Annotated in this window: 47 protein-coding genes, 2 tRNA genes and 3 rRNA genes (2 of these 52 running past the window's edge); 23 read left to right on the forward strand and 29 right to left on the reverse strand. The window is 67.9% G+C overall.

Annotation, left to right across the window (positions count from 1 at the left end):
- From ACYQZ5_RS13420 to ACYQZ5_RS13430, 3 genes are all read right to left on the reverse strand, one after another.
- Nucleotides 1-671: the start of a hypothetical protein gene (locus tag ACYQZ5_RS13420; RefSeq protein WP_379818333.1), read on the reverse strand. It extends 1306 nt beyond the left edge of the window; the window shows 671 of its 1977 coding nt (coding positions 1-671); it begins with the start codon at nt 669-671; the stop codon falls past the left edge of the window.
- A 75-nt stretch (nt 672-746) separates the two neighbouring features.
- Nucleotides 747-1577 (reverse strand): deoxyribonuclease IV, encoded by an 831-nt coding sequence (locus ACYQZ5_RS13425; protein ID WP_379732339.1) that lies wholly within the window; start codon nt 1575-1577, stop codon nt 747-749.
- Between the two features lie 75 nt (nt 1578-1652).
- Complete coding sequence (locus ACYQZ5_RS13430; protein WP_459846483.1) at nt 1653-2471, reverse strand: lipoate--protein ligase family protein; 819 nt, start codon at nt 2469-2471, stop codon at nt 1653-1655.
- A gap of 429 nt (nt 2472-2900) precedes the next feature.
- Here ACYQZ5_RS13430 and ACYQZ5_RS13435 point away from each other — a divergent pair, with 429 nt between their 5' ends.
- The 6 genes from ACYQZ5_RS13435 (at nt 2901) to ACYQZ5_RS13460 (ending at nt 8504) form a co-directional block, all read left to right on the forward strand.
- Entirely contained in the window at nt 2901-3812 is a 912-nt protein-coding gene (locus ACYQZ5_RS13435; RefSeq protein WP_379731200.1) for a serine/threonine-protein kinase RIO2, read from the forward strand.
- A 45-nt stretch (nt 3813-3857) separates the two neighbouring features.
- Nucleotides 3858-4466: an SIMPL domain-containing protein gene (locus ACYQZ5_RS13440; RefSeq protein WP_379818396.1), complete on the forward strand. Its 609-nt coding sequence runs from the start codon at nt 3858-3860 to the stop codon at nt 4464-4466.
- 59 nt (nt 4467-4525) lie between these two features.
- A complete protein-coding gene (locus ACYQZ5_RS13445; RefSeq protein ID WP_379731198.1) occupies nt 4526-5194 on the forward strand; it encodes an MBL fold metallo-hydrolase in 669 nt (222 codons plus the stop codon).
- 51 nt (nt 5195-5245) lie between these two features.
- A complete protein-coding gene (gene ligA, locus ACYQZ5_RS13450; protein ID WP_379731197.1) occupies nt 5246-7411 on the forward strand; it encodes an NAD-dependent DNA ligase LigA in 2166 nt (721 codons plus the stop codon).
- 62 nt (nt 7412-7473) lie between these two features.
- A complete protein-coding gene (locus tag ACYQZ5_RS13455) occupies nt 7474-8058 on the forward strand; it encodes a 2Fe-2S iron-sulfur cluster-binding protein (RefSeq protein ID WP_379731196.1) in 585 nt (194 codons plus the stop codon).
- A gap of 86 nt (nt 8059-8144) precedes the next feature.
- Nucleotides 8145-8504 (forward strand): CHY zinc finger protein, encoded by a 360-nt coding sequence (locus ACYQZ5_RS13460; protein ID WP_379731195.1) that lies wholly within the window; start codon nt 8145-8147, stop codon nt 8502-8504.
- A 12-nt stretch (nt 8505-8516) separates the two neighbouring features.
- Here the strand turns inward: ACYQZ5_RS13460 and ACYQZ5_RS13465 are convergent, their stop codons facing one another.
- A complete protein-coding gene (locus tag ACYQZ5_RS13465) occupies nt 8517-9020 on the reverse strand; it encodes a hypothetical protein (protein WP_379731194.1) in 504 nt (167 codons plus the stop codon).
- A gap of 114 nt (nt 9021-9134) precedes the next feature.
- Here ACYQZ5_RS13465 and ACYQZ5_RS13470 point away from each other — a divergent pair, with 114 nt between their 5' ends.
- Both ACYQZ5_RS13470 and ACYQZ5_RS13475 read left to right on the forward strand, forming a co-directional pair.
- Nucleotides 9135-9584 carry a universal stress protein gene (locus tag ACYQZ5_RS13470; protein ID WP_379731193.1) on the forward strand — a complete coding sequence of 150 codons (450 nt, stop codon included), beginning with the start codon at nt 9135-9137 and terminating at the stop codon, nt 9582-9584.
- Nucleotides 9585-9586: 2 nt separating this feature from the next.
- A complete protein-coding gene (locus ACYQZ5_RS13475) occupies nt 9587-10057 on the forward strand; it encodes a nucleotidyltransferase domain-containing protein (protein WP_379731192.1) in 471 nt (156 codons plus the stop codon).
- Between the two features lie 132 nt (nt 10058-10189).
- Here the strand turns inward: ACYQZ5_RS13475 and ACYQZ5_RS13480 are convergent.
- The 6 genes from ACYQZ5_RS13480 to ACYQZ5_RS13505 form a co-directional block, all read right to left on the reverse strand.
- Nucleotides 10190-10265: transfer RNA gene (locus ACYQZ5_RS13480), tRNA-Cys, on the reverse strand.
- Nucleotides 10266-10396: 131 nt separating this feature from the next.
- A 5S ribosomal RNA gene (gene rrf, locus ACYQZ5_RS13485) occupies nt 10397-10518 on the reverse strand.
- Between the two features lie 124 nt (nt 10519-10642).
- Nucleotides 10643-13554, reverse strand: a 23S ribosomal RNA gene (locus ACYQZ5_RS13490).
- Between the two features lie 214 nt (nt 13555-13768).
- Nucleotides 13769-13840 (reverse strand) — tRNA-Ala (locus ACYQZ5_RS13495).
- A gap of 90 nt (nt 13841-13930) precedes the next feature.
- Nucleotides 13931-15402: ribosomal RNA gene (locus ACYQZ5_RS13500) — 16S ribosomal RNA — on the reverse strand.
- The 16S, 23S and 5S rRNA genes sit together here with 2 tRNA genes alongside, the layout of an rRNA operon.
- Nucleotides 15403-15979: 577 nt before the next feature.
- The gene (locus tag ACYQZ5_RS13505; protein ID WP_379732320.1) at nt 15980-16285 is read right to left on the reverse strand and encodes a non-histone chromosomal MC1 family protein; all 306 of its coding nucleotides are present in this window, start codon (nt 16283-16285) and stop codon (nt 15980-15982) included.
- 212 nt (nt 16286-16497) lie between these two features.
- Here ACYQZ5_RS13505 and ACYQZ5_RS13510 point away from each other — a divergent pair, with 212 nt between their 5' ends.
- Nucleotides 16498-16695: a SymE family type I addiction module toxin gene (locus tag ACYQZ5_RS13510; RefSeq protein ID WP_053946810.1), complete on the forward strand. Its 198-nt coding sequence runs from the start codon at nt 16498-16500 to the stop codon at nt 16693-16695.
- 7 nt (nt 16696-16702) lie between these two features.
- Entirely contained in the window at nt 16703-17758 is a 1056-nt protein-coding gene (locus tag ACYQZ5_RS13515; protein WP_379817826.1) for a quinone-dependent dihydroorotate dehydrogenase, read from the forward strand.
- A 16-nt stretch (nt 17759-17774) separates the two neighbouring features.
- Here the strand turns inward: ACYQZ5_RS13515 and ACYQZ5_RS13520 are convergent, their stop codons facing one another.
- The 6 genes from ACYQZ5_RS13520 to ACYQZ5_RS13545 form a co-directional block, all read right to left on the reverse strand.
- Nucleotides 17775-20408: a valine--tRNA ligase gene (locus ACYQZ5_RS13520; RefSeq protein WP_379730763.1), complete on the reverse strand. Its 2634-nt coding sequence runs from the start codon at nt 20406-20408 to the stop codon at nt 17775-17777.
- Between the two features lie 81 nt (nt 20409-20489).
- Nucleotides 20490-22304, reverse strand: coding sequence for a phenylalanine--tRNA ligase subunit beta (gene pheT / locus ACYQZ5_RS13525; protein ID WP_379730764.1), 1815 nt, complete (start codon nt 22302-22304; stop codon nt 20490-20492).
- The gene (pheS, locus tag ACYQZ5_RS13530; protein ID WP_379730765.1) at nt 22304-23809 is read right to left on the reverse strand and encodes a phenylalanine--tRNA ligase subunit alpha; all 1506 of its coding nucleotides are present in this window, start codon (nt 23807-23809) and stop codon (nt 22304-22306) included. Before pheS ends, pheT begins: the two co-directional genes overlap by 1 nt.
- Nucleotides 23810-24549: 740 nt before the next feature.
- Complete coding sequence (locus ACYQZ5_RS13535) at nt 24550-26151, reverse strand: tryptophan--tRNA ligase (RefSeq protein WP_379730766.1); 1602 nt, start codon at nt 26149-26151, stop codon at nt 24550-24552.
- Nucleotides 26152-26170: 19 nt separating this feature from the next.
- Entirely contained in the window at nt 26171-27205 is a 1035-nt protein-coding gene (gene endA, locus ACYQZ5_RS13540; RefSeq protein ID WP_379730767.1) for a tRNA-intron lyase, read from the reverse strand.
- A 48-nt stretch (nt 27206-27253) separates the two neighbouring features.
- The gene (locus ACYQZ5_RS13545; RefSeq protein ID WP_379730768.1) at nt 27254-28042 is read right to left on the reverse strand and encodes an Sjogren's syndrome/scleroderma autoantigen 1 family protein; all 789 of its coding nucleotides are present in this window, start codon (nt 28040-28042) and stop codon (nt 27254-27256) included.
- Nucleotides 28043-28102: 60 nt separating this feature from the next.
- On the opposite strand from ACYQZ5_RS13545, the gene ACYQZ5_RS13550 reads away from it, so the two are divergent.
- Nucleotides 28103-28753 (forward strand): HAD family hydrolase, encoded by a 651-nt coding sequence (locus ACYQZ5_RS13550; protein ID WP_379730769.1) that lies wholly within the window; start codon nt 28103-28105, stop codon nt 28751-28753.
- A gap of 76 nt (nt 28754-28829) precedes the next feature.
- Here ACYQZ5_RS13550 and ACYQZ5_RS13555 read toward each other — a convergent pair whose 3' ends face one another.
- Together ACYQZ5_RS13555 and msrA are read right to left on the reverse strand one after the other, a co-directional pair.
- The gene (locus ACYQZ5_RS13555; protein ID WP_379817834.1) at nt 28830-29015 is read right to left on the reverse strand and encodes a hypothetical protein; all 186 of its coding nucleotides are present in this window, start codon (nt 29013-29015) and stop codon (nt 28830-28832) included.
- Nucleotides 29016-29151: 136 nt separating this feature from the next.
- Nucleotides 29152-29694: a peptide-methionine (S)-S-oxide reductase MsrA gene (gene msrA, locus ACYQZ5_RS13560; protein ID WP_379730770.1), complete on the reverse strand. Its 543-nt coding sequence runs from the start codon at nt 29692-29694 to the stop codon at nt 29152-29154.
- Between the two features lie 115 nt (nt 29695-29809).
- Between msrA and ACYQZ5_RS13565 the strand changes: the two genes are divergently transcribed.
- A complete protein-coding gene (locus tag ACYQZ5_RS13565) occupies nt 29810-30061 on the forward strand; it encodes a DUF8006 family protein (RefSeq protein ID WP_379730771.1) in 252 nt (83 codons plus the stop codon).
- Between the two features lie 45 nt (nt 30062-30106).
- A complete protein-coding gene (locus ACYQZ5_RS13570; RefSeq protein WP_459846498.1) occupies nt 30107-30982 on the forward strand; it encodes a homoserine kinase in 876 nt (291 codons plus the stop codon).
- Nucleotides 30983-31021: 39 nt separating this feature from the next.
- Here ACYQZ5_RS13570 and pyrF read toward each other — a convergent pair whose 3' ends face one another.
- Both pyrF and ACYQZ5_RS13580 read right to left on the reverse strand, forming a co-directional pair.
- The gene (pyrF, locus tag ACYQZ5_RS13575) at nt 31022-31882 is read right to left on the reverse strand and encodes an orotidine-5'-phosphate decarboxylase (RefSeq protein ID WP_379817838.1); all 861 of its coding nucleotides are present in this window, start codon (nt 31880-31882) and stop codon (nt 31022-31024) included.
- Between the two features lie 43 nt (nt 31883-31925).
- A complete protein-coding gene (locus ACYQZ5_RS13580) occupies nt 31926-32267 on the reverse strand; it encodes a hypothetical protein (protein WP_379732882.1) in 342 nt (113 codons plus the stop codon).
- 74 nt (nt 32268-32341) lie between these two features.
- Between ACYQZ5_RS13580 and ACYQZ5_RS13585 the strand changes: the two genes are divergently transcribed.
- Nucleotides 32342-33358, forward strand: coding sequence for a lysylphosphatidylglycerol synthase transmembrane domain-containing protein (locus ACYQZ5_RS13585; protein ID WP_379817842.1), 1017 nt, complete (start codon nt 32342-32344; stop codon nt 33356-33358).
- 5 nt (nt 33359-33363) lie between these two features.
- On the opposite strand, the gene ACYQZ5_RS13590 is transcribed toward ACYQZ5_RS13585, so the two are convergent.
- A complete protein-coding gene (locus tag ACYQZ5_RS13590) occupies nt 33364-34908 on the reverse strand; it encodes an amidohydrolase (protein WP_379732636.1) in 1545 nt (514 codons plus the stop codon).
- A gap of 135 nt (nt 34909-35043) precedes the next feature.
- On the opposite strand from ACYQZ5_RS13590, the gene hmgA reads away from it, so the two are divergent.
- A complete protein-coding gene (hmgA, locus tag ACYQZ5_RS13595) occupies nt 35044-36276 on the forward strand; it encodes a hydroxymethylglutaryl-CoA reductase (NADPH) (protein ID WP_459846502.1) in 1233 nt (410 codons plus the stop codon).
- Nucleotides 36277-36493: 217 nt separating this feature from the next.
- On the opposite strand, the gene ACYQZ5_RS13600 is transcribed toward hmgA, so the two are convergent.
- Nucleotides 36494-37009, reverse strand: a complete 516-nt coding sequence (locus tag ACYQZ5_RS13600) for a DUF5817 domain-containing protein (RefSeq protein ID WP_379732590.1) — start codon at nt 37007-37009, stop codon at nt 36494-36496.
- A gap of 96 nt (nt 37010-37105) precedes the next feature.
- Here ACYQZ5_RS13600 and ACYQZ5_RS13605 point away from each other — a divergent pair, with 96 nt between their 5' ends.
- Together ACYQZ5_RS13605 and ACYQZ5_RS13610 are read left to right on the forward strand one after the other, a co-directional pair.
- The gene (locus ACYQZ5_RS13605; RefSeq protein WP_379732589.1) at nt 37106-37939 is read left to right on the forward strand and encodes an NAD-dependent epimerase/dehydratase family protein; all 834 of its coding nucleotides are present in this window, start codon (nt 37106-37108) and stop codon (nt 37937-37939) included.
- A 467-nt stretch (nt 37940-38406) separates the two neighbouring features.
- A complete protein-coding gene (locus ACYQZ5_RS13610) occupies nt 38407-38748 on the forward strand; it encodes a cupin domain-containing protein (protein ID WP_379732422.1) in 342 nt (113 codons plus the stop codon).
- A 116-nt stretch (nt 38749-38864) separates the two neighbouring features.
- Here ACYQZ5_RS13610 and icd read toward each other — a convergent pair whose 3' ends face one another.
- A complete protein-coding gene (gene icd / locus ACYQZ5_RS13615) occupies nt 38865-40136 on the reverse strand; it encodes an NADP-dependent isocitrate dehydrogenase (RefSeq protein ID WP_379732421.1) in 1272 nt (423 codons plus the stop codon).
- 107 nt (nt 40137-40243) lie between these two features.
- Between icd and ACYQZ5_RS13620 the strand changes: the two genes are divergently transcribed.
- The 3 genes from ACYQZ5_RS13620 to map all read left to right on the forward strand — a co-directional run bounded on the left by ACYQZ5_RS13620 (nt 40244) and on the right by map (nt 43026).
- The gene (locus ACYQZ5_RS13620) at nt 40244-41128 is read left to right on the forward strand and encodes a HEAT repeat domain-containing protein (protein ID WP_459846505.1); all 885 of its coding nucleotides are present in this window, start codon (nt 40244-40246) and stop codon (nt 41126-41128) included.
- Between the two features lie 75 nt (nt 41129-41203).
- On the forward strand, nt 41204-42052 hold the full coding sequence (locus tag ACYQZ5_RS13625; RefSeq protein WP_379817849.1) for an isoaspartyl peptidase/L-asparaginase: 849 nt from the start codon (nt 41204-41206) through the stop codon (nt 42050-42052).
- Between the two features lie 68 nt (nt 42053-42120).
- Nucleotides 42121-43026 (forward strand): type II methionyl aminopeptidase, encoded by a 906-nt coding sequence (gene map / locus ACYQZ5_RS13630; protein ID WP_379731921.1) that lies wholly within the window; start codon nt 42121-42123, stop codon nt 43024-43026.
- A 119-nt stretch (nt 43027-43145) separates the two neighbouring features.
- On the opposite strand, the gene ACYQZ5_RS13635 is transcribed toward map, so the two are convergent.
- From ACYQZ5_RS13635 to ACYQZ5_RS13655, 5 genes are all read right to left on the reverse strand, one after another.
- Nucleotides 43146-43346, reverse strand: coding sequence for a DUF7835 family putative zinc beta-ribbon protein (locus ACYQZ5_RS13635; protein WP_379731920.1), 201 nt, complete (start codon nt 43344-43346; stop codon nt 43146-43148).
- A gap of 192 nt (nt 43347-43538) precedes the next feature.
- Nucleotides 43539-45728, reverse strand: coding sequence for an ATP-dependent DNA helicase (locus tag ACYQZ5_RS13640; RefSeq protein WP_459846509.1), 2190 nt, complete (start codon nt 45726-45728; stop codon nt 43539-43541).
- Between the two features lie 279 nt (nt 45729-46007).
- A complete protein-coding gene (locus ACYQZ5_RS13645; RefSeq protein WP_379817854.1) occupies nt 46008-46622 on the reverse strand; it encodes a dolichol kinase in 615 nt (204 codons plus the stop codon).
- On the reverse strand, nt 46619-48418 hold the full coding sequence (gene glyS / locus ACYQZ5_RS13650; RefSeq protein ID WP_379731240.1) for a glycine--tRNA ligase: 1800 nt from the start codon (nt 48416-48418) through the stop codon (nt 46619-46621). Before glyS ends, ACYQZ5_RS13645 begins: the two co-directional genes overlap by 4 nt.
- Nucleotides 48418-49275, reverse strand: a complete 858-nt coding sequence (locus ACYQZ5_RS13655; protein WP_379731239.1) for a CBS domain-containing protein — start codon at nt 49273-49275, stop codon at nt 48418-48420. Before ACYQZ5_RS13655 ends, glyS begins: the two co-directional genes overlap by 1 nt.
- 246 nt (nt 49276-49521) lie before the next feature.
- Between ACYQZ5_RS13655 and ACYQZ5_RS13660 the strand changes: the two genes are divergently transcribed.
- From ACYQZ5_RS13660 to ACYQZ5_RS13670, 3 genes are all read left to right on the forward strand, one after another.
- Nucleotides 49522-49665 carry a DUF7556 family protein gene (locus ACYQZ5_RS13660; RefSeq protein ID WP_202594626.1) on the forward strand — a complete coding sequence of 48 codons (144 nt, stop codon included), beginning with the start codon at nt 49522-49524 and terminating at the stop codon, nt 49663-49665.
- Between the two features lie 185 nt (nt 49666-49850).
- Entirely contained in the window at nt 49851-50270 is a 420-nt protein-coding gene (locus ACYQZ5_RS13665) for a PPC domain-containing DNA-binding protein (protein ID WP_379731238.1), read from the forward strand.
- 25 nt (nt 50271-50295) lie between these two features.
- Nucleotides 50296-53931 (forward strand): DNA polymerase II large subunit, encoded by a 3636-nt coding sequence (locus ACYQZ5_RS13670; protein ID WP_379731237.1) that lies wholly within the window; start codon nt 50296-50298, stop codon nt 53929-53931.
- Between the two features lie 717 nt (nt 53932-54648).
- On the opposite strand, the gene ACYQZ5_RS13675 is transcribed toward ACYQZ5_RS13670, so the two are convergent.
- Nucleotides 54649-56095: the 3' portion of a sulfatase gene (locus ACYQZ5_RS13675; RefSeq protein WP_379731235.1), read on the reverse strand. The gene runs 113 nt beyond the window's last position; 1447 of the gene's 1560 nt are visible here — the last part of the coding sequence; its start codon lies beyond the right edge, outside the window; it ends in the stop codon at nt 54649-54651.

The following is a 56095-nucleotide window of genomic DNA, read 5'->3' on the forward strand; positions in this document are numbered from 1 at the left end:
GCGAGCGGCGTCACCCGGAGCACGTCGGCCGTGTCCCGGGGGACTGCGACGGTCACCTCAGTGTCGGGGCGGGAGAGGCCGTCGGGGACGTGGAGCTCGTCGCCGCGTTCGATCTCCGGAGGGTGGCCCCGGAGCGTCGGCCACGAACGCTCGGCCGACCACTCCTTGATCGCGGAGCCGAGGTACGACGCCGCCGTCATCAGGTCCTCGGGGTCGTCGGTCACCGATATCGTCGCGATCGGCGTCTCGTGGTGTGAGCGGGCGCCGACGACGATCTGGGACTGCTCGTCGACGGTCACCAGCAGCGACTCGGGGTTCTGCCCGTCCCCGACCAGCCGGCCGGTGATCTCGCCGTCGACGTACACGAGCAGTTTGAGCGCGGCGTCGATGTCGACGTACGCCTCGCCGAGGATCGTGAACTCGCCGTCGTCGACCGCCCCGTAGTGTTCGCCGTCGGGGCGGCGGATCTGAGCGGAGGCTCCGCCGTGGAGTTCGATCGACGAGGTCCGCAGGCTCACCGCGTCGTCGACCGGCACGTCGAACCACGCCCCCGTGGCGGGCGTCGGGGACGCGTCACGGTCGACGGTGATCCGTATCTCGCCGCCGCCCGCCTCGTCGCGGACCGTCAGTTCACCGTCGGAGAACGAGAACGATACGGGTGACTCCGTCATCGCCGCCTCCGATACATGGATGGAGGGAGTCGGTTGACACGTATATGTGTTACTAGGAGAGTGAAAGCGCGAAAACTACTCCCGCAGCTCGCGGACGTGCTCGACGTTCCACGCGAAGCTCCGGCCGTCCTCGGTCGGGGTCTCCAGCACGAACGGCTGGTCGCGCCACTCGGGGTGGTTGATTATCCGGCGCATGCCGTCGTCGCCGATGTGGCCGTCGCCGATGTGGGCGTGCTCGTCCTTGTTGGTCCCGCACTCGTGTTTGGAGTCGTTGAGGTGGATGTAGTGGAGATACTCCGTCCCCACCACGTCGTCGAACTCCGCGACCGTCTCGTCGACGGCCTCGGGCGTCGAGAGGTCGTAGCCCGCCGCGAACATGTGGGCGGTGTCGAGACAGACGCCGATCTCCTCGTCGGTCCGGTCGATCACTTTCGCGAGGTGCTCGAACTCCCCGCCGAGCTTGGTGCCGCTGCCCGCGTCGCTCTCGACGAGCACTGTCACGCCGTCGGGTACATCGAGGCTATCGATCACGTTCGCGGCGTTCTCGATGCCGCCCTCGACGCCGGCACCGGTGTGGGCGCCGAGGTGGACGTTCACGTACTCGATGCCGAGGCGATCGGCGGCGTCGACCTCCTGCTGCATCGAGTCGCGGCTCTTCTCCCGGAGGTCCTCCTTCGGCGTACAGAGGTTCACGAGGTAGGAGGAGTGGATCACCCACGGGCCGGCGAGCTCCTCTTCGGTCTCCTCGCGGAACCGTTCGGCCTCCTCGTCCTCGATGGTGCCGTGGTCCCAGACCTGCGGCGAGTGGGTGAACACCTGCCCGCAGTTGCCGCCGATCTCGACCTGTCGCTCGACCGCGTTGTCGACGCCCCCGGCGATGGAGACGTGTGCGCCGATCTTGAGCATGGTTCGACTGCGCGAGCGACTACCAAAAGCGGTTCGAAGCCGGGGGAGAGACCGACAGCCGCAGGTGTGGTCCCGCTACCGCTCGGCGTCGCGCTCGCGGATCCACGCGTCGTGCTCGTACTTCTCGGCCGCGATCTCCCGGCCGCGGGCCAGCTCCGCGTCGGTCCAACTCCCCTCCTCGGCGTCGGCCCACTCCTGCAGTGCGGTCTCGAAGGCGTCGACGGCCTCGGCGCGGCTCACGTCGACGATATCGGTGATCCCGGCCACGCGCTCGGAGAACTCCTCGGGAGTCACGCCCGGATCAGCGAAGACTGCGAGGTGGGCCTCGGGCCGGGCGTCGTAGGTGATCGAGCCGTGCTGGATCACGGCGTCCTTCCGGCGGTACTGGGCGTTCCCCGCCAGCTTCCGGCCGGCGCCGCCGTCGCTCACCACGTCGTGGGCGGGGTGGAGGCCGCGGAGGTAGCACGCCGGCTGGTAGATCGGCGGCCGCTCCTCGTCGACGAAGTCGGCGTCGACGCCCAGCCGCGCGAAGGCGTCGAGGATCGGCGGGCAGAGCTCGTGGTAGCTCTCGATCAGCTCGCCCGGGAGCTCGTCGGCGGGCGCGGCGATGGAGTAGGCGATGTCGCCCTCGTTGTCGTGGTAGATGCCCCCGCCGCCCGTCTGCCGCCGGGTCACGTCGACGCCCGCCGCCTCGCAGTGCTCCCAGTCGACCGTCTCCACGTCCTGCCCGTACCCCATCGAGAGGCAGGACGGCGCCCAGCGGTAGACCCGGACCGTTCGCGGGCCGCCGGCAGCCGCCGTCTCGGCGGCCACCTCGTCCAGCGCCATCTGCAGCGGGCCGGGGCGGGCCTCCTCGCGGATCAGCCGCCACTCCCGGTCGGCGTGGTCGGTCATGGCTCGCAGTGAGGGGGCGGCGGGAAAAGCGGTTGCGGTGGGATCGTCGGTGGGTACGAGATGTCGACTGATTCGCGAGGTGGCTGCGGTGGCGCGAGGCGTCGGCGCCTCCGTGCGCCGATCGAGCGCGAGGGACGAGCGACCAACGGGAGCGAGTCGGCTGGGGAGGTCTGTGGGCTGTACGGTGTGGGGTGGGACTGAAAGGGGCGACGCGCTCGGCGAAGGACGACGACGTAAGCACCACAGCGGAGTGAGCGAAGCGAACGGAGCGAGGAGCGCAGCGAGTCGCCCGAGCCGAGCGCGTCGGGGCTTTCACGGTGTTGCTGACCCCATCATTCCCAGAGCCAATCTCGGTCGTCGCCGCACGAAAGAGAACGAATCAGACGAACAACGCGGCACCCTTTTTCCCACGGATCACCGAATACGCGTATGGTCGGCAACGTCGCGAGCGTGATGGCCGAGCTCGAACCCGAGGACTTCTACCTCCTCTCCGGGCTCGAACAGGGGATGCGCTTCTCCGAGTGGGTCCAGCGCGAGAAGCTCCCCGAGTACGCCGACATGACCGCCGAGGAGGTCGACTACCGCATCGACCGCTGTGCCGACCGCGAACTCATCGAGCGCAAGACGATCCAGTACGAGGGGTACCGCCTCACGTTCGAGGGGTACGACTGCCTCGCGCTGCGGGCGTTCTCCGAGCGCGGCACGATCGAGGGGATGGGCGCCTCCCTCGGCGTCGGCAAGGAGAGCGACGTGTACGAGGTGCAGTCCTACGAGCCGATGGCGCTGAAGTTCCACCGCGAGGGGTACACCGAGTTCCGGAAAGTCGACAAGGAGCGGGAGTACACCGCCGACCGCAACCACGTCTCGTGGTTCTACACCGCCCGGAAGGCGGCCGAGCGGGAGCACGAGGTGCTCACCGAACTGTACCCGGACGTCTCGGTCCCCCGACCCGTCGACCAGAACCGCCACGCGATCCTGATGGAGAAGTTCGACGGCGTCGAACTGGAGCGAGCGTCGCTCCCCAGCGAGCAGGTCGTCGGCGTCTGCGATCTCGTGCTCCGGGAGATCCGCGACGCCTACGCGGCGGGGTACGTCCACGCCGACATGAGCCAGCACAACGTCGCCGTCGCCGAGAGCGGGATCACCGTGTTCGACTGGCCGCAGGCGGTCGCCACCGACCACGAGAACGCCGACGAACTGCTCGAACGCGACGTGGAGAACGTCGTCGGCTTCTTCCGGCAGAAGTACCCGCAGGAGATGCCCGACGCCGTGGACACGCGGGCGCTGGCAGCGGCGATCCGGGACGGCGAGTTCGGGAGCGTCGCGAAGTTCGAGGCGTAGGTTTCTCCCCCGAAAACGTATACCGCTCGGTTCGCCAACAGGAGTATGAGCAGTCCGACCGTCGAAGTCACCGGGAAGGCCGCCGTCGAAACCGAGCCGGAGTACGCGGTGTTCGTCGTCGAGACCGAGGCGGGCGGCGAGACGGTGTCGGGCGCACAGCGCCGTGTCGAGGACCGGCTCGCGGAGCTCGATCGGGAGCTCCCCGACTCCGTCGACGCCGCGAAGGACAGCGTCACCGGGCGCTCGGTCAACTCGGCCGACGAGCTGTTCGACCCCGACCGCGACGAGCCGTACGTCGCCAGCGCGACCGTCGAACTCCGGTGTGAGGGGGTCCCCGGCGACGACGTGGTGAACGCGGTCGCGGCCGCCGGGGGGACCGTGACCCGAACGGAGCCCCGCGTGACCGAGTCCCGACGCGAGGCGCTCCGCGAGGAACTGCTCGCCGCCGCGACGGAGAACGCCAGAGAGCAGGCCGAGATCGTCGCAGCCGCCGACGGGCACACGCTCGGCCCGGTCGTCAGCCTCGCGACGAAGGAGACGATGGGGTTCGACAGCATCGTCGAGGAGGCGCTCGCGACGGAGGTGAGCGCCGGCGTGCCGGCCGGGCAGATCGAGTTCACCGCCAGCGTCGACGCCACGTACGAGTTAGAGTAGTCGACCGGCGTCGGACCGACGCCGTCAGGTCTACCACCTATCGGCTCCAACGGCGACGCATGGAGATCACCGACCACGTCTACAGCCTGCCCGTGACGCTCGACCTCGGCGGCGCCGAACGGACGTTCACGCCGACGGCCGTCGAGACCGAAGAAGGGCTGATCCTGTTCGACACGACGCTGCCGGGGTACGCCGACGAACTCGACGCCGCGCTCGGGGAGCACGGGTTCGGGCTCGAAGACGTGCGCTTCGTCGTTCTCACCCACCACGACGGCGACCACGCGGGCGCGCTCGCGACCGTGCAGGACCGCACGGGCGCGCCGACGTTCGCCCACTGGGCCGAGGCGCCGTACGTCGACGGCCGGAAGTTCCCGGTCAAGTCCGACGACGAGCGCTACCCGCCGGCCCGCGTCGACGTGGAAGTCATCGACGGCGTCGGCTTCAGCACGCTCGCCGGCCCGATCGAACTGGTCGAGACGTTCGGCCACGCGCCCGGCCATAGCTCGTTCCACCTGCCCGAGGCCGATCTGCTGATCGCGGGTGACGCGCTGACCGCCGCCGACGGCGAACTCCACGGCCCGGCCGAGCAGCACACCCCGGAGATGGAGCGCGCGATGGAGTCGGTCGCGCTGCTCGGCGAACTCGAGTTCGACCACACGATCTGCTTCCACGGCGGTTACGCCGAGGCGGGCGACGAGCGAGTCCGGGAGATCGCGAACGGCGAGTAGCGCCCGCGCCGACGGGACCGTTTTTTCACTCCGCCCGCCCCAGCCCGAGGCATGACCGAGGACGCGCCCGCGGACAACCCCTACGTCCGCGAGCCCGACACCGAGTTCGCGCCGACGGGGAAGCTGTCGGCCGAGGACGCCCGCGAGCAGGCCGAACAGCTCCGCGAGGCGATCCGCTACCACGACTACCGCTACTACGTCGAGAACGATCCGGTCATCTCCGACCGGGCGTACGACGAACTGTTCGAACGGCTCGAAGAGCTGGAGGGGGCGTTCGACCTCGACACCGAGGGGTCGCCGACCGCCCGCGTCGGCGGCGAGCCGATGGACGAACTGGAGAGCGTCGATCTCGTGGTGCCGCTGCTGTCGATCGACTCCTCGGGCGAGGCCGACGACGTGCGGGCGTTCGACGACCGCGTCCGTCGCGAACTCGACGACGGCGCCGCGGTCGACTACGTCTGCGAACCCAAGTTCGACGGCCTCTCGATCGAGATCGTCTACGTCGAGGGGCGCTACGAGCGCGCGGCCACGCGGGGCGACGGCGAGACCGGCGACGACGTGACCGAGAACGTCCGGACGATCGCCTCCGTCCCGCAGCGACTCCGGGGGGACCCGCCCGGCGTGCTGGTCGTTCGCGGGGAGATCCACATGTCGCTGTCGGGGTTTCAGGCGCACAACCGCGAGCGCGTCGAGCAGGGGAAGGAGCCGTTCGCCAACCCCCGGAACGCCGCGGCGGGGAGCCTGCGACAGTTGGACCCCTCCGTGACCGCCGAGCGCCCGCTCGACTGCTTCTTCTACGACGTGCTCTGGGTCGAAGAGGAGCCGGCGCCGGTCGACGAGATCGGTCCCGAGGACGCCGATGCCGAGGAGGCCGCCTCCGTTGGCGGGCTGGCGCTCGACGGGCTCGACACCCACTGGGACGAACACCGGCAGCTCCCCGAGTGGGGGCTGCAGGTCAACGACCGCCACGAACTGGTCGACGGCGTCGACGACGCGATCGCGTTCCGGAACGACCTGCAGGCGGACCGCGACGACCTCGACTACGAGATCGACGGCACCGTGCTGAAGGTGAACGACCGCGAGCAGTGCCGGCAGTTGGGGACCACCTCGCGACACTACCGCTGGGCGTACGCCTACAAGTTCCCCGCGCGGACCGAGGAGACCCGGATCGCCGACATCGTCGTGCAGGTCGGACGGACCGGCCGGCTCACGCCGGTCGCGCTGCTCGACCCCGTCGACGTGGGCGGCGTGACGGTGTCGCGGGCCAGCCTCCACAACCAGTCGGAGATCGCCGAGTTGGGCGTCGACGTGGGCGACATCGTGACGGTCCAGCGAGCGGGCGACGTGATCCCGTACGTCGCCGAGGTGGTCGAGGACAACTCCGAGGGGCACTTCGAACTGCCCGACGAGTGCCCGGTCTGTGGCAGCGACGTTGAGGCGGACGGCCCGCTACGGTTCTGTACGGGCGGGCTCTCCTGTCCGGCCCAGCTCAAGCGGTCGGTCGAACATTACGCCGGCGACAGCGGGCTGGACATCGAGGGGCTCGGCGAGGAGGCGGCCGATCAGCTGGTCGAGGCGGGGCTGATCGAGGACTCGATCGCCGACCTCTACGAGATCGACGCCGAGGAACTCGCCGACTTGGAGGGCTGGGGGGAGAAGAGCGCCGAGAAGCTGCGCGAGGAGATCGAGGGGTCGAAGTCGCCGTCGCTGGGGTCGTTCCTCTCGGCGCTGGGCATCCCCGAGGTGGGGCCGACGATGGCCGCGGATCTGGCGGCCGCGTTCGGGAGCGTCGACGCGCTGCTCGATGCCGACGAGGAGGAGATCCGCGAGGTCGAGGGGTTCGGTCCGACGGTCGCCGGCCACGTCGCGGAGTTCTTCGCGAACGAGCGCAACCGTCGGGTGATCGAACGGCTGCGCGAGGCGGGCGTCGAGCCAGAACCGCCCGAATCGACGACCGCGGGCGACGAACTCGACGGGCTGACGTTCGTGTTCACGGGCGCGCTCTCGGTCACACGGGACGAGGCGCAGTCGCTGGTCGAGGCCCACGGCGCGAACGCGACGAGTTCGGTGTCCAGTAACACCGACTACCTCGTTGCCGGCGACGACCCCGGGCGGACGAAACGCGAGGACGCCGAGACCGAGGAGGTGCCGATCGTCGACGAAGGGGAGTTCGAGGAGCTGCTCGCGGACCACGACATCGAGTATCCGCCGGAGTGAGCGGTGGCAGCCGACGCGCGGAATCACAACCACCTTAACCCGGGCAACCAATAAACCCGAGTATGGCTGTGAACACGACCGCGCTGGGGCTCGCCGTCGTCCTCAGCGGGGCGGTCGCGGTGTTCCACTACGTTCGCGGGACGGAGTGGGAGTCCGCCCCGGATATCTCCGAGGAAGTGCTCGAACGCCGGGCCGCGAGCGTGCCCGAGACGGATTTCCCGGAGCCGTACAACCGATCCATCGGCGGCGGGGGCGCGCCCGCGGCCGCGGTCGGCGGCGAGGCCGCCGAGGAGGGGGAGCTCGAAGGCGAGACCGACGAGGGCGGCTCCGGCCCGGGCGACATCCCCGAGGACGAGGTCGAGTACTTCGAGGTGGAGTTCACCAAGCAGGGCGAGACGGTCGAGCTTCCGAACAACCAACCCATCCTCGACGCCGGCGAGGAGGAAGGGTTCGACCTTCCCTACGCCTGCCGGCAGGGGCAGTGTGTCTCCTGTGCCGGGCAGATTCAGGACGGCCCGAGCGAGGACTTCGTCGAGCACGACAACCAGGAGATGCTCTCCGACGAGGAGCTGGAGAACGGTTACACGCTGACCTGCGTCGCCTACCCGCGTGACGACTTCACGCTGGAGACGGGCGAGGCACCCTGACGACGGATCCTTTTTCGAGTCCGATCCTCCCGGACGGCGTCGGACGCGCCGATGCGCCCTTGTGACAGGACGCCCGAAGGGCACCCATGGATGTCCACGGCCACACGGTCCGCGGGGTCGACGTCGGGCCGCAGACGCGGTGTCGTCACTACGACAGCGAGCTCGACGTGATCGCGATCCGGTTCCCGTGCTGCGAGACGTTCTACCCGTGCTACGAGTGTCACCTCGCGGCCGCCGACCACGAGCCGGAGCGCTGGGGCGACGAGGGGAGAGACGACGCGGACGCCGACGCCGTGCTGTGTGGCGTCTGCGGGACGGTGCTGACCGTCGCCGAGTACGTCGACTGCGACGACCGCTGCCCGGCGTGTGACGCGGAGTTCAACCCCGGCTGTCGGCGACACTACGACCGCTACTTCGCGGAGGAACTGTTCGAAACGGCGGAGTGAAAACGAGGCTGCTCAGTACCGCGAGGGGAGGTAGGCCATCCCGAACAGGAAGAGGACGGTGACCCCGGAGAGGATGCCGACCCCCCAGAGCCCGTTGGTGTGGTCATGGTACTGCTCGGTCGCGGTGTTGTACTCCCGAAGCGTCTGGAAGTCAGAGGAGATGACGACCTCCTCGCCCGACTCGAAGTGGGCGAAGAACGTCTCGCCGGAGAGCGTGACGTTGCCGTGCTGGCCGACCGAGGTGCTCTGGGTCGCCCCGCTCTCGTTCTGCCACTCGATCACCGCCTCGTACGTCACGCCGCCGCCACCACCGTGGCCGCCGCCGCTGGACTCGCTCGCCTCGACCGTGGCGACGGTGTACGTCCGGTCGCCGACGGTGAACTCATCACCTTCTTGGTAGACCGAATCCTCCGCCGCGTCGAGCGCCGGCGCCTCGGAGGTGAGGACCAGTCCGAGCGACAGCCCCCCCACGACCAGGAAGAGGGCGGCGACGACTGCCACAGCGCGTCGTTGCATGTCCCGATGGTGGTAGACCCGGCGTAAAAACGGTTCCTCTTTCGGAGGCGATCGACCGGTGGCGAGCGCCGGATGCCGAGGAGATTTGTAGCTGTCAGTGTAACGTCGGGACGAATGTACGACCGAATCCTGCTGTCGACCGACGGAACCGCCGCCTCCACGGACGCGGAATCCCACGCGATCGAACTCGCGGCCGCACACGACGCCGAACTCCACGTGCTGTACGTCGTCGACGAGACCGTCTACAACGCCTACAGCGGCGACGAGTACGTCGACGAGGCCGAAGGCCCCGAACACGCGCTCGAAGAACACGGCGAAGAGACGATCGCGGGCGTCCGGCAGCGCGCGAGCGAGGCGGGCGTCGACTGCGTCGAGGCGCTGCGACACGGTCGCCCCTCGAACACGATCGTCGACTACGCCGACGAGAACGACGTCGACCTGCTCGTGCTCGGGACGAAGCGCCGCCCGGACGAGTACCGCGCGCTGCTGGGCAGCGTCACCGACCGGGTGCTCCGGATGACGGCACAGCCCGCGCTGGTGGTGAAAACCGAGGTCGAAGCGTAGCTGTGCCGACGCTCGACGGGCAGTACCGAAACGCGATCGAGACGCTGGCACCCGCGGTCGACGACGTGCCGTGGGCCCTGACGGGAAGCGCCAGTTTCGCGCTGCAAGGTGTGCCGGTCGAGCCGGACGATATCGACGTACAGACGACCGCCGCCGGCGCGTACGCGATCGAGAGCGCGTTCGAGGACCGAGTCGTCGACCCCGTGTCGCTCTCGACCGGCGAGCGGATCAAGTCCCACTTCGGCGTGCTCGAACTGCACGGCCTCCGCGTCGAGATCATGGGCGCAGTCCAGAAGCGACGCCCCGACGGGACGTGGGAGTCGCCGGTGGACGTCGAGGCACACCGGACGTTCGTCGAACTCGACGGGCGATCGGTGCCGGTGCTCTCGCTGGCGTACGAGGCCGACGCCTACGAGCGGTTGGGGCGACACGAACGCGCGGAACTGCTCCCCGCGCACGCGGACGACCCGTAGTCGAGGGGTGATACCCGAACTCTCGGCGGCGGAGGGACGTGCGGCGCGGGGTCGTTGCGATATCGAGACGGCGGCGATCGCGACGGGAAGTCGGGACAGCTCGCGCTACTCGTCGATCGTCGTCAGTAAGTAAGCCAAGGGCCGGATTTGAACCGGCGATGGGCGGCTCTGCAGGCCGCTGCGTTAGGCCGAACTCTGCCACCTTGGCGCGGTTGGTGGTTGGACACTCAGTCGTTTAAGCGTACCGTATCGGGCGCTTTCGCTGTGTGTCGAGAGAGATCGAGCGGGGAGCGATCAACTCGCTTCCCGCTCGAAGGTACGAGAATACCGCAATGAGTAGAGAGACGGCGAGTGCACTTTCCCAGCGGGTCGCCCACGCCAGTACTCGCCCACACGTAGGTGAGCTTAACTTCCGTGTTCGGGATGGGTACGGGTGTTGCCTCACCACTCTGGCCGTCTCACGCCGAGTCGCGGAATCGAACCGCGAAATACCATGCTCGGTGTGGATCGAACCGTGTGAATAAGCGTAGTCCAGTTCGCACCTGGACCCGTTCGATACGGGCACAGTGCAGAGAGATTACCGGATGAATGATGGCTTCGGACTGTTAGTGCTCGCGGACTCAACGCCTCGTTGCCTTGGCGCGTACATCCCGAGTCTATCTAACTCCTCTTCTACGAGTGTCCTCAACGGTACTTCGTTTCCGAGTGGGTTTCGAGCTTAGATGCGTTCAGCTCTTACCCCGTGTGGCGTGGCTGCCCGGCAGTGCTCTCTCGAACAACCGGTACACCAGTGGCCACCAATCGTAGTTCCTCTCGTACTATACGATCGTTCTCGTCAAGTACCATTACACCCCCAATAGATAGCAGCCGACCTGTCTCACGACGGTCTAAACCCAGCTCACGACCTCCTTTAATAGGCGAACAACCTCACCCTTGCCCGCTTCTGCACGGGCAGGATGGAGGGAACCGACATCGAGGTAGCAAGCCACGCGGTCGATATGTGCTCTTGCGCGTGACGACTCTGTTATCCCTAAGGTAGCTTTTCTGTCAGCAACCTGGCCCATCAAGGACCATGGTTGGTTCGCTAAACCACGCTTTCGCGTCAGCGTCACTCGTTGGGAATGACACTGTCAGACTTCCGTTTGCTCTTGCGCTCTTCCTCGGGTTCCCGACCCGAGTGAGGAAATCTTGGGGCGCGCTCGATATCTTTTCGAGCGCGTACCGCCCCAGTCAAACTGCCCGGCTACCGGTGTCCTCCGCCAGGAGTGAGAGTCGCAGTCACTACCGGGTAGTGTTTCATGTGTGCCTCGGTGGCCCGCTAGCGCGGGTACCTGTGTAGCGGCTCCTACCTACTCTGCACAGTAGCGACCACGTCTCAGCGACAGCCTGCAGTAAAGCTCTATAGGGTCTTCGCTTCCCCTTGGGGGTCTCCAGACTCCGCACTGGAACGTACAGTTCACCGGGTCCAACGTTGGGACAGTGGCGCTCTCGTTGATCCATTCATGCGAGTCGCTACTGAAGCGACAAGGTACTACGCTACCTTAAGAGGGTCATAGTTACCCCCGCCGTTGACGGGTCCTTCGTCCAATTGTACTTGGTGTTCAGATACCCGCACTGGGCAGGATTCAGTGACCGTACGAGTCCTTGCGGATTTGCGGTCACCTGTGTTGTTACTAGACAGTCGGAGCGCCCAAGACACTGCGACCTGCCTCGCTTGAGGCAGGCATTCCTTATTGCGAACGTACGGAACTAACTTGCCGAATTCCCTAACGTCGGTTGTCCCGACAGGCCGCGCCTTGCTCTGGCAGAGTACCTGTGTCGGATCTCGGTACGGTCATCGTGCTCCCTTTTCACGGGCTCTTGGTAACATCGACTTTCGCTATCTCGAGCTTCGCTCGCTTCCTGCCGTTACGGCGTCCACGAGCTTCCTCGATTCGACCGGGCGAAGACCCGGCTCGATGGTTCCGAAAGCGTCGGTTTCACTGCACGATGGTGCTGGAATATTAACCAGCTATCCTTTCGATCCCTGCGAGTTACGAGGGACCTTAGGATCGACTAACCCTTGGCTGACTAACAGTGCCAAGGAACCCTTACTCTTCTGGCCGTCGGGGTTCACACCCGACTTTCGCTGCTACTATGACTAGGATTTTCGTTACTAGACGGTCCACGCGAGCTCTCGCCCGAGCTTCCACCCGTCCAGAATGCCAACCTACTGGGTCGCTGTGTTACCAGCGCCGCTAGGTCTCGGTGGTGGATTTGAGCCCCGATCATTTTCGGCGCCTCGAACCTCGGCCGGTAAGCTGTTACGCTTTTCTTAGAGGGTAGCTGCTTCTAAGCTCACCTCCCGGCTGTTTAGGGCTCGAGACTACCTTCCAATCGCACTTAATCCACACTTTGGGACCTTAACCCAGCTCTGGGTTGTTCCCCTCATGGTACCCAAGCTTACCCCGGGCACCGGACTCCCATCGTCCACGGCGTTTGCACGTTCGGAGTTCGACAGAGAGGCCGACTCCTCTCGGAGGCGGGTCTCTCAATCGGTCGCTCTACCGCGCAAACTACCTCGGATGAGGTCATGCTTCGACATGTTTCGGTTGGAACCAGCTGTTGCCGAGCTCGATGGGCCTTTCACCCCTACTCTCGAGTCACGGGAGGGTATTGTAGGACACCAACCCTAACGGGCCTCCACGTGCCTTTCGGCACGCTTCACCCTGCTCCAGAGTAGATCGCTCGGTTCCGGGTCGTATCCCTTCGACTCCCCGCGCTTGAACACGGTGGGCCTGGCAATGCTGCGCCCCTATCGGTTTCCCTACGCCTTCCCTGATAATCAGGTTAGACTCGCCAAAGAGATACACTCCCTAGTTCGTTTTTCAAAACGTACGACGGAACTTCGGCTCCCTCTTCGTCCTACTGGAGGCTCGCGCCTCGGTCGTTTTGAAGAGGGCCTTTCAAGCCCCGTCGCTCTATCGCCGACTGGTTTCATGCCCTATTGCACCGCCCTTCTCGGGGTGCTTTTCAGCGTTCGCTCACGCTACTTGTTCGCTATCGGTCTCGAGGAGTGTTTAGCCTTCGCGGTCGATGCCCGCGACATTCACGAGGGATATCCAACCCCCGCTACTCTAGAACTGGCGCACACTCTACTGGATCACGGTACGGGACTGTCGCCCTGTTTCGTGCTCTGTTCCAAGAGACTTCTCGTGATCTGTCGAGTGCTGGGAGCCAGCCTGTACACCACATGTCCTTGCGGATTCGGTTTGGGCTGTATCGCGTTCACTCGCGGTTACTAACGACATCGCAGTTGCTTTCTCTTCCTGTCCTTACTAAGATGTTTCAATTCAGGACGTTCCCCATTGCGCGAGGCAATTGCGGTGGGGATTCCCATTCGGAGATCCTCAGTTCTACGCTTCCATGCAGCTCCCTGAGGCTTATCGCAGCTTGGCACGTCCTTCTTCGGCACTCGAGCCGAGCAATCCATCAGCCGGCATAGTAGCCGTCTGTCGGTAATCGTCGTTCCACTGCAACCCGATATCGTACGGGTCCAGTGGGTGCCTGGACTACGCTTACACACGGTCGTCAACGTACGTCCCGTGGGTGTCACGGGAGCGTACTCTGACCCTTCCCAGACGCGCTCTCGCGGTCTGGTGCATCGATCGTTCTGGATTCCATCGTACTTCCGTGGGGCATATAACCCGCACGGTTTCCTTCTATCCGAGATGGACTCGCGGGGATTCGAACCCCGGGCATCCTCCTTGCAAAGGAGGCACTCTCCCACTGAGCTACGAGCCCTATGGAGCCTTGGTAGTTCTAAGGTGCCCGGTCGAACCGGCACACCGAACGGCGAAAGGTGGGTCTGCCCAGAGGGCAGATCCCGGTCAGTGGAGGTGATCCAGCCGCAGATTCCCCTACGGCTACCTTGTTACGACTTAAGCCCCCTTGCGGAGCCCAGATTCGACCTGTGAAACAGGCCTCATCCGGACCCCACTCGGGTGCTTTGACGGGCGGTGTGTGCAAGGAGCAGGGACGTATTCACCGCACTCTCCTGGAATGCGATTACTACCGAATCCAGCTTCATGCGGACGAGTTGCAGTCCGCAATCCGAACTACGACCGAGTTTCTGAGATTACCGTCCCCTCTCGGGGTTGGAACCCATTGTCTCGGCCATTGTAGCCCGCGTGTTGCCCAGCCCATTCGGGGCATACTGACCTACCGTTGCCCGTTCCTTCCTCCGCCTTGGCGGCGGCAGTCCTCCTAATGTACCCATCATCCCAAAGGGACATGCTGGCAATTAGGAGTGCGGGTCTCGCTCGTTGCCTGACTTAACAGGACGCCTCACGGTACGAGCTGACGGCGGCCATGCACCACCTCTCTACGGCGTCGTGACGAGGTCATCAACCTGGCCGTCATCACCGTAGTCGGGGCTGGTAAGGTTACCGGCGTTGAGTCCAATTAAACCGCAGGCTCCTCCGGTTGTAGTGCTCCCCCGCCAATTCCTTTAAGTTTCATCCTTGCGGACGTACTTCCCAGGCGGTTCGCTTAGCGGCTTCCCTGCGGCACAACACTCACTCGTAGTGAGTGTCACACCTAGCGAACATCGTTTACGGCTGGGACTACCCGGGTATCTAATCCGGTTCGAGACCCCAGCTTTCGTCCCTCACTGTCGGATCAGTCCTCTCGAGGTGCTTTCGCCATCGGCGGTCCGTTCAGGATTACGGGATTTCACTCCTACCCCGAACGTACCCCTCGAGCCTTCCTGTCCCAAGCCGTGCAGTTTCCGCCGGACGCCCACCCGTTAAGCGGGTGGATTTCCCGACGGACTTGCGCGGCCAGCTACGGACGCTTTAGGCCCAATAAGATCGGTCATCACTCGAGCTGCCGGTATTACCGCGGCGGCTGGCACCGGTCTTGCCCAGCTCTTGTTCCTGAACCTCCCTACGGTTCAGAAAAGAAAGGGCGATATGCCCTTTCACTCGGGGTCCCCTTATCGCACTGGCGTGCAGTGTAAAGGTTTCGCGCCTGCTGCGCCCCGTAGGGCCCGGAATCTTGTCTCAGATTCCGTCTCCGGGCTCTTGCTCTCACAACCCGTACCGATTATTGGCACGGTGGGCCGTTACCCCACCGTCTACCTAATCGGCCGCAGCCACATCCTACAGCGCCGGAGCGTTTGAGCGTCGGTGTATTCAAACAGTCGACGCGTATCGGGAGTTAGCCTCAGTTTCCCGAGGTTGTTCCCGTCTGTAGGGTAGTTTGGCCACGTGTTACTGAGCTATACGCCGCGGGTCTAACCCGCGCGACTAGCATGGCTAAATCGGACCCCGATAGCAATGACCTCCGGCAGGATCAACCGGAATGTGTACGTGCTATTGCACGTGGGTGGCGGGTCGGATCACACGTCGTGATCGTTACCAATCTGGTATTGCGTATCGGTTACCGTTCGCTGTCCACCGGCCGAACCGGGGGACACCGAACTACCAAGGCTCGCATCAGATTCCGTCCTACGGCGGACCGGGGGGGCGGAATCCTCATCCGTCGCAGACAGCGGTTCACCGAGCCGACCTCAGTCCGAACCCCGCTGCCCTCTGCGTATTCCTTCCGAGTGCCCGTTTCCACTTAAGGGCGTCGGATCGTACCGGGCTCGCACCGAGCGAGTCCGGGTGTCACCGGGGGCGACCGCCCCGGCGACCTTCGCATTCCATTCGATGGGTGGCGACTACTTAACCCCGTCGGACTATCGACGCCACGTCATGCGGTTTCACGCGGGTCGTACTCACACGGGGTGGAGCCGGCAGCGACGCTACCCGGAAAAGTATCGCGCGGCAGGAGGGCGGCCAGTCATCCCACGCTCACACGGAGTCAGGCCGCGTGGTACCGCGCGTCGGTCGTTGCGACGCGGGAACTGATACGCCTGTCGGGATCGACGCCCGGGAGCTACTCGTCGAGGTGCTCGATCCCCTGCTTGGAGACGTTGGCCTCGGTGATGACCTCGGGCATCCAGTCGGGCTTGTTCTCGGGGGCTTCCTCCTCCCACGCCCAGCCCTCGTAGATGTGGACCTTGTCGGTCCCCTTCTCCCGGAGCTCGATCGGGACGCGGTCGGCGTCGTCCTCGGAGTCGGCCGGCTCGAGCCGTCGAGCCGCCTTCAGGGCCGCCTGCCGGGGCGTGTTGCCGGAGAACACGCTGTCCTCGCCGTCCTCTTCTCGGAGCGCGAAGTTCCGCTTACCGTCTTCTCGTACCATGGTTTCTCGCCATGGGAGTGGTGCACAGGGTTCGATATAAAAATATCGGGGCAAACGACCGGCGTGAGCGGGAGTTTTATATACTGCAATGTTGGTAACGCCGTCTATAATATGAAAATAACCCGAAATCCACCCGACAGAGCCTCGGGCGCGCCGCACGCGGAGACAACACTTTAGTATCGGCTGAAGCCAAACGGGGATAGACAGACCAGATGGTCCGCAAGAAGAAGCTCAGCCCGAGCGGGGCCAAAGACGAGAACGGCGAGTACCACAACGTCCACGTGAACCTCCACGAGGACGAGCTCGAGGTCGCCGGCATGGAGATCGGCGAGGAGGTGTTCGTGCGCGTCCGCGACGGGAAGATCATCATCCAGTCCGCCGACGCCGAGGACGTGGAACACGACTTCTGAGGACCAGATGGGACCCTACGACGCCGTCAAACCGCTCCTGTTCTCGCTGCCGCCGGAAACCGCCCACACGCTCGTCAGCCGCGGGCTCGAAGCCGTTCAAGGTACGCCCGTCGAGGGGCTGCTCCGGGACCGCTACGTCGTCGACGACGACCGGCTCGCGACCGAGGCGTTCGGCCTGCGCTTCCCCACCCCCGTCGGCGTCGCCGCCGGCTTCGACAAGAACGCCCGCATCCCGCGTGCGCTGGCGGCGATCGGCTTCGGCCACGTCGAGGTCGGCGGCGTCACCGCCGAAGCGCAGGAAGGCAACCCCCGCCCGCGGATGTTCCGCCTCCGGCCGGACCGCGCGCTGATCAACCGGATGGGGTTCAACAACGAGGGCGCGGACGCGGTCGGTGCGCGCCTCGACGACACCGCGCTCCCGCACGTCCCGGTCGGCGTCAACCTCGGCAAGTCGAAGTCCACCCCTCTCGGGGACGCGCCCGCGGACTACCGCTACACCTACGAGCGCGTCGCCGACGCGGCGGACTACTTCGTGATCAACGTCTCCAGCCCCAACACGCCCGGCCTGCGGTCGCTCCAGAACCGTGACTCGCTGGAGGCGATCGTCGACGAGCTGCAGGACGCCGGCGCGGCCCCGCTGCTCGTCAAACTCTCCCCGGACCTCCCCGGCCCGGCGATCGAGGAGTCCCTCGACGTGGTCGCCGAGAAGGACCTCGACGGCGTCGTCGTTGCGAACACCACGACTGAGCGCCCAGAGAGCCTCCAGTCGCCCAGTCAGGCCGAACCGGGCGGGCTCTCGGGCGACCCCATCGAGGAGCGCTCGACGGGTCTCGTCGGCTTCGTCGCCGAACGAACTGACGTGCCGGTCGTCGGCGTCGGCGGCGTCAGCGACGCCGAAGGCGCCTACCGGAAGATCCGCGCGGGCGCGGACGTGGTCCAACTGTACACCGGCCTCGTCTACGAGGGGCCGTCGCTCGCCCGCGAGATCAACGAGGGGCTGCTCGACCTGCTCGAACGCGACGGCTTCGACCACGTCTCGGAGGCCGTCGGCGCCGATCTGTAGAAAGAGCCGCGACGCCTTACTCTTCGACGATCACGAGCGCGCCGTCGGCTTCGAGCATCTCGCCCTCGCCGGTGTACTGGCGCTCGCGCTCGACAGTGAACTCCTCGGCCGAGAGCTCGTGGCCCGCGACCGACAGCGTCTCCTCCCTGATTTCGTACTCGCCGTTCTCGATGCCGGCCTCGATGTCGGGCACGTCGGCGCCGTACTCCGGCCCGACGACCGAGTAGTCCAGGTCGATCCCGGTGACGACCGACTCGACCTCCGGCTCCTCGGCCAGCCGCTCGAGCTCCCCGACGTGCATCACGTTCCGGATGTCGTTCTCGAAGCCGTCGACGTTCCCGTACACCGACACCGTCGAGAGCTCGGCGTTGAGCGGGAGCTGGCGCTCGCTCTTGTAGCGCCGGAGCGCGCCGACGACCGCCATCGCGGTCTCGCCGGCCTCGTGGTCGGCGTCGATCCCCGTGGGCTCGGGCCACGCGCTGCGGTGGATGCTGTCGAACTCCTCTCCCCCGGCGTACATGTCCTGCCAGATCTCCTCGGTGATGTGGGCGAGCATCGGCGCGAACAGCTTCAGGAACCGCCGGTGGGCGACCGTCAGCGTGTACTTCGCGGAGTCGTCGTCCTCCTCGCGGACGCGCTGTTTGGCGATCTCGAGGTAGTCGTCACAGAACGTCCCCCAGAAGAAGCTCCGGAGGCTGTCCCGGGCCTTCGAGAACTCCCGGTTCTCGAGCTTCTCCTTCACGAACTCGGCCTCGCCGTCGAGTTCCGCCAGCAGCCAGCGGTCCAGCGCCGACAGCTCTGACTCGTCGACGTCCGGCACGCTCTCGGGGGTCAGCGAGTCGACCAGCTTCGAGGCGTTCCAGAGCTTCTGGAGCAGCTTCTCGCCGGCACGGAGGCCCTTCTCCTGGTAGGGGAGGTCGTCGCCGATCGAACTCCCCGCGGCCCAGAACCGCGCGGCGTCGACGGGGAACTGCGATTTGACCTCCTGCGGGCTGACGACGTTGCCCTTCGACTTGGACATCTTCTCGCGGTTCTCGTCGAGCACCATCCCGTTGATCATCACCGAGTCGAACGGCACCTCGCCGGTGTGCTCGTAGCACTTCACCACGGTGTGGAACAGCCAGAAGCTGATGATGTCGTGGCCCTGCGGGCGCAGGTCCATCGGGAACAGCTCGGGGTTGTCCATCGTGAACTCCCCGGCGTCGTCGTCCCAGTCCCAGCCGGCGTTGATCAGCGGCGTCAGGCTCGAGGTCGCCCACGTGTCGAACACGTCGTCCTCCGGGACGAACTCGTCGTGTCCGCACTCGGGACAGGCGTCGACCGGCGGGTCGTCCGAGAGGGGATCGACCGGCAGGTCGGCCTTGTCGGCGATGACCTCCTCGTCGCACTGTTCGCAGTACCAGACGGGGAAGGGAATCCCCGAGGAGCGCTGCCGGGAGATACACCAGTCCCACTGCAGCCCCTCGATCCAGTGTTTGTACCGCGAGAACATCTTCTCGGGGAACCAGTCCATCTCGCGGCCGGCCTCGAGGTACTCGTCGGTGCTGTCGAGCAGTTCGACGTACCACTGGTCGGCGACGAGGAACTCGACGCCGACGCCGCAGCGCTCGTGGACGTTGACGGTGTGGGTGATCGCCCGGCGGTCCAGCAGCGCGCCGGCGTCCTCGAGATCCGAGACGATCGCCTCGCCGGCGTCGGCGGCGGCCATCCCCTCGTACTCGTCGGCCACGTCGGTCATGTGGCCGGACTCGTCGATCGCGACCCGGAGATCCAGATCGTGGGCCTGGTACCACTCGATGTCGGTCTGGTCGCCGAACGTACAGCACATCACGATCCCGGAGCCGGTCTCCATGTCGACGCGGTCGTCGGCGATGATCGGCACCTCGTGGCCGAACAGCGGGATACGGGCCGACTCGCCGACGAGGTTCTCGTTCTCCTCGTCGTCGGGGTGGACGAACACCGCGACACACGCGGGGAGCAGTTCGGGTCGCGTCGTCGAGATGGTGAAGTCGTCCTGGCCCGCGGACTCCGGATCGACGACGTCGAACGCGATGTCGTGGAAGTGGCTGTCCTGCTCGTCGTCCTCGGTCTCGACCTGCGAGATCGCGGTCTCACACTCCGGACACCAGATCGCCGGCGCGCGCTGGCGGTACTCCTTGCCCTGCTCGTAGAGGTCGACGAAGGAGAGCTGAGAGACCCGCTGGACCTGCGGCTCGATCGTGCGGTAGGTGTTGTTCCAGTCGATCGAGAAGCCGAAGGACTGCATGTTCTCGGTGAACTCCTCTTCGAACTCCGCACACACCTCCCGACACTTCTGCTGGAACTCCCGGCGGGAGAAGTCCTGGTGGCGGACGTCGAGTTCCCGCTCGGTCAGGCGCTCTGAGGCGATCCCGTTGTCGTCGTAGCCGAAGGGGTAGTACACCTCCTCGCCCTGCATCCGGGAGAACCGGGCGACGATGTCCTGCAGCACCGTCCCGTACACGTGGCCCCAGTGGAGGCTGCCCGACACCGTCGGCGGCGGCGTGTCGATGGCGAAGGCGGTGTTCGGATCGTCTACCTCGCTCTCGCGGTAGGCGTAGGTGTCCTCGTCGAGCCACCGATCCTGCCACTTCTCCTCGACGACGTCGGCGTCGTACGGGCCGCTGGGCATGTTGGGTGAACGTTCCCGTGAACGCCTGTTAAATAGCTCGGTCCTGTGAAAACGCGCCACAGGGCGGGCTGGAACGGAGTCTCAGTCCGAGAGCGCGTCCAGCCGGAACTCGAACGCCGCGACCGGCACCTCCAGATCGCGCTCGACCAGCACCTTCGGGTGGATCTCGCCGATCACACCCACCGAGTCCCCGTCGATCACGACCTCGGCCGCGCGGCCGTCGATGAAGCTGGGGTGCTCGGTCGCGGGCGTCTCGAGGTCGGCGTCGAACTCGCCGACGAGTGCCTGCAGTCGCCCCTTGATGTCCTCGTACGTCGCGTCCGTGCGCGCGATCGCGGCCGCGACCGTGCGGTGCTCCGCGACGCCCGTGTTCTCCTCGTCGTCGCGCTCGGCGACGAAGCCCACCTCCGCGAGCTCCTGCGGGTAGCGCCGGTGGGTGTTGTTCTCCAAGACGTGCATGATCGAGGGGAGTGCCCACGTCCGGAGCTGCGTGTAGTCCTCGCTGTAGGCGCTGGTGACGTTCACCGCCTCGCCGCCGCCGAGGGCGTCGCTGCCTTCCTCGACGTTCATGCGCTCGTAGTTCTCTTCCGGCGAGGAGAGGTGGAAGTTCAGCAGGTCCTCGAAGCCGAGGCCCACGAGCGCGGTCCGGGTCGCCCGCTCCAGTCGGCTCCGCTCGTGGCGGCCGCCGATGGTGCCGATGTCGGGGTACTTCGGTTCGAGGTCGCCGAACCCGTACGCTCGGCCCACGTCGTCCACGAGGTCCATCGGGTGGAGCACGTCGGTCCGGTACGGCGGAATCTCCACCTCGTACGTCGTCTCGTCACCGAGATTGGTCGTGGCGTCCAGCCCGGAGCGCTCGAACAGGTCCACGACTTCCTCCATCTCCAGTTCGATCCCGAGCGTCGTCTCGATCTGCTCGTGGGAGACCGTCTTCTCCCGGGTATCGAGCTCCGGCCGGACGAGGTGGTCGCCCGCGTGCTCGCCGGCGGCGCCGTCCTCGTACACCACGTCGACGTCCTCGAGCGTCGCGCCGCGGGCGTCGAGCGCGTAGCAGATGATCGCGAGCATCCGGTCGATCGTCCACTGGTCGGTGCCGGTAAGCTCGATCAGCAGCTCCCGGGAGTCGGTCGTCACCTCGGTGCGCTGGCCGTTGATCACCGGCGGGAACGAGAACAGCCCCAGCTCGTCGTAGATCGCGGGGTAGCGCTCGTACTCGCTCACGAGGTCGGCGTACTCCTCGCCGGTCGGGTGGTCGGTCAGCACCTCGGCGGGGGTCATCCCGCGGTCGGCGTCCAGCGGGACGAACTCGTCGCCCTCCGGTTCGATCCCGCGGTAGGTGATCGTCGGGCCGCCCACGTCGGTCGGCCCCTCGTCGCCGCCGACGGGGGTCAGGTCCTCGGGCGGTTCGAGCTCGTTGTCCTCGCCGATCTCGCGCTGCTCGATGCGTTCGCCCTTCAGCATCGCGAGGTCGTGGATGCCGATGGCGCCCTTCGCGCGCTTGCGGCCCATCGTCGCGTGGAGCTTCTCCTGCAGTTGGATCAGCGAGTCCAGCGCGTCTTCATCCAAGTCCACCCCGCGTGCGACCGCGCCCGCGACGTACGGGCGCTCGCTCGGGACCGAGGGGTCGACCTCGATCGTCCAGTCGGCGTCGTTGGTGTCGGGGACGGTCACGCCGCGGTCGTCGCCGTAGTGGTAGCGCAGCGAGCGGGCGACGCCCTCGACGGAGAGCCGGTCGAGCCGGTCGGGCGCAAACTCGAACTGGAGGTCGCCGTCCTCCGTCTCGCCCTCGAACTCGAGGCCGAGGCCGAACAGGTCCTCCTTGAGTTGGTCGTCGTCCTTCTCCTCGTGGCCGGTCAGTCGGCGCAGTTCGTCAGTGTCGATGTCGACGACGGGCATCAGTAGATCACCTCCGCGTTCCGCAGGAACTCGAGGTCCGCGAGCGTACCGTGCAGGTCGCGGATGTCGTCGGCGCCGGTGTACAGCATCGCCAGCCGCTCCAGCGCGAGCCCCCAGGCCATCACGTCACACTCGACGCCCAGCGGCTCCAGCACCTCGTCCCGGAAGATGCCGCTGTTGCCGATCTCGATCAGCTCGCCGGTCTCGGGATGGCGGCCGAACAGCTCGAAGCTCGGCTCCGTGTAGGGGTTGTAGTGGGGTTTGAACTGCACGTCCGTGATCCCGAACTGCTCGTAGAACTCCTCGAACGTGCCCATCAGGTCACGCACCGAGAGGTCCTCGGCCATCACCCAGCCCTCGATCTGGAAGAACTCCAGCAGGTGCGTCGAGTCGATCGTGTCGTTGCGGTACGCCTTCTGCACCGAGAAGTAACGCTGGGGCGGTTCAAGGTCGCCCTCTGCCTCGCCGGAGAGGTAGCGCATCGAGAGCGAGGTGGTGTGCCCTCGGAGCGCGACCTCGCGGGCGAAATCCTCGTCCCACGGCGAGTGGTAGCCGTCGCCGTCCGGGCCGACCCCCTCGCGGTGGGCGTTCTCGACCGCGCGAACGAGGTCCTCGGGGAGGTCCTCGACGGGGTCCACGTCCAGCGCAAAGCGGTCCCAGTGGGTGCGCGCGGGGTGGTCCTGGGGCATGAACAGCGCGTCGTTGATCCAGAAGTCGGCGTCTGCGTGGGGACCGTCCATCTCCTGGAACCCCATCCCGACGAGCACGTCCTTCACACGCTCGGCGGCCTGGCGGAGCACGTGGACCTTCCCCGCCTCAGCCTCGGTCGCGTCGGCTTCGACGTTGTAGTCGGTGAACTCCACCTCCTGCCACTCGCCGGAGGTGAGCATCTCGGGGGTGAGCCGGTCGGCGGTTTCGGCGGCTTCGACGCCGGCCATCAGCGCGTCGACGCCGTCGTCGGTCAGCAGCACCGAGCGCACGGTGTGTTCCTCGCGCTCGATCAGGCCGCGCTCCGCGAGGCGGTCGAGTAGCGCCTCGTCGTCGACCGTCTCGCCGGTGTCGATCCGTTCGAGTGCAGCGAGTTCCGGATCGGCGTCGGGGTCGGCGTCCGGGTCCGCGGTCACTTCGCCGCTCTCAATCTCGCCGTAGCCTTTCCGGGCGAAGTTCGAGAGCGCGATGTCGACCTCCGGACCCTCGAGGCCGGCGGCGCCGATGACCTGCCCCATCTCGACGGGGGCGTCACGGGCGCCGGCCTCGACGGCCGCGCGGTAGAGTCGGATCTCGGGCAGCCCGTCGGTGAGGTACGTCTCGGCCTCGTCGGTGATCGAGACCGTCTCCTCGGTCTCGCTCTCGACGGAGACGAGGCCCTCCTCCTCCAGTTCGAAGACGGCAGTCGTGGCTGCCGCCTCGTCGATCCCCGCCTCGTCGGCGAGAGCGGGGATCGGCTGTGCGTCGGTCGCGCTCGCGGCCTGCAGGGCCGCGACCTGTCGTTCGGGGAGTCGCATGTGGTGAGTGTGGTTTGGTGGTCGCCCCGGCGTCGCTGGGGGAACGGTGCTGCCCGCTCGGTCGGTTTCGCCCGGACCGCCCCGCGCCGGGCTCCGCCGACCGATCAGGCGAAGAAGAACCCGACCCCGCGACCGTCGGCTGCGTGGCGGTGCGTCCGGGCGGCGGTGTCGGGCGCCATACGCGGAGCAACCCCCCGAGCGCGCAAAAAGGTTCCGTGAGTGGGTCGGATTCAGTGGTTGTGTCGTGGGTAGCGCATGCTCCAGTGTGGAGTGAGAAGGTGCTTCGACGACAGTTCGACACTCGACTGCCGAGGCAGCGACAGCGTCTCGATCGTTGGGGGACTGGAACCGCGACGGCAACAGCATCTCGATGCTTGGCCACTTGCGACCGCAGTGCGCCGGACACGAGGTCCGGCACAGCACCGAGTCCCCACCCCTCCCCCCGCCGGCGCCGACGGTCGGCGCCGGCGAGGCGTCCACCGCCCCGCTACCGCACCGCTGTGGCTGTCGGCGCGAAGCGCGAGCGCCTCCGTGCGCGAGCCGAGCGCGAGGGACGACCGACTGAGCGAAGCGAAGGAGGGAGTCGGCTGGGGGGGTTCGAGGGCTGTGCGGGGCGGTACGGTCACAAGTGGTCATGCTCACTCCGCGGTCCTGTTCGCAGCCCAAACACCGGACTCCGCGGCACCGTTCGCAGCCGTACCGACGACGCCACCCAAAAGAGAGACGACGAGAAATCCGACCTAAACCGCGTCCTCTTCCTCCCGACCACCCAATCCGCGCCGATCGCTACCCAAGTCGATGTCCACGTCCTCCAGCAGTTCCTTCGCCTCCTCGCGTTTCTCCTGGTGCTCTTCGAGGAACTCCGCCATCAGCTCCGCGGCCTGCTCCTTGCAGCCGCCACAGAGCCGCTCGCCCGCGGTACACTCCTCGTACACCCGGGTCGCGAACTCGTCGTCCCCCTCCGCGAGCAGGTAGGCGTACAGCTCGTACACCGGACACTCGTCGGGCTTCCCGCCCAACTCACGCTGCTCCTCGGCAGTCGTCCGGCCGCCCGTCGCGGCTGACTTCACCTTGTCGTAGCCGTCTTCCGGATCGTCGAGCAGCGAGATGTGGGAGGCGGGAATGGAGGAGGACATCTTCCCCCCCGTGAGTCCGGTCATGAAGCGGTGGTAGATCGACGACGGCGCCTGAAAGCCGTAGCCGTCGTGCTCGATCTCGACCTCGCGGGCGATCTCCTCGGCTTCCTCGGGATCGAGGTCGAAGCTGTCGATGTGGGCGTCGTAGCGTCGCTTCTCGCCGGGGATCTCCTCGATCAGCGCGTCGAACGCCGCCTCGCTGGCGTTGCGGTCGAGGAAGCGAACGCGGGGGCGGATCGGCTCCTTGCCGCCGTTCTCCAGCTTCTCGACCAGCGAGTCGCGGGTCGCGGGGTCGGCGCCGATGGGCGCCGCGGGATCGTTGGCGAACTCGAGGAGGCGCTCGGCGGCGTCTTCACACCGCAGATCCTCGGTTTCCACGTCGTCGTCCGTCTCGAGCGCGTCGTACAGATCACGGAACAGCGCGCGCTCCTCGTCGTCGAGTTCGAAGCTCGCGAACGCCTCGGTCACCTTGAAGTAACGCATCCGCGCGGCGGCGTCGCGGGCGAACCGGACGTGCGGGTCCTGATCCGGCCCGACCGGGATCACCGTCGGCATCGGCTCGTCGAGTTGGGGGTAGAGGATGTCCGCCAACTGTGTCACGACCGACTGCATGTGGCTGACGTTCGTCTCGCCGCCGAAGCCGTAGATCGCCTCGAACTCCGAGAAGTTCGTCGTCGAGCCGATCTCGAAGGCGAGGTCCTGCAGTTCGCGGTTGTCGGACTGGCGGTAGAGCTCCCCGTCCTCGGGGTCGAACCCCAGCGCGATGAAGGAGAGCAGGTAGCTCCGGGCGTGCTCGTCGATCTCGTCCCACGACATCCCCCGGGCGGAGTGGGCTTCGAGGTCGGCGATCAGGCCGTACACCTCGCCGCCCTGCTGCTGGTGCCAGATCAGCTCGTCGAACACCATCTTGTGGCCGATGTGGGGGTCGCCGGTGGGCATGAACCCCGACAGCGCCGCGAACGGCTCGTCGTTGGCCATCGCCTCGGCGACGCGCTCGTACTCGCGGTGGCCGAAGATCGCCCCCCGGCGCATCAGGTAGTGGGGGTCCGGCACCTCGTCTGCGTCGAACTCCTCGATCCCGAACTGCTCGAACAGCTTGCGGTAGTCCTCGATAGTCGAGGAACCCCACGGGTCGAGGGCGACGTCGTCGCTCGATACGCTGTCGGTGCCCCCGTCTGTCTCGAGTGTGGGTTGGTCCTCGGTCATCGGTGTCCCTCGCCGCTTCTCACGGCGTGATTCGCTCGACGCAGAGCCAATCTATCTCTCCCGTCGGCTCGGTCAGCGCAAAAACCATTCGCTTGCGAACCCCGCCGGCCAGCCGCACGTCCAGCGACAGCTCCCGGGGGAGGAACTCGTGGTCCGGCTCGACCACCCGGACCAGCTTGTCCGAGTGGCCCAGATCCGAGACGCCGTCGAACGACTCGTACACCCGGAAGTCGGCGCCGAACTTGAAGCCGGACTTGGGCACCGCACCCGCCTCACGCAGCGACTCGTACGCCGCGTAGCGCCGGCGGAACCGCTCGCCCTCGATCGCCTCGGCGTGGCCCTGTACTGTTGCGAGATCCAGCTCCAGCGAACCCCGATCCGCGAGATACGCCGCCTCCAGCAGCGAGAGCTGGAGCGGTCCCGAGTCGGCGTTCCGCCCCGCCAATCGCTGCCCGAAGAAGCCGCCCTCGTACAGTTCCTCGGGCGGCTCCCACACCAGCAGCCGATCGTCCATCAGCGTCGCGTCCAGCGAGTCGGGCAGCGGCGGGTCCGCGGTGCCAGACGGCGAGAGCCACTCCGTGCCGAAGTAGGTGAGTTCGCCGTCCTCGTCGACGACCGCGAGCACGTGCTCGTCGATACTCGCCGCCGACAGCGGCGCGCGCTCGCCGACGACCCGGAGTCGGTGGGCGATCTCGTCGTCCGCCGGCCCCTTCCCACGCGGATAGACCACGAAGTCCGTCTCGTCGTCGACGTCGTCACCGACCCAGCCGTCGCGGGCGGGCGAGAGGTAGAAGCCGCGATCGCGGAGGTCCTTGTAGACGACGAAGGCGAGCACCGCGTCGGTCCGGGTGAGGAACTCGCGGAACCCCATCGGGGTGCCGTCCTCGCCCGTGACGACGTCGAGGTCGCCGCGGTAGAGCAGGTGGGCGGCCTCGACCGGCGCGAGTTCGATGTCGCTCCCGCCGGCCGGGCGGCCGTACCCCCCGGAGTCGTAGAACCGCTGTTTGGCGTCGCCCGAGAGCCGGACCACGCCGTCGCGAAGCGTCCCGTCCATGGGGCTACGTCCCGGGGCGGCGGGTATAGGGACTGTGATCGGCGCCGATCACGGGCCGGCGCAGCCCTCGGTCACCCCCTCGCGGTAGCGGTCACACGTCCCGTCCAGACACCGCCGCCCGGCCGCGGTCTCGAACACCGGAAGCCCGCAGGGGCACTCACCGACCGCCTCGCCGGCGGGGATCGAAAACGTCGTCTCGCAGTCGGGATAGGCGTCGCAGCCGAGGAACGGCCGGTTCCCGCGGTTCACCACCGAGAGCGGCGATCCGCAGTCGGGGCAGTCCCACCGCCCGTCGAGCGCGTCGGCGACGGCGTCGGCCAGCGAGTCACACCGCCAGTCGACACAGAGCTCGAACGTCTCGCCGCGCTCGACGCGCATCATCGGGAGCCCGCAGTCGTCGCAGGTCTCCTCGAGCACCGTCGCCCCCGCGGGAAGCCCGTAGGCCGCCTCACAGCCCAGACAGGTCACCTCGCCGTTCGATCGGACGAGCGCGTCGCCGCAGTCGGGACACTCACCCAGTGGCACCCCGGCCTCGCTGGCGGGGAACTCCCGCCGACCCGTCGGGGCCTCGGCGATCACGCGCAGTTCCTGCTCGCCGCGGCGGGCCGTGAGCGCGAAGGAGTCGCCCTCGGTCTCGGTCGTCAGTTCGTCGGCGCGGGTGAGCCACGCCACGGGCTGGTAGCCGTCGGCGTCGTGGACCAGCACGGTTCGGTCCGGCTTCACCACCACGACCACGTAGCCGCGCTGGGTCCGCTCGCGCTCGCCCTCGAACTCGATCGTGCAGTCGCCCGCGAACAGTCGGATCCGGTCGGTCACGCGCGGGAGTGGTCCCGGCATCGGCCTTGAACGTCGGCGCGAAACCCCAAACGCGATGGCGCGGGCAACGGTACGGCGACCATGGACGCGCTGCTGTTCGACATGGACGGGGTCGTCGTCGACTCCGAGGACTACTGGCACCGCGCCGAGCGCGAGGAGCTACTGCCCGCGGTGCTCGATGGCGAACTCCCCGACCTCGACGAGATCACGGGGATGCCGTACCGCGAGATCTACGACTACCTCGACGCGAACTACGAGACGCGAGTGTCGAAATCGGAGTTCGTCGATCTGTACGACGAGACCGCCGAGACAGTCTATCGGGAGGAGGTCGAACTACTCGACTGCTTCGCCGAGGTTCGGGAGGCTGCCCGCGACGCCGGGGTCCCGGTCGGACTCGTCTCCTCGTCACCGCCGACGTGGATGGGGTACGTGCTCGACCGGTTCGGCCTGCAGTTCGACCTGATCCTCTCGAACGACGAGGTCGACGGTCCCGGCAAGCCCGAGCCGGCGATATACGAGGCGGCCGCGGAGCGGTTCGGCGTCGATCCGGTGGACTGCGTCGCCGTCGAGGACTCACGGAACGGGTCGCTCGCGGCCGAACGGGCAGGAATGGTCGTCGTCGGGCTCCGGGTCGATCATAACGCGGGGACGGATCTCTCGGCGTGTGACGTGGTGTGTGACGGATCCGAGGAGCTCCTCGCGGAGCTGTCGAGACGGCTCGGGGAGAGTTGAGCCAGCCGCTCGATCGGTATCCGGTGGCTTGACCGGCCGCCGAGCAGTATCAGCTTCAGCGCTCGCCGTCTCTCGGTTACACCTTTCCGACGTGGCCACAGCTGGGGCACTTCGCCTTCGCCGAACTGAGCAGCCCGCCGCTTTCGGTTAGCCCGTTCTTCTTCAGGCAGTCGCCGTGGAACCAGTCGCCACACTGGGTGCAGTAGGTTCCGTTTTGGCCGTCGACGACCTTTCCGTCGCAGAAGTAACACCTTCCTCCCATGCCACATCAGTTGACATGATATCTAATAATAGTTGGGGAGGCGACCGTTTTCTCGGCCGGGATACGGAGTGCTCACCAGGCGTGGAGGCCGCTAGCTCCCGTGTGACGGCGACGATATCGGCGAGAAACGGCGTGTTCAGTCCGACTCTGCCCGCGCCTTCTGCTCGAACTTCTCGCGGACCTTCTCGATCTTCGGCGTCGCGTGCATCGAGCAGTAGGCGTCGTCGGGGTTCTTCTCGAAGTAGTTCTGGTGTTTCTCCTCGGCGCGGTAGAACGTCTCGAGCGGCTGGATCTCGGTGACGACCTCGTCGTCGTAGCCGCCCTCTTCGTCCAGCGCCTCGACGTACGCCTCGGCGATCTCGCGCTGTTCCTCGTCGTGGGGGAGGACGATCGAGCGGTACTGGCTGCCCACGTCCGGCCCCTGTCGGTTCAGTTGGGTCGGGTCGTGGATCGTGAAGAACACTTCCAGTACGTCCTCGTAGCTCAGAACGTCCTCGTCGTACTCGACGCGTACCACTTCCGCGTGGCCGGTGTTCCCGGAACAGACCTCGCGGTACGTCGGGTCCTCGGTGTGGCCGCCGGCGTAGCCGGAAGTGACGTCTTCGACGCCGGATCGCTCCTCGAACGCCGCCTCCACACACCAGAAGCAGCCGCCGCCGACGGTCGCTGTCTCGGTCATACCCGCACGTAGCGCACGCGAGCGTATGTATGTGGCGCGCACCTGCGTGCCGGCGCCCGAGCGCCGCCCGAGAGCAGAAGTTTAAAGCGCCGTTCGGACGGAGAAGCCGTAAGGAATGCTCCCGCTCCAGGTCATCGACAGTTTCCTGCTCAACTACAACATTGGGCAGGTGCTGTTACTCGTGTTCGCCCTGGGAACGCTCGGCCTGCTCGGCCTCGGGTCGAAGAAGGTGCTCGGCCTGCACTTCGGTGCGTTCGGTCTGATCTTCGTGATGACCCCGCAGGCGATCAACCCCAAGCTCTACCTGTTCCTCGGCCTGGGGCTGATCGTGATCGCGCCGATGCTGTTCGCCACCGCCGACGAGTAGCGACCGAGCGCCAGCTTTTTCGCGCGAACCACGGTACGACTCCGCATGCGAACAGTCCGCGCGCCGGCGACCAGCGCGAACCTCGGTAGCGGCTACGACACGTTCGGCGTCGCGCTCTCCCACCCCACGGATATCGTCCGGGTCGAGCGCGCCGACCACACCACCATCGAGGTGACCGGCGCCGGCGCCCAGTTCATCCCCGAGGACCCCGACCGGAACACCGTCGGCGCCGTCGCCGACGCGCTCGACGCGCCCGCCCACATCGAGATCGACAAGGGGGTCAGGCCCGCCTCCGGTCTCGGCTCCTCGGCAGCCTCGGCCGCGGGCGCGGCGCTCGCGCTCAACGACCTCTACGACCGCGGCTACTCCCGCGAGGAGCTGGTCCCGATCGCCGCCGAGGGCGAGGCGGTCGTCTCCGGCGCCGCCCACGCCGACAACGTCGCTCCCGCCCTGCTCGGCGGCTTCACGATTGCGACCGAGAACGGCGTCCGCTCGATCGAGACGAACGTCCCGCTGGTCGCGTGTCTCCCCGAGGAGCCTATCTCCACCCGCGAGGCCCGCGAAGTCGTGCCGACCCACCTCACGATCGAGGAGCTCGTCACCACCGTCGGCAACGCCGCGACGCTCTCGGTCGGGATGTGTCGCTCCGACCCCGAACTCGTGGGGGCGGGGATGGCCGACGAGGTGGTCACGCCCAACCGCGCGGCGCTGATCACCGGCTACGAGGACGCCGTGGAGGCGGCCCGCGAGGCCGGCGCCCACGGCGTCACCGTCAGCGGCTCCGGCCCGGGCGTGCTCGCGGTCTGTCCGGCAGGGCGCCGGCGCGCCGTCGCGGCTGCGATGGTGGAGGCGTTCGCGGACAACGGCGAGGACGCCCGCGCCTACCGGACGTGGACCGGAAACGGCGCGGAGTTGGTGTAGAACGGGCGCGGCCGAGAACGATTTCCCTGCGGTCGATCGTCAGCGGTACTGGTTCAGCCGCTTCTTCAGCCGCGCGGCCGCGTCGCCCGCCGCCGCGAAGTACGCGTCCTCGTCGGGCGCCCGCCCGCCCGACGCGCCGGAGACGGTGTTCCGGCCGACCTCCTCGCCGGCGAAGATGATCCCGCGCGAGGAGTTCACCAGCCCGACGTCGACGCTCGCCCCCTCGCGCGCCGCGAGACCGTGCTCGACCGCGGCCTCGGCGTCGCCGCCCTGTGCGCCCACGCCGGGGACGAGAAACGGGATGTCCGGAACCGTCTCGCGGATCTCTTCCAGTTCCTCGGGCGCGGTCGCGCCGACGACGAGGCCGACGTTGCCGTGCTCGTTCCACGTGTCCGCGAGCGCGGCCACGCGCTCGTACAGCGGTTCGCCGGAGTCGAGTTCGAGGTCCTGCAGGTCCGCGCCGCCGGGGTTGGAGGTCCGACAGAGCACGAACACGCCCGCGTCGGCCTCGGCGAGGAACGGCTGGAGCGAGTCGCCGCCCATGTAGGGGTTGACGGTGATCGCGTCCACCTCGTCCAACACCTGCGCGTACTGCCGCGCGGTGTTGCCGATGTCCCCCCGTTTCGCGTCGAGGAGGACGGGCACACCCTTCCCGTGGGCGTAGGCGACGGTCTCCCGGAGCGCGCGCCAGCCGTCGGCGTCCTCGTAGAACGCGGCGTTTGGCTTGTAGCAGGCGGCGTGCTCGTGGGTCGCGTCGATGATCCGGCGGTTGAACGCCCAGCGCGGCAGGTCGTGGTCGTCGAGGAACTCGGGGATGCGGTCGGGGTCGGCGTCCAGCCCCACGGAGACGACGCTGTCGGCGTCGTCGATGCGGGCGGAGAGGTCGTCGAAGAAGGACATACCGGGAGCGCGCGCTGGCGGGGCAAGAAGCCTGCCGTTTCGGTCAGCGGTCGTCGTCGGAGTCGGCGCTGCTCGCGGGTCGTTCCTCCCCGCTCGCTTCCGAGGCGGTTTCCCGCCGCTCACTTCGTTCGCGCCGTTTTCCCGCCTCGCTACGCTCGTCCTCGACGGCGACCTCGTCGCCCGCAGCCTCGTTGTCCGCCGCGACCTCCGCCTCCAGTTCCTCGATTCTGCCCTTGAGCTCGGCGATCTCGTCGCTGTCGTCGTCGCGACCGACGAACCGGACGAACAGGAACAGCGCCGCGAGGACGACCGGGACGCCGACCAGCAGCGCCATCACGAGGAAGATGATCAGCAGTTCCGGCCCGCCGGGAATCTGGAGGAGCATGGCGGGAGCGTGGGCCGGACGGCGCATGGGTCTTTCCCCCGAACGATTTACGCGTGCCGCCCGAGCGTCGGAGCGTGTCCCGCGCCCGCCAGCGTCTCTCGGTCGTCGCCGGCCTCGTGGCGGGGCTGCTCGCGCTGGCGCTGTTCGCCTGGCTCGTCGGCGTCGAGCAGGTCGTCTCGACCGTCGCGTCGCTCGACCCGCTGCCGTTCGCGCTGGGACTCGTCGCGGTCGTCGGCGGGGTCGGCGCGCAGTTCCTCGCGCTGGCGGCGCTGCTCGGCGTGCGCCCCTCCGTCGACGGCGCGCTGGCGTACCTCCGTGGCGTCTACGGCCGCCAACTCCTCCCGGTCGGCAACGTCGCCGGGCCGGTGCTGATCGCCTACTCGATGCGCTCGGCGACCGGAATCCCGACCGACCGGGCGCTCCCGGCGACGATCATCGCGCAGGCGGCGACGTTTCTCGGCTCGACCGTCGTCGCGTTCGGCGGGACGGTCGCCCTCGTGGCGGGTGGCCGGAGCGAACTGCTCCCAGTCGCCGGCGTGCTCGCGGTCGTCGGCGTCGGGTGGATCGTGCTTGTCGGGGCGCTCGTGGCCGGGGCGGACCTCGATCGGATCGTCCATAGCACCGCGGCGGCAGTCAATCGGACGCTCGGCCGGCTCTCCGGGCGCGTCGCGACGAGGACGAGTCAGGAGGCGATCGGGCGAGGATTGGGGGAGTTCGACGACGCGCGGCGGCTGATCCGTGAGGACCCCCGCCGGATCGTCGTCGCGGCCGCGCTGTCGGTACTGGGCTGGACGCTGCTCTGTGTCCCGGCGGTCACGACGGGCGTGGCGCTGGGGACGCCGATCGCGCTGGCAGTCGCGTGCGTCGCCGTCCCCGTGAGCGACTTCCTGAACGTCATCCCGGTTCCCGGCGGCATCGGCGGCGTCGAGGTGGTGCTCGCCGGCTCGCTCGTCGCGCTCGCGGGGGTCGATCTCGCGGCCGCCGCCGTGATCGCGTTCTGCGTCCGGCTCTGCACCTACTGGTTCGTGCTGCTGCTCGGCGGGACGGCGACGACACTGCTCTCGACGCGGGCCGGCGTGGCCGGGAGCTGACGCCGTTACCGCCCGTCGTACACGACCTCGCCGTCGACGACGGTCATCGCCACGTCGATCTCGTCGATCTCCGTCTCGTGCTCCCACGGCGACCGCTCCAGCACCGTGAAGTCCGCCAGCTTCCCCGTCTCGACGGTGCCCAGTCGCCCCTCGTCGAAGCCCGCGTAGGCCGCCCCCAGTGTGTAGGCGCGGAGCGCCTCGGTGACGGCGAGGCGCTGGGCGTCGACCTCGGTGTTGACGGCGTGGTGAACGCCGAGCAGCGGATCCATCGGCATGCAGTCCGAGCCGAACGCGATCGGTGCACCCGCGCCGTCGAGCAGCGCGTAGCGGTTCGTCTCCGCGCGGCGCGCGCCAAGCCGGGACTCGTAGAGACCGCCCTCCTTGGCCCACTTGAGGAAGTTCGGCTGGACGGAGGCGACGACGCCCATCTCGCCGAACCGCTCGATCGCTTCCTCGGAGGCCAGTTCGACGTGCTCGACGCGGTGGCGCATGCCGCCCGGGTCGTCGGTCGCCTCGAACGCGTCGAGCGTCTCGTCGATCGCCTCGTCGCCGATCGCGTGGACCGTGAGCTGGAACCCGGCTTCGTCGGCCTTCTGAACGATCTCGTTCAGTTCCTCGGGATCGACCACCCACGAGCCGTACTCGTCGGTGTCGTCGTGGTACGGTTCGGAGAGCTTCGCGGTCCGGCCGCCGAAGCTGCCGTCGGTGAAGGACTTGACGCCGCCGACGCGGACCATCTCGGAGCCGTGGTTCGTCCGCAGGCCGGTCTCGATCAGCGCGTCGAGGTGGTCCGACCAGTAGTTGATCCGCACCCGTAGCGAAAGCTCATCGGCGAGGTCCATGTCGCGGTACACCTCGGGGGCGTACGACCCGCGGACCATGTCGTGGACGCCGGTGACGCCGAGTTCGTTCGCGCGGGCCTGCGCGGCCGCGACGAGGCGGCCGGTCTCCTCGGCGTCGGGCGCGACCGCCTCGCTGATCACGTTCACCGCGTCCTCGACGAGCACGCCCGTTGGTTCCGCGTCGTCGTAGTGGACGTTCTCCTCGGCCATCTCGTCCTCGTAGCGGTCGAGGGCGACGCTGTTGACCGAGGCGACGTGGAGGTCCTCGCGGAACGCGACGACCGGGCGCTCCTCGCTGACGGCGTCGAGATCCTCCCGGTCGAGGTAGCGGTCCTCGGGCCAGGTGCTCTCGTCGTAGCCGTAGCCGAGCACCCACTCCGGATCCTCCGGGTGATCGGTCTCCGCGGCGCGCTCGCGCAGGCGCGACACCGCCTCGTCGAGGTCGTCGGCCGCGGAGAGGTCGGCGTGGACGAGGTACTTCCCGACGGTCGTGAGGTGCGTGTGGGCGTCGATAAAGCCCGGGAGCAGCACGCGGCCGTCGAGGTCGATCACGTCGGTGTCGGTGCCAGCGAGGAACTCCACGTCGTAGCTGCTGCCCAGCCGGACGATCTCGCCGTCACGGACCGCGACGGCCTCGTACGTCTCGTCGGGGTCGGTCAGCGTGTGGATCTCGCCGTCGAGGAAGACGGTGTCGGCGGCCTCGGTCATTGCCGGAGGACGGGGCGGATCGGGCAAAACCGTTCGGGAAGCGGGCGGTCACGCGGGCGCGGCCACCGCGGGACTGGGGCGGGCCGACCGCCCCGGATCGGTAACGGTTTGCCCGCGCCGGGGGAACCCGGGGGCATGACCGACCGCGTCGACGCCGACACCGCCGAGGAGCTGGCCGACCGGGTCGAGAGCGGCGACCTCCGGCTGTACGAACTCGACGACCACGCCGACGCCGACACCGCCGCCGCGGCCCGGCGGCTGGTCGTCGAGCGGGACTCCGGCGCCGAACTGGAGACGACCGGCGAGTACGCCTTCCCGGCCGAGCAGGCGGCGGGCAGCAACATCGAGAACATGATCGGCGCCGCCCAGATCCCGATGGGTGTCGCCGGCCCCGTCGAGATCGACGGCGGCGCGTTCGAGGGGGAGACGTACCTCCCGCTCGCGACCACCGAGGGCGCGCTGCTAGCCTCCGTCAACCGCGGGCTCTCCGTCATCGACGACGCCGGCGGCGCGACCGCACGCGTGACCAAGCGGGGGATGACCCGCGCGCCCGTGTTCCGGACGAGCGGTATCGCGGAGTCGCAGGCGCTCGCGGAGTGGGTCCGGGAGAACACCGACCAACTGCGCGAGGCCGCGGAGTCGACGACGAGCCACGGGAAACTGCTCGACGTGACGCCGTACGTCGTCGGCGACAACGTGTTCCTGCGGTTCCGTTACGACACCGCGGACGCGATGGGGATGAACATGGTCACCATCGCGACCGGCGAAGCCTGCGACGTGATCGAGGGCGAGACCGACGCCTCGCTGGTCGCGCTCTCGGGGAACCTCTGTACGGACAAGAAGCCCGCCGCGATCAACGCCGTCGAGGGGCGCGGTCGCAGCGTCACCGCGGAGGCGACGCTTCCCCGGGAGTTCGTCGAGGAGACGCTGAAGACGACGCCAGAAGCGATCGCCGAGGTCAACACCCGGAAGAACCTGATCGGCAGCGCGAAGGCCGGGAGTCTGGGGTTCAACGCGCAGGTCGCGAACGTCGTCGCCGCGATGTACCTCGCGACCGGGCAGGACGCCGCGCAGGTCGTCGAAGGCAGCAACGGGATCGTCTCCGTCGAAGCGCGGGAGGACGGGCTGTACGCCGCCGTCTCGCTCGCGTCGATCGAGGTTGGGACGGTCGGCGGCGGGACGAAACTCCCCACGCAGGCCGAGGGGCTGGACGTGCTCGGAATCCGGGGCGGCGGCGACCCGGCGGGCTCGAACGCCGACGCGCTCGCGGAGTGTGTCGCGACGGGCGCGCTGGCGGGTGAGCTATCGCTGCTGTCGGCGCTGGCGTCGCGGAATCTGTCGAGTGCGCACGCCGAGTTGGGTCGGTAACTTCGTTCGGGGTCTTTTCGAGGGCGTGCGAGTTCGATGGACAGCAGCGGTAGCAGCAACAGCAGCTCGATCGTTGACCACTTGCGACCGCACCGCCCCGCACAGCCCTCTTACCTCCCCAGCCGATTCGCTCCCTCACTTCGTTCGGTCGCTCATCCCTCGCGCGCTCGCCCCGCGCCCGACGTCGCGGGCGCTTCGCGCGCCGCCGCACGCCCAGTCAGACCAACCGCAACTCACCGCCGGACTCGATCACTTCCCCCTGCCGACGCAGTTTCTCCAATAGCTTCTCCGCGGCGCCGCGCGGGACGCCGTCGGCCTCGGCGCGGTCGAGGATCTCCGCCTCGGTGCCGCCCGCTCGAACCGCGTCGCGGACTTTCTCGTCGCGGCTCCGCGAGGACTTCGTCGACGTGTCGCCCGCCGCCTGCACCTCATCGGCGTCGATGCCCGACTGCTCGAGGTACGCTTCCTCGGAGAGCCCGCTCTCCTCGACGCGCTCCTCCAGTTCGGAGACGTGCGCCACCTCGTCGAACGCGGCGCTGTCGCCGTGTTTCTTCGCGAGCAGCGCGGCCCGGGCCTCTCGGGCGGCCTCGCGGTCCTCCGTCTCGTAGAAGCGATTGAGCTTCTTCGTCTGGTGGCGGCGGCCGCACTTGGGGCAGGTGGCGGAGTCGCTCTCTCTGGGGTCCGTGAGCAGCCAGTAGGTGCCACACTCGGTGCAGCCGACGACCGCGTACATGCTCGGGACTGGTGCGCTATCCGGTATGAATCCTCCGTTCACCGCGGGGCGTCCGGGCATCCCCGGGCTTTTCTCGGCCTCCGCCCACCTCCGGGTATGCGCGTGCTGGTCACCGGTTCGGAGGGTCGCGTCGCCTCGGGAATCAAGCAAGAGTTGGACACCCCGGACGCGAATCACGAGTTCGTCTACCTCGATCGCGAGGACGCCCCGGACGTGGATTTCGTCGCCGATATCGCGGACTACGACGCAGTCCGCCCGGCGTTCGACGGCGTCGACGCAGTGGTTCACCTCGCCGCGAACCCCTCGGTTTCGGCGTCGTGGGAGTCAGTCGAGCAGAGCAACCTCGTCGGCACGCGGAACGTGCTCGAAGCCGCCGCGGACGCCGAGGTCGAGCGGTTCATCTTCGCCTCCTCGATCCACGCCGCGGGGATGTGGGAGGAGGAGGGCAAGCCCGACGTGTACGAACTCGACGACGACACGACCGTCACCGTCGACGACGACGAGCGGCCCGACTCCTACTACGGGGTCTCGAAGGCGTACGGCGAGGATCTGGGTCGGTACTACGTGGAACAGCGCGAGTACCCGAAGCGCTTCTACGCCGCCCGGATCGCGAGCATCCGGGCCGGCCCCTACGACAACCCCTACGGCGACGCCGAGCGCGGCGTCGAGGAGGGGCGCTGGGAACGCGGGAGCGAGGCGTACACCGAACAGGTGAAGCGCCTGAAGGGGACGTGGCTCTCGCTCCGGGACTGGGCGCAGTTGGTGGAGCTTTGCTTGCAGGACGAGGAGACCGAGTTCGGGATCTTCTTCGCGACCAGCGACAACCCCCGGAGCTGGTTCGATCTGGAGCACACGAAGGAGCTGCTGGGGTACGAGCCACAGGACTCGGCGAGTGATTGGCAGTCGCCGCCGTCGGAGTTGTTGGAGTAAATCGCTTCGAACGGTTTGGTTTCGGTGTTTCTCGAGTGGATGTCTGTCGGAACCGCACAGCAACCGCGAACACGACCACGGAATGAGCATGACCACTTGTGACAGCAGGGCGCCGGGCATGAAGCCCGGCGCAGCGCCGAGTCCCCACCCCTCCCCCCGCGGCCGGCGACAGTCGCCGGCCGCGAGGCGTCCACCGCCACCGCACCGCGGTCGCAGTCGGCGCGAAACGCGAGCGGCTCCGTCCGCGAGCCGGCGCGAGGGACGAGTGAGTGACCGAAGGGAACGAACGAGTCGGCTGGGGAGGTCTGTGGGCTATGCAGGGCGGTGCGGTCGCAAGGTGCCAACGATCGAGACGCTGTTGCGGTTGCTGTCCCAGCAACAAGCAACCGAGACGACGCCGAATCACCTCCCCACGCAACATAGCCGGGAACTCAGGAACTATACGCCTCGCCGCGCCACACACCCGCATGGATCACTACGAACCAGACGACGCCGACTTCGTCGAGGCCGTCGACGACGTCCACCTCACGGTCGGCGCGAGCGGCGAGGAAACGAGCGTCCAGCACTTCCGCATCGAACCCGGCGCCGAAGTCCCCTCCCACAGCCACCACCACGAACAGGCCGGCCTGATCACGCAGGGCGAACTCACGTTCGTCCTCGAGGACGGCGAGGAGATCACCGTCGGGCCGGGCGAGTCCTACACCCTCCTCGGCGACGAGGTCCACGCCGCTGAGAACCGGGGCGACGAGCCGGTCGTGGGGATCGACGTGTTCGCGCCGCCGCGGACCGACCCCGACTGGGCGGAGTAGCGACTGGCGGGCAGTTGCGAAAGAACGCAGATCAGAGAGCCGCAGACGCCGCGGTTTCTACGCGAGTTCCTCGATGTTCTCGAAAATCGGAGATTTTCGAGCGCTCGAGAAGCTGTCTACGACAGCTTCTCGATGTTGTCGATCACGGTCTCGGCGTACTCCGTCGTCGAGACCTCCTCGGCGTCCTCGCGCTGGCGCGCGAGGTCGTAGGTGACCGTCCCCTCGTCGATCGTCTTCTCGACGGCGTCGCGGATCAGCTGACCCGTGTCGTCCCAGCCGAGGTACTCGAACATCAGGCGGCCCGAGAGGATCAGCGCGGTCGGGTTCGCCTTGTCCTGCCCGGCGCGCTTGGGCGCGGAGCCGTGGACGGGCTCGGCGAGACAGCGGCCGAAGCCGAAGTTGGCGCCCGGCGCGATGCCGAGGCCGCCGATCTGGGCGCCCGCGGCGTCGGAGAGGTAGTCGCCGTTGAGGTTCGGCATCGCGAGCACGTCGAACTCGTCGGTGCGGAGCTGCATCCACTGGAGCATCGCGTCGGCGAGGCGCTCCTCGACCATGACCGCATCTTCGGGAATGTCGACCTCGTCCTGCTCCTCCCACAGCGAGTCGGGCGCCGCAAAGACCTCGTCGTCGGGGTACTCCTCGTCGGCGACCTCCATCCCCCAGTCACCGAACTGGCCCTCGGTGAACTTCATGATGTTCCCCTTGTGGACCAGCGTGACCTTGTCGCGGTCGTTCTCGATGGCGTAGTCGATCGCCTCGCGCACGAGGCGCTTGGAGCCCTTCTCGGAGATCGGCTTGATGCCGATGCCGATCGGGCCGTCGTGCATCACGTCGTCGAAGCCCATCTCGTCCTCGACGAAGTCCCGGACCTGCTCGACCTCCTCGGTGCCGGCCTCCCACTCGATGCCGGCGTACACGTCCTCGGTGTTCTCCCGGAACGTGACCATGTCCATCTCCTCGGGCGCCTTCATCGGCGACGGGACGCCGTCGAGGTAGTAGGTCGGTCGGACGTTCGCGTACAGGTCGAGCGTCTGACGCAGCGCGACGTTGAGGCTGCGGAAGCCGGCGCCGACCGGCGTCGTCAGCGGCCCCTTGATCGCGACGCGGTGCTCCTCGATCGCCTCGACCGTCTCGTCGGGGAGGTTCTCGTCGTACTTCTCGCGGGCGGTTTCGCCGGCATACACTTCCATCCAGTTCACGTCCCGACCCGTCGCCTCGGCGGCGGCGGTCAGCACGTCCTGTGCGGCCGGCCCCACGTCCTTGCCGATCCCGTCGCCGTGGATGATCGGGATGATCGGGTCGGTCGGCACGTCGAGTTCGCCGGACTCCTCGTCGGCGAGCGTGATCTTCGACCCCGACTCGGGGGGTTCGATGTGCTCGTAGCTCATAGCACGATTACCGTCTCAGAGCGAACCCAAATGCCTGCCGTTTCAGTTGTCAGGATGGTAGATCCGGGGGCGGGTTTTTGTTGGTCCGGTCGCTGCTACCGACGGGGATGACCGTCACCGACCGCACCGCGTCGCTCCGGGACGCGGCGCGAACGTCGCCGGGAGAGGCCGACCTCGACGCGCTCGTCGATTGCCTGCGCGCCGACGACGCCGAGGAGCGGATCGCCGGTGCGGAGGCGCTCGGTTTGCTCGCGCTGGCCGGCCGCGACGTGTCGGCTGCCGTCGACGCCGCCGAATTCCGGGAGTGGGAACTCGACCTGTTCGAACGCTCCGTCGGGTTCACGCCGGGACTCGACGACGAGGTGATCATCCCGCGAACGGTCGCGTTCGCCGTCTGCGCGTCGGTCGTCACCGACCATCTCGACCCCGCGGCGCTCGTCGAACTCGTCGGGGTCCACGAGCGCCAGTACCCGGAGTTCGACGCCGACGGCCGGCGGTACACTGCGGTCGGGGAGGTCGGCTGGGCGCTGGCGTCGACGGTCATCGTCGACGAAGACCGCCTCGACGCGCTGCTCGCGCTCCTCGAACACGACGACCGGACGGTCCGCCACGTCGCGGCCGCGGCGCTGAGCGACGTGGCCGAGGAGTACCGGTCGGTCCACGGCCACCCGGTCCCGCGCCGGGAGGAACTGGCCGACACCGCCGCCGGACTGCTCGCGAGCGACGACGAGCGGCTCCGGTACCGCGGCGCGTTCACGCTGTACGAGTTCGGAATGGAGGAGCCGACGCTGCTGCAGGATCGACTCCCCCGCATCCGGGCCGCGCTCGACGACGAATACTACCTCGTCCGGAAGGAGGCGGCAGGGATGCTCGGCTTCGTCGGCGACGAGGCGTCCGTTCCCGAACTGTCGCGGCTGGCCGAGTCGGATCCGAGCGACGACGTGCGGACGAAGGCGGCGGACGCCCTCGGCTCGATCCGGGACGGGGAGTGAACCCGCCGTGGGAGCGTTCCGGCGTCCGCGGCCGTTTCCCGTGGATTGATGGGTCGGCCCGCCGCCCACTCTCCCATGCAAATCATCGTCCACGGCGGCGCCGGCAGCCAGCCCGACGAACCCGAACCCCGACAGGCGGTGCTCGACGACGCCGCCGAGGCGGGCGCGGCCGAATCGGACCCCGTCGACGCCGTCGAGGCCGCGGTGAACGTGCTCGAGGCGTCGGACCGCTTCAACGCCGGCTACGGCGGCGCAGTGCAGTCCGACGGCCGGGTACGGACCGACGCCGGGCTGATGACCTCCGACCGCGAGACGGGTGCCGTCGCGAGCATGGACGGCGTTCGGGACGCGATCTCGGCCGCTCGCGTCGTGCTGGAGGAGACGCCCCACATCTTCGTCAGCGGCGAGCACGCCGTCGACCTCGCCGCGGAGTTCGGCGTCGAGACCGACGTGGATCTGCTCACCCCGGAGAAACGCGAGTCGTACGAGGACGAAGACCCGCCGGAGGCCGGGCCGAAAGCCCACCTCGACTGGCTCGAGGAGCGCTTCGGCGGGCACGACACCGTCGGCGCGGTCGCGTTCGAGGACGGGAAGTTCGCCGCCGCGACCTCTACGGGCGGGCGGTCGTGGGCGCTCGCGGGGCGCGTGGGTGACGTGCCGCAGGTCGGCTCGGGGTTCTACTGCACGCCGGCCGGCGGCGCCTCAGCGACGGGCGCCGGCGAGGACATCGCGAAGGTGACGCTGAGCCAGCGCGCGGTCGACAAACTCGAAGCGGGCGCCGACGCACAGACCGCCGCCGAGGACGCGATCGCGGAGTTCGACGAGCTTACCGGCTCCTCCGCCGGCGTGATCGTCTGCGACGAGGAGGGGACGGGTGCGGCGTTCAACTCCGACGGGATGCAGACGAGTACGGCGACGCGGTAGCGTTCGGTCAGCAGCCCGGCGTGCCCGTGCCGGAACCTCTTTGCCGCGAACAGGCCAACCGAACAGCCATGAGCTACGGCGATCTGAGCGAGGAGGCAGTCGAGAAGCATCGGGAGGCCGGCGAGATCCTCGTCGAGGTGATGGACGAAGCGAAGGAGCTGGTCGAACCCGGCGCGACCCACCTCGAAGTCGCGGAGTCCGCCGAGGAGCGGATCGTGGAACTCGGCGGCGAGCCGGCGTTCCCCGTCAACATCAGCGTCGACAACGAGGCCTCCCACGCGACCCCCGAGGCCGACGACGAGACGGTGTTCGGCGAGGACGACATGGTCTGTCTCGACGTCGGCGTCCACGTCGACGGCTACATCGCCGACGCGGCGGTCACCGTCGACTTCTCGGGCAGCGACGAGTTGGTCGAGGCCGCCGAGCAGGCGCTCGAGGCGGCGCTGGACGAGGTCGAAGCCGGCGCCGAGGTCGGCGTCGTCGGGCAGGCCATCGAGGACGTGATCGACGGCTACGGCTACTCGCCGGTGCTCAATCTCTCCGGTCACGGGCTGGAGCGCTACGACGCCCACACGGGGCCGACGATCCCGAACCGGGGGATGGACCGCTCCGCCGAACTGCAGGCCGGACAGGTGATCGCCATCGAGCCGTTCGCCACCGACGGGAGCGGGAAGGTCGGCGAGGGGAGCCACGAGCAGATCTTCGAACTGCAGGAGGAGCGCTCGGTCCGGGACCGCGCAGCACGGCAAGCGATGGAGCAGATCACGGGCGAGTTCGACGGGCTGCCGTTCGCCCAGCGCTGGCTCGACAGCCCGCGGCCGGGGATGGCGCTGCGCCGGCTGAAAGCCGACGGCGCGATCACGGGCTACCCCGTGTTGCAGGAGGACGAGGGGCGGCTGATCTCGCAGGCCGAGCACAGCCTGATCGTGACCGAGGACGGCTACGAGTTGCTGACCGACGGGCTGTTTGGGTAAGCCGTCGGCTTCCGAGTTTTACCGAAAAACGACGGTGCCAGCGGCGCCGTTCCGACGCAGACCGGCGTGGTGAAACTCGACGGGACCCCACACCCGTCCGACAGCCACTCAGCCGGTAGTTAGGCGTTGTTCATCCGCGTCGCCGTCTCGGACCCACACGTCTGGCAGACGGAGACGCGGTAGGGCTCGCGGGAGAACTCGGAGTTCTCCTGTTGATCGCTCTCGGTCCGGATCTCGACCCGGACGTCGTGGAGCGTCTCCCCGCCACAGTCCGCACAGTTCTCCTGAACGCTGTCGGGGTCGGAGGGTTGAGTGGCCATGCGCGACCCACTACATGGAGGAGCCGGATAAAGGCGGCGCTGGTCGTACTCGACAGGACGGCGGCGAGAGTGCCCACGAACGGCCGTCGCGACCCGCCTTCGACGGGGCGACGACCGCTCGTACCTGCCCAGCGGCGATCGACTGTGACTGGTTCTTTCGGTAGGGGTGGTAAATACGTTACGACAGCCGTGTTAGGGCTGCGGCGGCGCGCCGTCGTACGCGTCGCGGTCGCCGTAGAAGTTCAGCATCCCGAACTTCAGCTTCTCCGGGTTCATGTCGATGAGCTCGTCGCGCTCCTCCTCGGGGAACGTGTCCCGGACCGAGAACCGCCCCATGTCCGCGCGAGTGTAGCGCTTGTCCGCGAGCACGCGGACGCCGAAATCCTCCGGCGAGCGGATCACCCGCCCCAGCGCCTGCCGGGTCTTGCGGACCGTCGGAATCTCGACCGCGTAGCGCCAGCCGGCGTTGTCCCGGCCGCCGTAGGCGCGGTCGTAGGCGTCCTGGACGGCCTCCAGTCGGTCGTCGATGTGGGGGTAGGGGACGCCGACGACCACGACGGTCCGGGCGTCGTCGCCGTCGAAGCTCACTCCCTCCGCGAGCGTCCCCCACAGCGAGGTGAAAAGCGCCGCGTGCTCGCCCTCGACGAAGCGTTCGCGGAGTTCCTCGGTGTCCACGTCCGACCCGTCGAGCAACAGTTCCGCGTCGCCGGCGTCGGCGTCGCCGACGGCTCGCCCCCCGCCGCCGCCGAGGCGCTGGTAGTAGCGCTCGGCCTCGCTGTAGGACGGGAAAAAGAGCAGCGTGTTCCCGGGCGTGAACTCCACCACGTCCGAGACGAGCGCCGACACCGACTCCTGTACCTCGGGGTCGCCGCGGTCGCTGGCGAACAGTGCGGGGGTGCCGGCGGCGTACGTTCGGCGGTGCTCCTCGGGGTACTCCAGCCCGTACGCCATCGTCACGGGGTCGTCGAGGCCGAGCACGTCCGCGGCCACGTCGAACGGCCGGAGGGTCGCGGACATCAGCACGCTCGCGTACACCTCGTCGAACAGCGCCTCGGTCACGCGGCGGGGGATGCAGGTGTACAGTTCGGCGCGGCCGTAGATCTCGTCGGTTCCCTCGTCCCGGCGGACCGAGACCACTGGGTACTGGCCGAGTTCGGCGTTCTCCTCCATCCACGTCGCGACGAACCGGGCGGCCGCGAGCGTCGAACTCTCGGCGCGGGAGGTCGCCTCGCCGTTCTTGTACGCCTCCTCGTACTCCTCGTCGATCGCCTCGCCCAACTGGACTGCGAGCTCCGTCTCCGTCTCGATCCCCCGGCCCTCGTAGTTCCGCAGGAACGCGAGCGTGAGATCGTCGCGGGCGTCGTCGTTGGCGATCGATACGTCGTGCCAGTGCTCGTCGATCCCCTCGCGTTCGCCGTACTCGAACCCGTCCTCGTAGGCGTCGACCAGCGCGTCGCGGAACGCGCCGATCACGTTCTCGGCGGCGTCGGCCCGGGAGTCCTCGCGGTCGTCGAGTTCGTCGAGCGCGCTGTCGAGCGTGTTCTCGGTGAGGCTCCGGCTGGCGTGATCCCGCGCGGCGGACTCGATGTTGTGAGCCTCGTCGAACACCGTGACCACGCGCTCCGGCTCGCGGTCGAGCCACCGGAAGAACTGCTCGCGGATGTTGGGGTCGAGCAGGTGGTGGTAGTTACAGACCACGAGATCGACCGCCTCCATCCCTTCCTTCAGCAGTTCGTAGCCACAGAGCTGGTTCCGGTCGGCGTACTCGTAGATCTCCTCGGGCGTGCGGACGCCCTCGTACAGCCACTCGTAGAACTCCTCGTTGTCGCCGAGGAGGTTGTTCCGGTAGTGCTCGCAGACGTTGGCGCTCTCGACGTCCTCGATGCGGTCCTCGACCGCCTCCAACTCCTCCATCACCGCCTCGCGGCGTTGGGCGGCCGCGGCGTCGCCCTCGCGGCTGGCGTCGAGCAGTTCCCGCTGCTGGACCTCGAGTTCGCGCTTCTCGGCCTCGTCCTCGACCAGTTCGCGGGTGGTGTCACGCAGCGTCTGACACTCCTGATAGTCGACATCGATGTGACACATCGAGGACTTCCCCTTGAACACTACTGCGCGGATGTCCTCCTCGTCGTTGATCGCGCGGGCCTCCTCGACGAACTGGCGCATCTGCTGGTGGACGTTGGTCGTGATGACGACGGTGCGGTCCTCCTCACGGGCGTGCTCGAGCGCGGGCACGAGCGCCGAGAGCGTCTTGCCAGTCCCGGGTGCCCCCTCGAACAGCACGTCGTCGCCGTCGTCCAGCGCGGCGGCGATGCGAGTCATCGCCTCGCCCTGGTTGGGGTAGGGGCTGTCGTACGGGAAGAACCGTCGCGTCGTCTCTGCCACTACTGGGAGTGGGGCGTTCTCGGTCAAAAACTCTCGGGGCGAGGCCGGAAAACGTCGCGCCTGTGGCGCGACGGCAAACGGCCTCGTAGACGAGCGGCGAACGGAGTGAGCCGCGAGCAGGGAGAAGGGAATGAAAACGCGATCGACCCCTCGAAAACCGAAAAACGAACGACTACGGGACGCACTCCCGACGCCCGACGTTGAAAAAGAACGAGCGAAAACTCCCCGTGGGCTCGGCTCTCACACCCCTCCGTTTCGACTGGAGATCGCGCCGCCCGCTCAGAGCCCGAGTGCGGCCGACAGGCCCGGGCCGACGGCGACGAACACGAGCGTGATCCCGATCGCGGCCGCCGGGGGGATGGTGGCGTTGTCGTCGACGACGTAGCCCGCGACGACCGGTTTCACGCCGTCGGCCAGCGTCGCGCCCGCGGCGCCCGCGGCGGCGGCCGCGAGGCCGATCGGCAGCGGCGTCACCGCGGCGGTAAACGGCGCCGCCAGCGCGAAGCAAACGAGGAACATCACGCCGAGGACACCCGCCTGTTTGGCGCTGCCCGCGTCGTTGTCGCCCAGATAGCCCGAGACGGGGTCGCCGACGATGAGCATCAGCATCCCCGGGAGCGCCACCGCAGGGGTGAACACGAACGCCACGACCGTCTGGGAGTAGGCGTACAGCGCGTAGCCAGCGACGTTGTCGCGTTCGTACTCGCGGGCCAGCGTGTCGAACAGCGGCCACTCGTAGTCGAGCACGAGCCGGACGAACTCGAGCGCCGTGACCGCCAGCGAGAGCGCCACGAGCAGGAGGCGCACTTCCGGCCAGTCGACCACGCCGAGCAGGTACAGCGCGGGAATCCCCACCCCGGAGGCGTGGACGCCACGGCGCCCGAGTTCGCTCATTCGTCCGCGGTCTCGACCGTCTCGTACCGGCTCAGTACGGCCTCGAAGTCGGCGTCGCCGTCGCGCAGCGCCTCGAGCTGGCCGACCAGTTCCCCGACCGGGATGCGGGCCTGCGCGCCCGTGTCGCGGTCCCGGAGCGTGACGGTCGTGGGGTCGTCCTCCAGCCCGTCGCGGTCGACGGTGACACAGAACGGCGTGCCGACCTCGTCCTGCCGGCGGTAGCGCCGACCGATCGAACCCGAGTCGTCCCGGGTCGCGTCGAAGCCGGCGTCACGCAGCGTCGAGACCACGTCGCTGGCGGTGTCGAGCAGCGGCTCGTGGTTGCTGACCAGCGGGAACACCGCCACGTCCGTCGGCGCCATCTCGGGGGCGAGCGAGAGGTAGTCCCGGGGTTCGCCGCCGAGTTCGTCGCGCTGGAGCCCGTGATCGATTAGGGTGTAGACGGTCCGGTCCACACCGAAGGAGGGTTCGACGACGTGGGGGACGATGTGCTCGCCGGCCTCGGTCTCCTCGACGACCTCGAAGTTCGCCACGTCGGTGTCGACGGTGTACTCCTCGCCGTCGACGGCGACGGTCACTTCGTCGTCGTGGAACGCGTCGGGGTCGCGCTCGGCCAGCGCCGCGAGCGCCTCGGCGACCGCGCCGGCGTCGCCGCCGAACTCGGGACCGAGCGTCGACATGTCGGGGTCGACCGTCGGGCGTTCGACCGTGCGCGGCTCGTCGTACTGCTTGAACACGGTGAAGTTGTCGTCGCTGGCCTCGGCGTGTTTCGAGAGGTCGTAGTCGCTCCGGGTCGAGAAGCCGGCGATCTCGATCCAGTCGCCGCCGGCGCTCTCGACTTTCGCCTCGGCGTCCCAGCAGTCCGCGGCGTAGTGGGCGCGCTCGCCCGGGAGGTGCTGGCGGAAGCGCAGCTTCTCGGTGTCGACGCCGATCCGCTCGTACCACTCCTGGGCGACGCCGAGGTAGTAGGCGATCCACTCCGAGGAGATCACGTTCTGCTCGACAGCCTCGGCGACGGTCAACTCCTGATACCCCTCCGCGGCCGGCGCGTCCTCGGCCTGCTCGGGCGCGGGGTAGAGCCGGAGTTCGACGTCCGCGACCTTCTGGAGGTCGGGTTCGTCGGTCTCGGGGTCGATGAACGTCTCCAGTTCGGCCTGCGTGAGCTCGCGCACGCGGATCAGGCCACGGCGCGGCGAGATCTCGTTGCGGTACGCCTGGCCGATCTGGGTGACGCCGAAGGGGAGCTTCCCGCGGGCGTACTCCTTCAGCCGCGGGAACTCCACGAAGATGCCCTGAGCGGTCTCGGGCCGGAGGTAGCCCGGCTGGCCCGAGCCGGGACCGATGCTCGTCTCGAACATGAGGTTGAACTCCTCGACCGATTGGCCGCCGAGGTCGGCGCCACAGGCCGGGCAGGTGAGCTCGTGTTCGGCGATCAGGTCGGCGACCTCCTCGGGGTCGAGCGCCTCGGCGTCCTCGAGGTCGGTCGCGTCCTCGACGAGGTGGTCCGCGCGGTGGGACTCGCCACACTCCGCGCACTCGACGAGCATGTCGTCGAACGTGTCGAGGTGGCCCGACGCCTCGAAAACGGGCTCGGGCATGATCGTCGGCGCCGCGATCTCCTCGTTGTCCTCCTTGAGCGCGAAGCGGTCGCGCCAGGCGGCCTCGACGTTGCGCTTGAGCGCCGCGCCCTCCGGGCCGAACGTGTAGAAGCCAGCGGCGCCGCCGTAGGCCTCCGCCGAGGCGAAGAAGAAGCCGCGGCGCTTGGCGAGCTCGGTCACGTCGGCGTGTTCGCTCATCAGACTGCCTCCAGCAGGTGGACGTCCCGGAGCACGCCGGCGAGTTCGCCGCCGCTGACGACCGGGATCTGTTCGATGTCGTTCGTGATCATCAGCTGTGCGGCCTCGACGGCGGACTTGCGCTTCGAGACGGTCACCACGTCCTCGGTCATGAACGTCGAAACCGGCTCGTCGGGGAACTCGACGTTCCGCGTGGGGACGTAGCGGTTGCCGACCGACTGCACGCTCTCCCACTTCCAGTCCTCGTCGTCGCCGGCCATCGAGGCGCCGGCGTTCTCCTCGCCCTCGACGACCTCGGCGACGGCGACGATGTCGACCTCGGTGAGCATCCCCGTCATCTCCGCGTCGTCGCCGAGGACGACCGTGTACGGCACGTCCGCGAGGCCGATCTCGCGCTCGGCGACCGGGAGCGGCGTCCCGGCGTAGGTGGTGTTGACCGTCCCGTTACAGAGGCCCCCAACGTCGGCCTCGGTGCCGACCTCCTCGCGGGCGAGCGCGTGGATCACGTCCGTGATGGTGACGATCCCCACGAGCGTCCCGTCGTCGGTGGCGTCGACGACCGGGACGCGACGGGTGCCCGCCGAGAGCATCAGCGCCGCGAGCTCGTGGAGCGTCGCGTCGGCGGTCGTGGTCGGGACCTCGCGCATCAGCATCGCGAGGTCGTCCTCGTCGGGGTGTTCGATCAGGTCGTCCCGGGAGACCAGCCCCCGGTAGCGCTCGCCCGCCTCGGTGTCGCGGACGACGGGAACGGAGGAGAACTTCCGTTCCTGCAGGTACTCGAGGGCGTCGTCGCGCGAGCCCGGGAGCGAGACAGTCACGAGGTCTTCCGCGGGCGTCATGGCGTCGGCAACCTTCATGGGTTTCCCTTCTCTTGGCCCCCTCTTGTACTCTGCGAAGGTGTGCGCGGTACTGGCAGCCGCGTATTCCGAAGGTGTGCGCGGCGATGGCAGCCGCGTATTCCGAAGGTGACACCCCGAACACGGATGCCGAACGCGTGTCCGGCTCTGACGGACACGAACCCCCTCGAGCACGGGGAAGGCGGCCGTGTGAACCCTCCTCAATGTTTCGACGGGTTTATATCGCTGTGCGTGGGATAGTGTACCATGGCACCGGGCACGGTTCACGGCGGCGACGACGTGATGGGCTCGCTGGACGACGCCGAGTTCGTTATCGCGGATCTCGGCCGGGAGGAGGCCTGGATCTCGGTAGCCGAGGCCGACGCGCCGGTCGTCGAGGAGTGGGCGTAACGGCCACGCCCGTTCTCGACCGTCGATCCGCCGTTTTTCCGCCCGCTTCGAACGCCGAGCAGTCACGGGACCGTGAACTCCCCTTCCGTCGCTCGATTCCGAACGGGAGCGCCGGACGCCGTCGTTCGAGCGGGAGCGAGGCGGCAGGGGTGAGGTTTTTGTCCTCGTCGCTGCTGTACTTCCGTATGGATTACCGCGAACTCTCGCCCGACCGCGAGTTCCTCGCGCGGCTCGAGACCGGCGCCGACTGGCGCGAGGAGATCGAGTCGCTGGCGGTCGAGGAGGACGTCGACGCGGCGTGGTTCAACGCGATGGGCGCGGTGCAGGACGCCGTCGTCTGGTTCTACGACCAGCAGGCGGGCGAGTACGAGTCCGTCGAGTTCGAGGAGCCGCTGGAGGTCGCGGCCTGCATGGGCAACGTCTCCTACCTCGACGGCGAGCGGTTCGCGCACACCCACGCCGTGCTCTCGCGGCCGAGCGGGCAGGCGCTCGCGGGCCATCTCGACGCCGGCACGGTGTTCGCGGGCGAGGTGTACATGCGGACGTTCGAGGAACCGCTGGAGCGGGAACACGACGAGGAGACCGATCTGGACCTCTGGCTGTGACCCCGACACTCCGAGGTGAGAAGCGGTGAGAGACGACGACGAGCGGTACTTCGAGCGGCTGGAGGACCAGCTCGACGACGCGTTCGAGCGCGCGGAGGCCGCCCGCGAGCAGGGCCGGGACCCAAAGACGGAGATCGAGATCCCGACCGCGCGGGACATGGCCGACCGCGTCGAGAACATCCTCGGCATCCCCGGCGTCGCCGAGCGCGTCCGGGAACTCGAAGGACAGATGAGCCGCGAGGAGGCCGCGCTCGAACTCGTCGAGGACTTCGTCGACGGCAACGTCGGCGACTACGACAGCCGCGAGGGGAAGATCGAGGGCGCGGTCCGAACCGCGGTCGCCCTCCTCACGGAGGGTGTCGTCGCCGCGCCGATCGAGGGCATCGACCGCGCGGAACTACTGGAAAACGACGACGGGACGGAGTTCGTCAACGTCTACTACGCCGGCCCGATCCGCTCCGCAGGTGGGACCGCACAGGCACTGTCGGTGCTCGTCGCCGACTACGCCCGCTCGCTGCTCGGGATCGAGGAGTTCCACGCCCGCGACGACGAGATCGAACGTTACGCCGAGGAGATCGCGCTGTACGAGAAGGAGACCGGCCTCCAGTACACGCCGAAGGACAAGGAGACGAAGTTCATCGCCGAGCACATGCCGATCATGCTCGACGGCGAGGCGACCGGCGACGAGGAGGTCTCCGGCTTCCGCGACCTCGAGCGCGTCGACACCAACTCCGCCCGCGGCGGGATGTGTCTCGTCATGGCCGAGGGGATCGCGCTGAAGGCGCCGAAGATCCAGCGCTACACCCGCCAGCTCGACGAGGTCGACTGGCCGTGGCTGCAGGACCTCATCGACGGGACGTACTACGACGAGGGCGGCGACGCTGCGGACGACGAGGACGCGGAAGACGAGGAGGAAGCGGAGGCCGAGGACGACGAAGAGGAAACCGAGTCCGAGGGGCCGGTCCGGCACGAGCCCGCGACGAAGTACCTCCGGGACCTGATCGCCGGGCGGCCGGTGTTCAGCCATCCCTCCGAGTCCGGCGGCTTCAGGCTCCGGTACGGCCGGGCCCGCAACCACGGCTTCGCGACCGCCGGCGTCCACCCCGCGACGATGCATCTGGTCGACGACTTCCTCGCGACGGGGACCCAGATCAAGACTGAGCGGCCGGGGAAGGCCGCCGGCATCATCCCGGTCGACTCGATCGAGGGGCCGACCGTCCGCCTCGCGAACGGCGACGTGCGGCGGATCGACGACCCCGAGGAGGCGCTGGAGATCCGCAACGGCGTCGACGAGATCCTCGACCTCGGCGAGTACCTCGTCAACTTCGGCGAGTACGTCGAGAACAACCACCCGCTCTCGCCGGCCTCCTACGCCGTCGAGTGGTGGGAACAGGAGTTCGACGACGCCGGCGCGGACGTGCAGGCGCTCCGGGACGACCCACACGTCGACCTCGACGACCCCGGCCCCCGAACCGCGCTGGACTGGGCCGACCGCTACGACTGCCCGCTCCATCCGGAGTACACCTACCTCTGGCACGACATCTCCGTCGCTGAGTACGACGCGCTCGCGGCCGCGGCGGCCGACGGCGAGATCGCGGACGACGAACTCCGACTGCCGCGGAGCGACGACGTGCAGCGCGCGCTGGAACGGCTGCTGGTCGAGCACACCGCGACCGAGGAGACGCTGGTCGTGCCGGAGTACCGCCCGCTGCTGCGCTCGCTGGGCGTGACGACGGAACTGGAGCGGGAGTGGACTCCCGCGGACCTGAGCGAGCGCGCGCGAACGTGGGGCGCCGACGCGGCGGCGAAGGACGAGGCAGTCGCGGACGGCGGGATGGCGGTCCGGGACGACTCAAGCGACTCGGTCCCCACAGAATCGGCCGCCGACACGTCGAGAGAGTCGCCCCCGCTGCCCGGGACGAACGCGATCGAGGCGGTGAACGAGATCGCCCCCTTCACCGTTCGGGAGCGCGCCCCCACCCGGATCGGGAACCGGATGGGCCGCCCGGAGAAGTCCGAGAGCCGGGACCTCTCGCCGGCGGTCCACACGATGTTCCCGATCGGCGAGGCCGGCGGCAGCCAGCGCGACGTGGCCAAAGCCGCCACAGAGCGCACCGCCGCCGGCCGGGGACAGATCGAGGTCAGCCTCGGCGAGCGCGAGTGCCCGAACTGCGGCGAGCACACCTACGAGAACCGCTGTCCGGAGTGTGAGACGCACACGGAGCCGTACTACGAGTGCGACGACTGCGGCGTCGAGGTCGAACCGGACGAGTCCGGCCGCGTCGTCTGCCCGCGCTGTGAGTGGGAGGTCGAGAGCCCCGAGGAGCGCACCATCGACCTCAACTCCGTGTACCACGACGCGCTCGAGAACATCGGCGAGCGCGAGGGGAGCTTCTCGATCCTGAAGGGCGTGCAGGGGCTGATGTCGGCGAACGAGACCCCCGAACCGATGGAGAAGGGGATCCTCCGAGCCAAACACGACGTCTCGTCGTTCAAGGACGGGACCGTGCGCTACGACATGACCGACCTGCCGGTCACCTCGGTCCGGCCCGAGGAACTGGACACCACCGCCGCGGAGTTCCGCCGGCTCGGCTACGAGACCGACATCGACGGCGAGCCGCTGGAGCACGACGACCAGTTGGTCGAACTCAAGGTGCAGGACATCGTGCTCCCCGACGGCGCCGCCGAGCACATGATGCGTACGGCGGACTTCGTCGACGACCTGCTCGAACGCTTCTACGGGCTGGAGCCGTTCTACGAGGTCGAGGAGCGCGACGACCTGGTCGGCGAACTCGTGTTCGGGATGGCGCCGCACACCTCCGCGGCGGTCGTGGGGCGCGTCGTGGGGTTCACGAGCGCCGCCGTCGGGTACGCGCATCCGTACTTCCACGCTGCGAAGCGGCGCAACTGCGACGGCGACGAGGACTGCGTCATGCTGCTGCTCGACGGCCTGCTCAACTTCTCGAAGGAGTTCCTGCCCGACCAGCGCGGCGGCCGGATGGACGCCCCGCTGGTGATGTCCTCCCGGATCGACCCCTCGGAGATCGACGACGAGGCGCACAACATGGACATCGTCCGGCAGTACCCCAAGGAGTTCTACGAGGCCACCCTCGAGATGGCCGACCCCGAGGAGGTCGAGGAGCTGATCCAGATCGGCGAGGACACGCTCGGCACCGACGACGAGTACCACGGGTTCGACCACACCCATGACACCACCGACCTCGCGCTCGGGCCGGACCTCTCGGCGTACAAGACCCTCGGCGACATGGAGACGAAGATGGACGCCCAACTCGAACTCTCCCGGAAGCTCCGGGCCGTCGATCAGACCGACGTGGCCGAGCGCGTGATCGAGAACCACTTCCTGCCGGACCTGATCGGGAACCTCCGGGCGTTCTCCCGGCAGGAGACGCGCTGTCTCGACTGCGGCGAGAAGTACCGCCGGGTGCCGCTGACCAGCGACTGCCGGGAGTGCGGCGGCCGGATGACGCTGACCGTCCACCGCGGCTCCGTGAACAAGTACATGGACATCGCCGTCGAGGTCGCCGAGGAGTACGGCTGCCGGGACTACACGAAACAGCGGTTGGAGGTGCTGGAGCGGTCGCTGGAGTCGATCTTCGAGAACGACAAGAACAAACAGAGCGGGATTGCGGATTTCATGTAGGATACGGCGAGGATATCCTCGTTTTTGGTCTCGGTTCTGCTTTTCGCGACGGCGACTTCTGCGACGGCGACTTCTGCGACGGCGACTTCTGCGACGGCGACTTCTGCGACGGCGACTTCTGCGACGGCGACTTCTGCGACGGCGACTTCTGCGACGGCGACTTCTGCGACGGCGACTTCTGCGACGGCGACTTCTGCGACGGCGACTTCTGCGACGGCGACTTCTGCGACGGCGACTTCTGCGACGGCGACTTCTGCGACGGCGACTTCTGCGACGGCGACTTCTGCGACGGCGACTTCTGCGACGGCGACTTCTGCGACGGCGACGGCATCTCGACACTAGACCTCTTGTGACCGCAACCGCCCCGCACAGCCCACAAACCTCCCCAGCCGACTCGCTCCCTGCGGTCGCTCGTCCCTCGCGCGCTCGTTCGCGCCGTCGCGCTCACGTCGCGCGCCGACCGCCACAGCGGTGCGGTGGCGGTGGACGCCTCGCGGCCGTCGACGAGAGCGAAGCTCTCGTCTGCCAATCAGAAATCTCTGATTTCTGATGACGGCGACGGTCGCCGGCCGCGGGGGGAGGGGACTCGGCACTGCACCGGGCTTCATGCGAGGCGCTCTGCGGTCGCAAGTGGTCAAGCATCGAGATGCGGTTGCTGCTTGCTGATCGTCCTAACCGAAGAACCACCCAAAGAAAACCAATCGACCCGAACGCCAGCTACTCCATATACCCCAGATCCTGCAGCCGCTCCTGAATCTCCTCGTCCATCTCCTCCACCGAGTCGTCGCTGACCTCACCCGCAGCAGCGCTCGTCCACGCGCCGCCGATCTCGGTCTCGAAGATCGCCAGTTCGCCTTCCACCTCATCGATCGCTTCGTCATCCGAATCCGCGAGGTTCTCCGTCTCGCCGGGGTCCTCGTCCAGCCGATAGGCCTCGTCCTCGATCCGGTCGATCCGGACGTACTTCGCGTCGGCCCGGCGCGCCGCGCGCATCCGCGCGTAGAACCGCGAGTCCTCGTCGAGCTCGATCCCGGCGTCGGCGGCCTTCTCCTCCAGCTGCTTGAGTTCGACCACCGGGCGCGAGTACTCGATAAATCCGGTCTCGCCCGACGGCGCGGCCTGCTGGGCCGGGTCCGGGTCGTCGGCCCGGTCGAACTCGCGGTAGGAGTCCGAGAGCAGCGAGCGCGTGGGGTCGAGCGCGACTGCCTCCTCCTCGGTCGCCGTCGCGGTCGCGTCGGCGTCGAACGTGTCGAGCACGGTGTGGTAGAGGTCGAGCAGTTCGACCGTATCCTCACGGCGGTCCGCGTCCAGTTCGGGGTGTTTCACCATCAGCGGGACGTTCACGAGGGGATCGTACAGCCCGAACTCGTGGCCGTAGAGACCGTGCTCGCCGTGGAGTTCGCCGTGGTCCGCGCAGACCACGACCGCGGTGTCGTCCCAGCGGCCCGTCTCCTTCAGCCAGTCGAACAGCCGGGTGAGCTGGCTGTCGATGTGGGCGATCTCGGCGTCGTACAGCCCGCGGATGTCGTCCCACTCCTCGTCGTCGATCTCCTGTGCGCCGGAGTTGTAGAGTTTCGAGTTCTGGCAGACCTCGTTCGAGTCGACGCCGGGGGCGAACTCCTCGCGGAACTCCTCCGGCGGGTGGTACGGCAGGTGGGCGTCCATGAGGTTGATGAAGGAGAACCACCCGTCGCCATCGCCCGATTCCGCGTCCTCGACGAACTGCTTGGTGCGGTCGATCACTCGCGGCGTCTTGGAGTCTGCGCCCTCGCCCGAACTCAGGTACTCGTGGGCGGTGTTGCCCGCGCTGACGATCATGTCCGCCAGCTTCCGGAGCCGGGGGTTGTCGTTGAGCACCTGCCACATGCGGGCGAGCGGGCCAGAGAGCAGGTCGCCCGGCATCACCTCGAAGAAGTTGTCCTGATCGTCGAAGCCGTCGGTGAGGTGGGTGTAGGGAGTGATCCAGGCGTTCGAGGAGTAGCAAGCGGTGTCGTGGCCCGCCGCCGAGAGCGACTGAGCGAGCGTCGTCGCCCCTTCGAGGTAAGGGTTCTCCTGATCGGCGCCGTGGCGGGAGGGGTACATCCCCGTGAAGATGGAGGCGTGGACCGGGAGCGTCCACGGCGCGGGCGCGACGGCGTTGTCGAACACGGTCGCCTCCTCGGCG

Source organism: Halolamina salina (assembly GCF_054653455.1).

Excerpts from the sequence above, each read along its gene's own strand:
- pheS (WP_379730765.1), bottom strand. The coding sequence starts at position 23,809 with ATGCGACTCCCCGAACGACAGGTCGCGGCCCTGCAGGCCGCGAGCGCG.
- ACYQZ5_RS13570 (WP_459846498.1), top strand. The coding sequence starts at position 30,107 with ATGCGAACAGTCCGCGCGCCGGCGACCAGCGCGAACCTCGGTAGCGGC.
- ACYQZ5_RS13655 (WP_379731239.1), bottom strand. The coding sequence starts at position 49,275 with ATGAAGGTTGCCGACGCCATGACGCCCGCGGAAGACCTCGTGACTGTC.
- ACYQZ5_RS13510 (WP_053946810.1), top strand. The coding sequence starts at position 16,498 with ATGGTCCGCAAGAAGAAGCTCAGCCCGAGCGGGGCCAAAGACGAGAAC.
- ACYQZ5_RS13600 (WP_379732590.1), bottom strand. The coding sequence starts at position 37,009 with ATGTACGCGGTCGTCGGCTGCACCGAGTGTGGCACCTACTGGCTGCTC.
- hmgA (WP_459846502.1), top strand. The coding sequence starts at position 35,044 with ATGACCGACCGCGTCGACGCCGACACCGCCGAGGAGCTGGCCGACCGG.
- ACYQZ5_RS13620 (WP_459846505.1), top strand. The coding sequence starts at position 40,244 with ATGACCGTCACCGACCGCACCGCGTCGCTCCGGGACGCGGCGCGAACG.
- ACYQZ5_RS13470 (WP_379731193.1), top strand. The coding sequence starts at position 9,135 with ATGTACGACCGAATCCTGCTGTCGACCGACGGAACCGCCGCCTCCACG.
- ACYQZ5_RS13665 (WP_379731238.1), top strand. The coding sequence starts at position 49,851 with ATGGATTACCGCGAACTCTCGCCCGACCGCGAGTTCCTCGCGCGGCTC.
- ACYQZ5_RS13505 (WP_379732320.1), bottom strand. The coding sequence starts at position 16,285 with ATGGTACGAGAAGACGGTAAGCGGAACTTCGCGCTCCGAGAAGAGGAC.
- map (WP_379731921.1), top strand. The coding sequence starts at position 42,121 with ATGAGCTACGGCGATCTGAGCGAGGAGGCAGTCGAGAAGCATCGGGAG.
- ACYQZ5_RS13460 (WP_379731195.1), top strand. The coding sequence starts at position 8,145 with ATGGATGTCCACGGCCACACGGTCCGCGGGGTCGACGTCGGGCCGCAG.
- ACYQZ5_RS13515 (WP_379817826.1), top strand. The coding sequence starts at position 16,703 with ATGGGACCCTACGACGCCGTCAAACCGCTCCTGTTCTCGCTGCCGCCG.
- ligA (WP_379731197.1), top strand. The coding sequence starts at position 5,246 with ATGACCGAGGACGCGCCCGCGGACAACCCCTACGTCCGCGAGCCCGAC.
- ACYQZ5_RS13520 (WP_379730763.1), bottom strand. The coding sequence starts at position 20,408 with ATGCCCAGCGGCCCGTACGACGCCGACGTCGTCGAGGAGAAGTGGCAG.
- ACYQZ5_RS13545 (WP_379730768.1), bottom strand. The coding sequence starts at position 28,042 with ATGCCGGGACCACTCCCGCGCGTGACCGACCGGATCCGACTGTTCGCG.
- ACYQZ5_RS13565 (WP_379730771.1), top strand. The coding sequence starts at position 29,810 with ATGCTCCCGCTCCAGGTCATCGACAGTTTCCTGCTCAACTACAACATT.
- ACYQZ5_RS13590 (WP_379732636.1), bottom strand. The coding sequence starts at position 34,908 with ATGACCGAGGCCGCCGACACCGTCTTCCTCGACGGCGAGATCCACACG.
- ACYQZ5_RS13660 (WP_202594626.1), top strand. The coding sequence starts at position 49,522 with ATGGCACCGGGCACGGTTCACGGCGGCGACGACGTGATGGGCTCGCTG.
- msrA (WP_379730770.1), bottom strand. The coding sequence starts at position 29,694 with ATGACCGAGACAGCGACCGTCGGCGGCGGCTGCTTCTGGTGTGTGGAG.
- ACYQZ5_RS13445 (WP_379731198.1), top strand. The coding sequence starts at position 4,526 with ATGGAGATCACCGACCACGTCTACAGCCTGCCCGTGACGCTCGACCTC.
- ACYQZ5_RS13555 (WP_379817834.1), bottom strand. The coding sequence starts at position 29,015 with ATGGGAGGAAGGTGTTACTTCTGCGACGGAAAGGTCGTCGACGGCCAA.
- ACYQZ5_RS13440 (WP_379818396.1), top strand. The coding sequence starts at position 3,858 with ATGAGCAGTCCGACCGTCGAAGTCACCGGGAAGGCCGCCGTCGAAACC.
- ACYQZ5_RS13605 (WP_379732589.1), top strand. The coding sequence starts at position 37,106 with ATGCGCGTGCTGGTCACCGGTTCGGAGGGTCGCGTCGCCTCGGGAATC.
- ACYQZ5_RS13455 (WP_379731196.1), top strand. The coding sequence starts at position 7,474 with ATGGCTGTGAACACGACCGCGCTGGGGCTCGCCGTCGTCCTCAGCGGG.
- ACYQZ5_RS13435 (WP_379731200.1), top strand. The coding sequence starts at position 2,901 with ATGGTCGGCAACGTCGCGAGCGTGATGGCCGAGCTCGAACCCGAGGAC.
- endA (WP_379730767.1), bottom strand. The coding sequence starts at position 27,205 with ATGGACGGGACGCTTCGCGACGGCGTGGTCCGGCTCTCGGGCGACGCC.
- ACYQZ5_RS13645 (WP_379817854.1), bottom strand. The coding sequence starts at position 46,622 with ATGAGCGAACTCGGGCGCCGTGGCGTCCACGCCTCCGGGGTGGGGATT.
- pheT (WP_379730764.1), bottom strand. The coding sequence starts at position 22,304 with ATGCCCGTCGTCGACATCGACACTGACGAACTGCGCCGACTGACCGGC.
- icd (WP_379732421.1), bottom strand. The coding sequence starts at position 40,136 with ATGAGCTACGAGCACATCGAACCCCCCGAGTCGGGGTCGAAGATCACG.
- ACYQZ5_RS13535 (WP_379730766.1), bottom strand. The coding sequence starts at position 26,151 with ATGACCGAGGACCAACCCACACTCGAGACAGACGGGGGCACCGACAGC.
- ACYQZ5_RS13465 (WP_379731194.1), bottom strand. The coding sequence starts at position 9,020 with ATGCAACGACGCGCTGTGGCAGTCGTCGCCGCCCTCTTCCTGGTCGTG.
- ACYQZ5_RS13635 (WP_379731920.1), bottom strand. The coding sequence starts at position 43,346 with ATGGCCACTCAACCCTCCGACCCCGACAGCGTTCAGGAGAACTGTGCG.
- ACYQZ5_RS13625 (WP_379817849.1), top strand. The coding sequence starts at position 41,204 with ATGCAAATCATCGTCCACGGCGGCGCCGGCAGCCAGCCCGACGAACCC.
- ACYQZ5_RS13610 (WP_379732422.1), top strand. The coding sequence starts at position 38,407 with ATGGATCACTACGAACCAGACGACGCCGACTTCGTCGAGGCCGTCGAC.
- glyS (WP_379731240.1), bottom strand. The coding sequence starts at position 48,418 with ATGAGCGAACACGCCGACGTGACCGAGCTCGCCAAGCGCCGCGGCTTC.
- ACYQZ5_RS13425 (WP_379732339.1), bottom strand. The coding sequence starts at position 1,577 with ATGCTCAAGATCGGCGCACACGTCTCCATCGCCGGGGGCGTCGACAAC.
- ACYQZ5_RS13430 (WP_459846483.1), bottom strand. The coding sequence starts at position 2,471 with ATGACCGACCACGCCGACCGGGAGTGGCGGCTGATCCGCGAGGAGGCC.
- pyrF (WP_379817838.1), bottom strand. The coding sequence starts at position 31,882 with ATGTCCTTCTTCGACGACCTCTCCGCCCGCATCGACGACGCCGACAGC.
- ACYQZ5_RS13550 (WP_379730769.1), top strand. The coding sequence starts at position 28,103 with ATGGACGCGCTGCTGTTCGACATGGACGGGGTCGTCGTCGACTCCGAG.
- ACYQZ5_RS13580 (WP_379732882.1), bottom strand. The coding sequence starts at position 32,267 with ATGCTCCTCCAGATTCCCGGCGGGCCGGAACTGCTGATCATCTTCCTC.